The 56,619-nt window shown below is 55.5% G+C and carries 53 protein-coding genes and 1 riboswitch (1 of these 54 only partly in view); of the genes, 21 read left to right on the top strand and 32 right to left on the bottom strand.

Going from position 1 to position 56,619, the window contains the following annotated elements:
• The 6 genes from ACRZ9U_RS10355 to ACRZ9U_RS10380 all read right to left on the bottom strand — a co-directional run.
• A partial coding sequence (locus tag ACRZ9U_RS10355; RefSeq protein ID WP_480901725.1) for a GcvT family protein occupies nt 1-2,338 on the bottom strand: 2,338 nt, incomplete at its 3' end.
• Nucleotides 2,339-2,359: 21 nt separating this feature from the next.
• Nucleotides 2,360-3,610, bottom strand: a complete 1,251-nt coding sequence (locus ACRZ9U_RS10360) for an aminotransferase class V-fold PLP-dependent enzyme (RefSeq protein WP_170407417.1) — start codon at nt 3,608-3,610, stop codon at nt 2,360-2,362.
• A gap of 839 nt (nt 3,611-4,449) precedes the next feature.
• Nucleotides 4,450-5,394: a substrate-binding domain-containing protein gene (locus tag ACRZ9U_RS10365; protein WP_480901728.1), complete on the bottom strand. Its 945-nt coding sequence runs from the start codon at nt 5,392-5,394 to the stop codon at nt 4,450-4,452.
• A 47-nt stretch (nt 5,395-5,441) separates the two neighbouring features.
• The gene (locus ACRZ9U_RS10370) at nt 5,442-6,449 is read right to left on the bottom strand and encodes an ABC transporter permease (RefSeq protein WP_170394139.1); all 1,008 of its coding nucleotides are present in this window, start codon (nt 6,447-6,449) and stop codon (nt 5,442-5,444) included.
• Nucleotides 6,446-7,984: a sugar ABC transporter ATP-binding protein gene (locus ACRZ9U_RS10375; RefSeq protein ID WP_480901731.1), complete on the bottom strand. Its 1,539-nt coding sequence runs from the start codon at nt 7,982-7,984 to the stop codon at nt 6,446-6,448. The genes ACRZ9U_RS10370 and ACRZ9U_RS10375 overlap by 4 nt, the downstream gene beginning before the upstream one ends.
• A 29-nt stretch (nt 7,985-8,013) precedes the next feature.
• Nucleotides 8,014-9,567: an altronate dehydratase family protein gene (locus ACRZ9U_RS10380; RefSeq protein ID WP_170407422.1), complete on the bottom strand. Its 1,554-nt coding sequence runs from the start codon at nt 9,565-9,567 to the stop codon at nt 8,014-8,016.
• Nucleotides 9,568-9,651: 84 nt separating this feature from the next.
• On the opposite strand from ACRZ9U_RS10380, the gene ACRZ9U_RS10385 reads away from it, so the two are divergent.
• From ACRZ9U_RS10385 to ACRZ9U_RS10420, 8 genes are read left to right on the top strand one after another with little or no spacing between them, the layout of a single operon-like run.
• Complete coding sequence (locus ACRZ9U_RS10385; RefSeq protein WP_170407425.1) at nt 9,652-10,389, top strand: GntR family transcriptional regulator; 738 nt, start codon at nt 9,652-9,654, stop codon at nt 10,387-10,389.
• The gene (locus tag ACRZ9U_RS10390; RefSeq protein WP_170407428.1) at nt 10,386-11,438 is read left to right on the top strand and encodes an aldo/keto reductase; all 1,053 of its coding nucleotides are present in this window, start codon (nt 10,386-10,388) and stop codon (nt 11,436-11,438) included. Before ACRZ9U_RS10385 ends, ACRZ9U_RS10390 begins: the two co-directional genes overlap by 4 nt.
• Entirely contained in the window at nt 11,428-11,856 is a 429-nt protein-coding gene (locus tag ACRZ9U_RS10395; protein WP_170407431.1) for an RbsD/FucU domain-containing protein, read from the top strand. The genes ACRZ9U_RS10390 and ACRZ9U_RS10395 overlap by 11 nt, the downstream gene beginning before the upstream one ends.
• Complete coding sequence (locus ACRZ9U_RS10400) at nt 11,853-12,683, top strand: amidohydrolase family protein (RefSeq protein ID WP_170407434.1); 831 nt, start codon at nt 11,853-11,855, stop codon at nt 12,681-12,683. Before ACRZ9U_RS10395 ends, ACRZ9U_RS10400 begins: the two co-directional genes overlap by 4 nt.
• 1 nt (nt 12,684) lies before the next feature.
• A complete protein-coding gene (locus ACRZ9U_RS10405; protein WP_170407437.1) occupies nt 12,685-13,797 on the top strand; it encodes a fumarylacetoacetate hydrolase family protein in 1,113 nt (370 codons plus the stop codon).
• Nucleotides 13,798-13,809: 12 nt separating this feature from the next.
• Nucleotides 13,810-15,312, top strand: coding sequence for an aldehyde dehydrogenase (NADP(+)) (locus ACRZ9U_RS10410; protein ID WP_170407440.1), 1,503 nt, complete (start codon nt 13,810-13,812; stop codon nt 15,310-15,312).
• A gap of 8 nt (nt 15,313-15,320) precedes the next feature.
• Nucleotides 15,321-16,076 (top strand): SDR family oxidoreductase, encoded by a 756-nt coding sequence (locus tag ACRZ9U_RS10415; RefSeq protein ID WP_170407443.1) that lies wholly within the window; start codon nt 15,321-15,323, stop codon nt 16,074-16,076.
• 17 nt (nt 16,077-16,093) lie between these two features.
• On the top strand, nt 16,094-16,936 hold the full coding sequence (locus ACRZ9U_RS10420) for a fumarylacetoacetate hydrolase family protein (protein WP_170407446.1): 843 nt from the start codon (nt 16,094-16,096) through the stop codon (nt 16,934-16,936).
• An 880-nt stretch (nt 16,937-17,816) separates the two neighbouring features.
• Here the strand turns inward: ACRZ9U_RS10420 and ACRZ9U_RS10425 are convergent.
• Complete coding sequence (locus ACRZ9U_RS10425) at nt 17,817-18,923, bottom strand: ParB N-terminal domain-containing protein (RefSeq protein ID WP_170407449.1); 1,107 nt, start codon at nt 18,921-18,923, stop codon at nt 17,817-17,819.
• The gene (locus tag ACRZ9U_RS10430; protein WP_170407451.1) at nt 18,920-20,227 is read right to left on the bottom strand and encodes an AAA family ATPase; all 1,308 of its coding nucleotides are present in this window, start codon (nt 20,225-20,227) and stop codon (nt 18,920-18,922) included. The genes ACRZ9U_RS10425 and ACRZ9U_RS10430 overlap by 4 nt, the downstream gene beginning before the upstream one ends.
• 440 nt (nt 20,228-20,667) lie before the next feature.
• Between ACRZ9U_RS10430 and ACRZ9U_RS10435 the strand changes: the two genes are divergently transcribed.
• The 3 genes from ACRZ9U_RS10435 (at nt 20,668) to ACRZ9U_RS10445 (ending at nt 24,186) form a co-directional block, all read left to right on the top strand.
• Entirely contained in the window at nt 20,668-21,381 is a 714-nt protein-coding gene (locus tag ACRZ9U_RS10435; protein ID WP_480886558.1) for a DnaA N-terminal domain-containing protein, read from the top strand.
• A gap of 137 nt (nt 21,382-21,518) precedes the next feature.
• On the top strand, nt 21,519-23,267 hold the full coding sequence (locus ACRZ9U_RS10440) for an ABC transporter ATP-binding protein (RefSeq protein ID WP_480886556.1): 1,749 nt from the start codon (nt 21,519-21,521) through the stop codon (nt 23,265-23,267).
• The gene (locus tag ACRZ9U_RS10445) at nt 23,230-24,186 is read left to right on the top strand and encodes a glycosyltransferase family 2 protein (RefSeq protein WP_480886554.1); all 957 of its coding nucleotides are present in this window, start codon (nt 23,230-23,232) and stop codon (nt 24,184-24,186) included. Before ACRZ9U_RS10440 ends, ACRZ9U_RS10445 begins: the two co-directional genes overlap by 38 nt.
• Before the next feature lie 258 nt (nt 24,187-24,444).
• Here ACRZ9U_RS10445 and ACRZ9U_RS10450 read toward each other — a convergent pair whose 3' ends face one another.
• From ACRZ9U_RS10450 to ACRZ9U_RS10510, 13 genes are all read right to left on the bottom strand, one after another.
• On the bottom strand, nt 24,445-25,188 hold the full coding sequence (locus ACRZ9U_RS10450) for an ABC transporter permease (protein WP_170407462.1): 744 nt from the start codon (nt 25,186-25,188) through the stop codon (nt 24,445-24,447).
• A complete protein-coding gene (locus tag ACRZ9U_RS10455; protein ID WP_170407465.1) occupies nt 25,185-25,838 on the bottom strand; it encodes a TenA family protein in 654 nt (217 codons plus the stop codon). The genes ACRZ9U_RS10450 and ACRZ9U_RS10455 overlap by 4 nt, the downstream gene beginning before the upstream one ends.
• A complete protein-coding gene (locus tag ACRZ9U_RS10460; protein ID WP_170407469.1) occupies nt 25,835-26,560 on the bottom strand; it encodes an ABC transporter ATP-binding protein in 726 nt (241 codons plus the stop codon). The genes ACRZ9U_RS10455 and ACRZ9U_RS10460 overlap by 4 nt, the downstream gene beginning before the upstream one ends.
• Nucleotides 26,557-27,228, bottom strand: a complete 672-nt coding sequence (gene tenA, locus ACRZ9U_RS10465) for a thiaminase II (RefSeq protein ID WP_170407472.1) — start codon at nt 27,226-27,228, stop codon at nt 26,557-26,559. Before tenA ends, ACRZ9U_RS10460 begins: the two co-directional genes overlap by 4 nt.
• A complete protein-coding gene (locus ACRZ9U_RS10470; protein ID WP_480886679.1) occupies nt 27,225-28,133 on the bottom strand; it encodes an ABC transporter substrate-binding protein in 909 nt (302 codons plus the stop codon). The genes tenA and ACRZ9U_RS10470 overlap by 4 nt, the downstream gene beginning before the upstream one ends.
• A 42-nt stretch (nt 28,134-28,175) precedes the next feature.
• Nucleotides 28,176-29,144, bottom strand: a complete 969-nt coding sequence (locus ACRZ9U_RS10475; protein WP_170407477.1) for a HesA/MoeB/ThiF family protein — start codon at nt 29,142-29,144, stop codon at nt 28,176-28,178.
• A complete protein-coding gene (locus tag ACRZ9U_RS10480) occupies nt 29,141-29,737 on the bottom strand; it encodes a thiamine phosphate synthase (RefSeq protein WP_170407481.1) in 597 nt (198 codons plus the stop codon). Before ACRZ9U_RS10480 ends, ACRZ9U_RS10475 begins: the two co-directional genes overlap by 4 nt.
• Nucleotides 29,734-30,504 (bottom strand): thiazole synthase, encoded by a 771-nt coding sequence (locus ACRZ9U_RS10485; protein ID WP_170407484.1) that lies wholly within the window; start codon nt 30,502-30,504, stop codon nt 29,734-29,736. Before ACRZ9U_RS10485 ends, ACRZ9U_RS10480 begins: the two co-directional genes overlap by 4 nt.
• Before the next feature lies 1 nt (nt 30,505).
• Complete coding sequence (gene thiS, locus ACRZ9U_RS10490; protein WP_170407488.1) at nt 30,506-30,703, bottom strand: sulfur carrier protein ThiS; 198 nt, start codon at nt 30,701-30,703, stop codon at nt 30,506-30,508.
• Nucleotides 30,700-31,728 carry an FAD-dependent oxidoreductase gene (locus tag ACRZ9U_RS10495; protein ID WP_170407491.1) on the bottom strand — a complete coding sequence of 343 codons (1,029 nt, stop codon included), beginning with the start codon at nt 31,726-31,728 and terminating at the stop codon, nt 30,700-30,702. The genes thiS and ACRZ9U_RS10495 overlap by 4 nt, the downstream gene beginning before the upstream one ends.
• Nucleotides 31,725-32,513: a bifunctional hydroxymethylpyrimidine kinase/phosphomethylpyrimidine kinase gene (gene thiD, locus ACRZ9U_RS10500; RefSeq protein WP_170407494.1), complete on the bottom strand. Its 789-nt coding sequence runs from the start codon at nt 32,511-32,513 to the stop codon at nt 31,725-31,727. Before thiD ends, ACRZ9U_RS10495 begins: the two co-directional genes overlap by 4 nt.
• A gap of 79 nt (nt 32,514-32,592) precedes the next feature.
• Nucleotides 32,593-32,693, bottom strand: a riboswitch (TPP riboswitch).
• Between the two features lie 396 nt (nt 32,694-33,089).
• The gene (locus tag ACRZ9U_RS10505; protein WP_170407497.1) at nt 33,090-33,785 is read right to left on the bottom strand and encodes an FkbM family methyltransferase; all 696 of its coding nucleotides are present in this window, start codon (nt 33,783-33,785) and stop codon (nt 33,090-33,092) included.
• A gap of 72 nt (nt 33,786-33,857) precedes the next feature.
• Complete coding sequence (locus tag ACRZ9U_RS10510) at nt 33,858-34,853, bottom strand: glycosyltransferase family 2 protein (protein WP_170407502.1); 996 nt, start codon at nt 34,851-34,853, stop codon at nt 33,858-33,860.
• A gap of 588 nt (nt 34,854-35,441) precedes the next feature.
• Between ACRZ9U_RS10510 and ACRZ9U_RS10515 the strand changes: the two genes are divergently transcribed.
• The 3 genes from ACRZ9U_RS10515 to ACRZ9U_RS10525 all read left to right on the top strand — a co-directional run bounded on the left by ACRZ9U_RS10515 (nt 35,442) and on the right by ACRZ9U_RS10525 (nt 39,463).
• A complete protein-coding gene (locus tag ACRZ9U_RS10515) occupies nt 35,442-36,200 on the top strand; it encodes a glycosyltransferase family 32 protein (RefSeq protein ID WP_480901748.1) in 759 nt (252 codons plus the stop codon).
• 522 nt (nt 36,201-36,722) lie between these two features.
• A complete protein-coding gene (locus ACRZ9U_RS10520) occupies nt 36,723-37,853 on the top strand; it encodes a glycosyltransferase family 61 protein (RefSeq protein ID WP_170407509.1) in 1,131 nt (376 codons plus the stop codon).
• A gap of 221 nt (nt 37,854-38,074) precedes the next feature.
• Complete coding sequence (locus ACRZ9U_RS10525; RefSeq protein WP_480901752.1) at nt 38,075-39,463, top strand: glycosyltransferase family 2 protein; 1,389 nt, start codon at nt 38,075-38,077, stop codon at nt 39,461-39,463.
• A 119-nt stretch (nt 39,464-39,582) separates the two neighbouring features.
• On the opposite strand, the gene ACRZ9U_RS10530 is transcribed toward ACRZ9U_RS10525, so the two are convergent.
• From ACRZ9U_RS10530 to ACRZ9U_RS10545, 4 genes are read right to left on the bottom strand one after another with little or no spacing between them, the layout of a single operon-like run.
• A complete protein-coding gene (locus ACRZ9U_RS10530; RefSeq protein ID WP_480901755.1) occupies nt 39,583-40,365 on the bottom strand; it encodes a dimethylarginine dimethylaminohydrolase family protein in 783 nt (260 codons plus the stop codon).
• A gap of 3 nt (nt 40,366-40,368) precedes the next feature.
• Nucleotides 40,369-41,973: a 5-guanidino-2-oxopentanoate decarboxylase gene (locus tag ACRZ9U_RS10535; RefSeq protein WP_170407517.1), complete on the bottom strand. Its 1,605-nt coding sequence runs from the start codon at nt 41,971-41,973 to the stop codon at nt 40,369-40,371.
• Entirely contained in the window at nt 41,970-43,154 is a 1,185-nt protein-coding gene (locus ACRZ9U_RS10540; RefSeq protein WP_170407519.1) for a pyridoxal phosphate-dependent aminotransferase, read from the bottom strand. The genes ACRZ9U_RS10535 and ACRZ9U_RS10540 overlap by 4 nt, the downstream gene beginning before the upstream one ends.
• The gene (locus ACRZ9U_RS10545; protein ID WP_480886542.1) at nt 43,151-43,807 is read right to left on the bottom strand and encodes a TetR/AcrR family transcriptional regulator; all 657 of its coding nucleotides are present in this window, start codon (nt 43,805-43,807) and stop codon (nt 43,151-43,153) included. Before ACRZ9U_RS10545 ends, ACRZ9U_RS10540 begins: the two co-directional genes overlap by 4 nt.
• A 77-nt stretch (nt 43,808-43,884) precedes the next feature.
• On the opposite strand from ACRZ9U_RS10545, the gene ACRZ9U_RS10550 reads away from it, so the two are divergent.
• The 4 genes from ACRZ9U_RS10550 to ACRZ9U_RS10565 are packed head-to-tail and all read left to right on the top strand — an operon-like array spanning nt 43,885 to nt 47,044.
• On the top strand, nt 43,885-44,682 hold the full coding sequence (locus ACRZ9U_RS10550; RefSeq protein ID WP_170407522.1) for an ATP-binding cassette domain-containing protein: 798 nt from the start codon (nt 43,885-43,887) through the stop codon (nt 44,680-44,682).
• Nucleotides 44,683-44,723: 41 nt separating this feature from the next.
• Nucleotides 44,724-45,488, top strand: a complete 765-nt coding sequence (locus ACRZ9U_RS10555) for a transporter substrate-binding domain-containing protein (RefSeq protein ID WP_480901760.1) — start codon at nt 44,724-44,726, stop codon at nt 45,486-45,488.
• Between the two features lie 9 nt (nt 45,489-45,497).
• On the top strand, nt 45,498-46,250 hold the full coding sequence (locus ACRZ9U_RS10560; RefSeq protein WP_170407525.1) for an ABC transporter permease: 753 nt from the start codon (nt 45,498-45,500) through the stop codon (nt 46,248-46,250).
• Nucleotides 46,247-47,044 (top strand): ABC transporter permease, encoded by a 798-nt coding sequence (locus ACRZ9U_RS10565; protein WP_170407528.1) that lies wholly within the window; start codon nt 46,247-46,249, stop codon nt 47,042-47,044. The genes ACRZ9U_RS10560 and ACRZ9U_RS10565 overlap by 4 nt, the downstream gene beginning before the upstream one ends.
• 182 nt (nt 47,045-47,226) lie before the next feature.
• On the opposite strand, the gene ACRZ9U_RS10570 is transcribed toward ACRZ9U_RS10565, so the two are convergent.
• The 5 genes from ACRZ9U_RS10570 to ACRZ9U_RS10590 form a co-directional block, all read right to left on the bottom strand.
• The gene (locus tag ACRZ9U_RS10570; protein WP_170407530.1) at nt 47,227-48,213 is read right to left on the bottom strand and encodes a zinc-dependent alcohol dehydrogenase family protein; all 987 of its coding nucleotides are present in this window, start codon (nt 48,211-48,213) and stop codon (nt 47,227-47,229) included.
• 82 nt (nt 48,214-48,295) lie between these two features.
• Nucleotides 48,296-49,141, bottom strand: a complete 846-nt coding sequence (locus ACRZ9U_RS10575) for an enoyl-CoA hydratase/isomerase family protein (RefSeq protein WP_170394211.1) — start codon at nt 49,139-49,141, stop codon at nt 48,296-48,298.
• Nucleotides 49,142-49,232: 91 nt separating this feature from the next.
• Nucleotides 49,233-50,021, bottom strand: coding sequence for an SDR family NAD(P)-dependent oxidoreductase (locus tag ACRZ9U_RS10580; RefSeq protein ID WP_170407533.1), 789 nt, complete (start codon nt 50,019-50,021; stop codon nt 49,233-49,235).
• Nucleotides 50,022-50,033: 12 nt separating this feature from the next.
• On the bottom strand, nt 50,034-50,999 hold the full coding sequence (locus ACRZ9U_RS10585; protein ID WP_170407535.1) for a TIGR03571 family LLM class oxidoreductase: 966 nt from the start codon (nt 50,997-50,999) through the stop codon (nt 50,034-50,036).
• Nucleotides 51,000-51,012: 13 nt separating this feature from the next.
• On the bottom strand, nt 51,013-51,789 hold the full coding sequence (locus tag ACRZ9U_RS10590; RefSeq protein WP_170407536.1) for a CmcJ/NvfI family oxidoreductase: 777 nt from the start codon (nt 51,787-51,789) through the stop codon (nt 51,013-51,015).
• Nucleotides 51,790-51,896: 107 nt separating this feature from the next.
• On the opposite strand from ACRZ9U_RS10590, the gene ACRZ9U_RS10595 reads away from it, so the two are divergent.
• On the top strand, nt 51,897-52,808 hold the full coding sequence (locus ACRZ9U_RS10595) for a LysR family transcriptional regulator (protein ID WP_170407539.1): 912 nt from the start codon (nt 51,897-51,899) through the stop codon (nt 52,806-52,808).
• Nucleotides 52,809-53,095: 287 nt separating this feature from the next.
• On the opposite strand, the gene ACRZ9U_RS10600 is transcribed toward ACRZ9U_RS10595, so the two are convergent.
• Nucleotides 53,096-53,980 carry a LysR family transcriptional regulator gene (locus ACRZ9U_RS10600; RefSeq protein WP_170407541.1) on the bottom strand — a complete coding sequence of 295 codons (885 nt, stop codon included), beginning with the start codon at nt 53,978-53,980 and terminating at the stop codon, nt 53,096-53,098.
• A gap of 95 nt (nt 53,981-54,075) precedes the next feature.
• On the opposite strand from ACRZ9U_RS10600, the gene acdA reads away from it, so the two are divergent.
• Together acdA and ACRZ9U_RS10610 are read left to right on the top strand one after the other, a co-directional pair.
• The gene (gene acdA / locus ACRZ9U_RS10605; protein WP_170407544.1) at nt 54,076-55,293 is read left to right on the top strand and encodes a 3-sulfinopropanoyl-CoA desulfinase; all 1,218 of its coding nucleotides are present in this window, start codon (nt 54,076-54,078) and stop codon (nt 55,291-55,293) included.
• Between the two features lie 341 nt (nt 55,294-55,634).
• A complete protein-coding gene (locus ACRZ9U_RS10610) occupies nt 55,635-55,988 on the top strand; it encodes a hypothetical protein (protein WP_170394225.1) in 354 nt (117 codons plus the stop codon).
• Nucleotides 55,989-56,553: 565 nt separating this feature from the next.
• Here ACRZ9U_RS10610 and ACRZ9U_RS10615 read toward each other — a convergent pair.
• Nucleotides 56,554-56,619, bottom strand: partial view of a tetratricopeptide repeat protein gene (locus ACRZ9U_RS10615; RefSeq protein ID WP_480901768.1) — the 3' end only. Its footprint extends 1,632 nt past the window's final position; the window shows 66 of its 1,698 coding nt (coding positions 1,633-1,698); its start codon lies off the right edge, out of view; the stop codon is at nt 56,554-56,556.

Raw genomic sequence — 56,619 nt, forward strand, 5'->3', positions numbered from 1 at the left:
ACACTTCGACCGTATCACCCGGGTGTGCGACCTCAGGGTTTATATAACCAAGCGCTAGCGATTTGCCGTCCGAATAGCCGTATGCACCGGATGTCACGCGGCCAACCGGGGTACCATCCGGGTTAAAAATCGGCTCACCGCCGGTAGCGTCGGCATCCTCGGAGACTTCGACCTCGAAGATTGACAGCACTTCGCGCGCGGCGTTGTCCTTGACCGACAGATACGCATCCTTGTGCAGGAAATCCTTGTCCAGCTTGATCAGGCCCGCCAGCCCGACCTCTTGCGGCCAGTATTCCTGCGAATACTCACGGCCCCATGAGCCATAACCTTTTTCGATCCGCAACGACCCCAGCGCGCGGCCGCCAACGGGGCCGCCATCCAGCAGCTTGGCCGCATCCAGCAGCGCAGCGTAAAGGCGGGTCTGATCTTCTTCGGCGCAGTGCAACTCCCACCCTAGATCGCCGGTAAAGCTGACGCGGATGGCCAGACAGGTGACACCTGCAACCTCAATTGTGGCCGAGCGCATAAAGCGGAACGCCTCGTTCGACAGGTCTGCATTGGTCAGCCGCTGCAGCAGGTCACGCGCTTTCGGACCGGCGACGTTGAACCCGGCTATGCGGTCAGTGGCGACTTCGAAGGTTGTGTGCTTTGGCAGGTCGATCATGTTGAAGAAGCGTTGATGATAGCGCTCGGCCATGCCCGATCCGATCATCATGAATTCGTCATCGGCCACCTTGGTTATGGTGAAATCGCCAGCCACGCCGCCACGGACAGAGATCAGCGGCGTCAGACAAGACCGCCCGATCACGGTCGGTACGCGGTTGGCAACCAAGCGGTCCAGCCAATCTTGCGCGCCGAGTCCTTTGATGATGTAATTCGCAAAATTCGATATGTCGATGACGCCCACATTCTCCCGCAGCATCTGTACCTCACGTCCCACCGGCTCCCACCAGTTCTGGCGTGTGAAGCCGTTGGTTTCCTGTACACCGGGCTGATCGGCGAACCATAGGGGATGCTCCCAGCCACAGTTCAGACCAAAGACACAGCCCATGTCTTTCTGCATTTCATAGGCAGGGCGGACTCGGGCGGGGCGACCAGCACTACGCTCCTCGTTCGGGAAGTGGATGGCAAAACGGTGGGTATACTGGTCCTCGACCCGTGCCTTGGTGAATTTTTTGTCGGCCCAGTCGCCGAAACGGGCCAGATCCCAGGCAAACATGTCGTATTGCGGCTCGCCCTCGATCATCCACTGCGCCGCCAGCAGGCCCAAACCACCCGATTGCGAGAAACCCGGGATCAGTCCGCCGCAGAGGAAATAGTTCTTCAGTTCGGGCACCGGACCCCACAAGGCGCTGGAGTCCGGAGACCAGATCATCGGCCCGTTGATCACCCGTTTGACCCCTGCGGTGGCGGCAACTGGCACACGTTCGGTAGCGCGGATCACGTTTTCCATGATCCGATCCAAATCGTCGGGGAACAGGTCATGGGCAAAGTCCAGCGGCGTACCGTCCTCGGCCCAGAACTTCATGTCCTTCTCATAGGCCCCGATGAGCAATCCGTTGCCTTCCTGACGGAAATAGTACTCGCCATCCCGGTCTGCAATTGACGGAAGGCGACGGCCCAGATTGGCAACTTCTTCGATGGATTCAGTCACGAAATACTGGTGCTCGGTCGGTTGCAACGGCAGAGTCAGCCCCGCCAGCGCCGCAACTTCGCGGCCCCAAAGACCAGCGGCATTCACCACCCATTGCGTGTGAATATCGCCCTTTGCGGTACGCACGATCCAAGACCCGTCGGGTTGCTGATCCGTACCTAGCACCGGACAGAACCGTTCTATGGTTGCTCCCATGGCGCGGGCACCGGCAGCATAGGCGTGGGGCACGCCCGAGGGATCCACATTGCCGCCATCGGGTTCATACATGATGCAGCGGATATCGTCGAACTGCGCCAGCGGGTGCAGTTCCTTGGCCTTCTCGCGACTGACCTCGTGGAAATTCAAACCATAGAATTTAGCCTTGGCTTCCTGCAGGCGCAGCTGATGTTCGCGTTCTTCGGTTTGCGCCAAATAGAGCGAGCCGGGCTGGAACACGCCGCAGCTTTGACCGGTTTCCTGTTCCAGCTCTTTATACAGATTCATCGTATAGTGCTGGATGCGGGTGATATTGTTGTTGTCATGCAGCCCATGAATGTTGGCCGCCGCGTGCCATGTCGAGCCGCTGGTCAGTTCGTCCCGCTCTAGCAGGACCACATCGGTCCAACCCAACTTGGCGAGATGATACAGAATTGAACAGCCGGCTAGGCCGCCGCCGATTACAACCGCTTGCGCATGCGTTTTCATGAGCTTCCCCTCTCAAATGCCTCAGGCGGCGATGGTTTTCATTGCACCCAGAAACTGGGCCACTTCGGCGACGCTGTTGTAGTGGCACATCGAAACACGCACGCAGCTGTCCATGCCAAGCGGTGTGAGGATGTTGCCCGAATAGTGATCGGCCTTGCGCAAATGCGTACGGATGCCTTGTTCGTTCAGTTGCTTGACCACATCGACCGACGGCACGCCCTCGACCTGCAGTGACACCAGTCCCTCGCGTGCTGGGTTATCGACACCGCCCAGAATGGTCACCTTCTCCATCTCGGCCAGCCCGGGCAGGTTGCCGGTTCCGCGGATCATCGCATCAGTCAACGCTTTTTCCTGCTCATGGATCGCCTCTCCGGCAGCGACGAATTTTGCGCGCCGGTCGGTGGCGTCGCTGACCTGTGCGCCCAGCCATTCGAAATAGCTGATTACGTCAGACATTGTAGCGTAAGAGCCGGTATCACGCGTCCCCATTTCCCAATTGTCGGCGGGGCCGTCGATCAAGCTGTTATGTGGCAGCTTGGTCAGCCGGTCAGAAATCCAGGCCACCCCGTAACCATGGCGCGAGAACACCTTGTAAGGCGAGATCACATAGCCATCGACATCATAGGCGGTCAGGTCGATCCGGCCATGCGCGGCGTGCTGGATACCGTCGATTATGATGAAGCAATTGGGCGCAACGGCGCGGATCTCGGCAGCCACAGCCGCTACATCCACGCCCATACCGGTCACCGGCGAGGTGTGCACGATAGTCGCAACCTTTGTGTCCGGCGTTACCTGCGCCGCATAAGCATCTGCGGTGACGGTGCCTGTGGCGTCGTCATGGACCACCAGAACATGATCTTGCCCGGCCACCCCGGCCCAACGCGCGCAAGCGCTTCGGGTCGCGGGATGTTCCAGCGTTGTGCCAAGCACCCGACCGGTGCCTGTGCCCAGACAGGCGTTCATTATCAAACGAAACAGCAGCTCGGTCCCGCTTTCGCCGACAAAGAACTGGCCACCGGGGGCGTTCATGAACACGGCCATATCTTCTTTGGCCTTGTTGATTACCCGCACCAGTTCGTGACTTCCCGGGTTGTCGCGGCCCTGATTGTCAGGGATCGCAGCATAAGCCTGCGAGGTGCCCACAACCGAATTCAGCGTCAGCGCCCCACCCGCGTTTTCAAAGAAAATACGCGGTCCCTGCTGCGGGCAGTGGTCAACCTGCGCAAATCGGGCACGGATTTGTTCAAGCAATTCTGGAGTGATCTTGGTCATCGGGAACCATTCCTGCGAAAATGTCATTCTGGCAAGATATATGCGCCCTTTTGCAAAACTACTCACAAAAAAACTTGGGGCATTGTGGGTGGAAATTGAGACCATCGAGCCAAGAGAACTCAGCCACAAGAACGATATGGTTCGCGAATTTCAATTTCGTCGGCCCGATCACACCCTCACGCATGCCTTCGCTTGGTTGAGAAACCGCTGGTCAGGCCGACGGTTTGTAACCTGAGCGTTGTTCTAGAGACATCGCTTTGCAGGACGGTGTTGAGAGAGTGACGATCCAACCTCATTGGCGCAGCCTGTACCGCCATCACAAACCAGACATCGTAGAAGCGGGCATGCATCCTGCATTCCAGATATTCCCATATCGGCAGGGGTATTTAGATTGATAGCGATTCATGCATTTGTTTACAGCAGTTTGGGATTTCGTCACGCCTTTCAGACCTGACTAATCGCCCTTGTAAGAGATCACGAACTTGCCTTCGACGCGGCGATACCGCGAACCACTCACGCGCTGGTGGCGCATTCGTCGATGGTCAATAGCTTGTAACATATTGGTGTATAGAGCTTGCTGATTGAAAGCTGGAAAGTTAATCGTCTGCAACAGGTTAGCTTATGTCCAGACTTCGAGTATTAAATCAATTTGCCAAAATTTCTGCTAATTAGGCTTAAACCCATCATCGACGCACCAAGGACATACGCAGAGCAGCGACAGACCGGTGTTGCGACCCAAACGCCGTTACCCCGCAAAAACTGACATAATTCACCTGAACGATGAACATTGGTTGTCCGGCCCACCAAAAAGGCAGGCCGAACAGTGTTAATAAGTACTTTTAGTCGTACAGAACGGCCGAGATCTTCGGGTCGTCAATATTCGAGGCATCGTAGTAGTAGAAGCCTGTGTCGATCAGACCTGGAACCTCTTCCCCATTGAGAGCCGCAACCGCTGCTTTCACAGTCTCATAGCCGATGCCCACAGGGTTTTGCGTGATCGCACCCGCCATCAGACCGCTCTTGATTGCGTCTTTCTGGGCCTTGCCACTGTCATAACCGATGATCACCAAACCCTCGGTGCCCAGCTCCTGAACTCCGTTTACAACACCAATAGCTGAGCCTTCGTTGGTGCCAAAGATACCATTTAGATCAGGGTTAGCAGTCAGGATCGCCTTGGTGACTTCGGTCGATTTCAGGTGGTCGCCCTGGCCGTACTGAACCGTAACAACTTCGATATCCGGATACTTCTCAGCCATGCGATTGACGAAACCGTCGCGACGATCAATACCTGTGCGGCTTGTCTGGTCATGGGCGACAACAGCAACCTTCCCCTTGCCCCCGATTTTTTCAGCCATCTTGTCTGCTGCCAACCCTGCTGCCGCCAGGTTGTCCGTTGTCGCAGTTGAAAGCGAAATATCGCTATCAACACCACTGTCGAAGGCGATGATCGGAATGCCCTTTTCGTTGGCCTGTTTCAAAAGCGGGATAGCAGCCTGGCTGTCCAGCGCAGCAAAACCGATTGCCTTTGGATTATTGGCCAGCGCCGCAGCCAGCATGTCAATCTGACGGTCCACCATTGTTTCGTTATCCGGACCTTCGAACGTGATGGTGACATCAAACTCGTCTGCTGCCTGTTCGGCGCCGGACTTCACCGCTTGCCAGAACTGATGTTGGAACCCTTTGGATACCAGTGGAATGTAAATCTCTTCGGCTACCGCCATCGAGGCGGGACCTGCCAGGGTGGCTGCGCTGAGCGCACCCAGAATGAAACGACGTGTTAACATGTTTTCTCCTCCAGTTGGTCGTTTTGGTCTTTGATTTAGTTGCTTGGTCATCCCGATTTCTTGCGCCGCGCCATGTCGGCATAGACGGCCAGAATGATGATCGCGCCGGTGACAACGGTCTGCCATTCCTGCGCGACTGACAGCACGCGCAATCCGTTGGTCAGTACAGCCATGATCAGGGCGCCGATCAACGTGCCCAGGATCGTGCCGCGCCCACCGGACAAAGACGTGCCACCGATCACTACGGCTGCGATCGCCTCCAATTCGTATCCCAAACCCAATGCCGGTTGCGCCGAGTTCAGGCGCGAGGCGATAAGGATACCGGCGATGCCGCAGATCGCTCCGGCCAGCGCATAAATACGCATCTTCCACATGTCGGTGTTCACGCCTGATAGGCGCACCGCTTCCTCGTTAGAGCCAAGCGCAAAGGTGTAACGACCCAGAACTGTGCGCCCCAGAATGTACGAAGCCGCGATGGCAACCAGGAACAGGATCAGCACACCGTTGGGGATGGGCAGTGACGGGAAAACCTCACCGATCAGCGACCCGCGCGAGATCTGGTCAAAGCCCGGCGTGTCATTGAAGTAGATTGGCCGTGTCCCAGAGATCACCAGCGACAGGCCTTTGAGAATCAGCATCATCCCAAGTGTGGCGATGAAGGGCGGGATTTTCATCTTGGCGACGAAAGTACCGGAGCAAAGCCCGCAGAATGCTCCAGCTGCAATGGCTGCGGCCACGCCTAACAGCAACGGCATTCCCAAATATGTCAGCACCACGCCGGCGATCACCGCGCAAAAGGTCATCAGTGTGCCGACAGACAGGTCGATCCCACCGGTGATGATAACCAGTGTCGCGGCGACGGCCAGAACGCCATTGACCGATGTTGCCTGTAGGATGGCAATCATGTTCGACGTCTGCATGAAGTTGGGTGAAGCAATGGAAAAACCGATTAGCAGAACGATCAAACTGGCAAAGGCCAACAGCTTTTGATACGCGCCGCTGTCCGCAAGACCCGAGAGTGGCTTTTTCTTTTCGATGTCGGTTGCTGTGGTCATTGGACTGTCCCTGTTACCTGCATCGCCGCTGCACGTTGCGTGGCCAGATGCATGATGTCTTCCTGAGTGGTGTCTTTTCCGCCGGGCAAAATGCCGGTCAGCCGCCCTTCGCACATCACCGCGATGCGATGGCTGAGGCGCATGATTTCGGGCAGTTCAGACGAGATCACGATGATCGTCTTGCCCTGCCCTGCCAGTTCTTCCAGCAACTTGTAAATCTCGGATTTCGCGCCGACGTCGATACCGCGGGTCGGTTCGTCAAAGATCAGAATATCGCAGTCGCGCAGCAGCCATTTGGCGATGACAACCTTCTGCTGATTGCCGCCTGACAGCAGACGAACCTCCTGCACATCCGATGGTGTTCGAATGCCCAATTGCTGGATGTAGCTTTTGGCGGTGTCGCTGATTTCACCATCGTGCAGAACCCCGCCTGCGCCGGTGAACAGGTCCATCGAGGCAAGCGCGATGTTGTCGCGTACATTCATACCAGTAGCGAGGCCGAAATGCTTTCGGTCCTCGGACAGGTACCCAATCCCCGCTTTGACGGCGTCAGTGGGTGATTTGATCGACACCACCTGACCATGTACCCGGATTTCTCCGCTATCCTTGGGGTCGGCCCCAAATATGGCGCGCGCGACCTCGGTGCGACCTGCGCCCATAAGACCGGCGAAGCCCAGAATTTCACCCTTTTGGACCGAGAAACTGACGTCCTGAATTTCGTTGCTCCGACTCAGCCCGGTGATCTGCAGAGACATCTCCGCATCACCCAGATCGGGCACGTCCAGCGGTTCTTCCTTGACCTCTCGGCCCACCATCATGGCGATGATCTGGCTGATCGGGGTTTCAGCAGCCCCAACTGTTCCGACATATTCCCCATCGCGCATAACCGTCACGCGATCCGAGATCTGCTTCAGCTCGTCCATCTTGTGGCTAATGTAAACGATGCCTACACCTTCAGCCTTGAGGCGGCGGATGATCACGAACAGCTCAGCAATCTCGGCGTCATTCAGAGCCGCTGTTGGCTCGTCCATGATGAGCACCTTGGACCGAAAGGACAGTGCCTTGGCGATCTCGACCATTTGCTGTTTTGCGATGGTCAGGCTGCCAACCAACGCCTTGGGATCAAGGCTGAGGTTCATCGAAGCAAAGATTTCGGCAGTCTGCGCATTCAGCGCCGCCTCGTCCAAACGGCCAAAGCTCTTACGCGGTTCGCGTCCGATAAAAATGTTCTGGGCTACAGTCAGGTCGTTCATCAGGCTCAGTTCCTGATGGATGATCCCAATACCTAGATCCTGCGCCTCGCGCGGGGTTGTCGGACTGACTTCGCGCCCTTCTATCTTCAAGGTCCCACCGTCACGTTGATAAATACCCGACAGGATTTTCATCAACGTACTTTTACCGGCACCGTTCTCGCCCATCAGCGCGTGAACTTCACCCGGTTCAAGATCGAATTGCACGGATTTCAGCGCGTGCACGCCGGGGAAAAACTTATCAATCCCCGTCATTTCGACCAGTCTATTTTTATTGCCTCCCATTTGCCCCTCTCCCCTTGGGCCAACGCGGTTTACATCACCGCACCTATTTGCCAGGGGACGAATTCAACGCCCCCAAATCCAAGTTCCTCGCTTTTGGTTTTCTTGCCTGAGGCGACACGGATCAGTATTTCGAACAGTTCTTCGCCCTTGCTCTCGATGCTGATCCCGTCTGTCACGATGTCACCGCAGTTCAGATCCATATCCTCGGCCATGCGCGCATACATTTCGGAATTTGTGGCCAGCTTGATGCAGGGCGTTGGCTGATATCCAGACACCGAACCGCGCCCGGTGGTAAACACGATCAGGTTCGCACCCGAAGCGACTTGCCCGGTGACCGAACACGGATCAAAACCGGGACTGTCCATGAAGACAAACCCGCTCTTGTCGATCATCTCACCGAATTTGTAGACGTCTCGCAGTGGCGCGGTGCCTCCCTTAGCTACGGCACCAAGCGATTTCTCAAGAATGGTTGTGAGCCCCCCGCGCTTGTTGCCTGGGCTTGGGTTGTTGTCCATCTCACCGCCGTTTCGGGCCGTGTAGTCCTCCCACCAGTGGATGCGTTCGATCAGTTTTTCAGCCACCTCAACAGTCTCGGCCCGCCGGGTCAGCAGGTGTTCGGCACCGTAGATTTCCGAGGTTTCCGACAGGATCGTTGTTCCTCCATGGCGCACAAGTAAATCCGACGCATACCCCAGCGCCGGGTTCGCGGTTATCCCAGAATACCCGTCCGAGCCGCCGCATTGCATACCGACCGTGATGGCACTGATCGGAGCCGGGGCGCGTTCGGCTTGATTGGCCAGATGGGCGATGCCGCGCAACTCCGCCAGCCCCCGTTCGATAGTGCGGCGTGTTCCGCCCTCGTTCTGAATGGTCATGTAACGCAGCGCACCGTCAGCGCGGATTGGTCGACCGCCGACAAGATCTGCCACCTGCATGACTTCGCAGCCCAGACCGATCAGCAGAATACCCCCGAAATTCGGATGCTGTGCATAGCCGGCCAACGTCCGAAACAGGGTAGCATAGCCCTCATCCTTGCTGGACATTCCACATCCGGTCCCGTGCACAATCGGGACCACACCGTCAACATTGGGATAGCTTTCCAACAACCCGGTCTTTTCCGCTGCGTCGGCGATAAAACGCGCTACCGAACCCGAGCAGTTCACGGTGGTTAGAATCCCGATGTAGTTTCGGGTTCCCACTTTACCGTCAGATCGATGGTATCCGTCGAATGTACGCTTTTCAGTCAGAACAGGCAGCGGGGTGTTGGCGCTGGCATGCGCATAATCCTGCTGATGCGCCCCCATGCCAAGGTTGTGCACATGGATATGTTCGCCAGGCGCTATATCGCATTTGGCCTGCCCGATGATCTGACCGTAGCGGACAATATTCTCGCCAGTTTGGATTGATGACACGGCAAGCTTGTGACCGCGGGTAACGGGCGCAGCCAATTGCACGGGAACATGTGCCAGCTGCTCACCAGCTTGCAAGTCACGCAAAGCAATAACGATGTTGTCCTTCGGATTAAGCTTCACGACATCGCGAGTTGCCTCTTCCAAAACGTTTATGCCGCCGTTCGCTCGCATCTCTTCTCCACTTGCTTGGTCAATGTTGCTAAATCCTATATCTCTACTTGTCAACTAACATGTTAGAATGCTAACTTATGCAGTATGAACAAACACCAAGATATTGATGCCGAACTGTTGCCCGAGATCACAACGATCGAAGGACCGCTCGCTCAGCGGGTTCACCACTCATTGAAGCAGGCGATTCTCTCGCTGGATTTCCCACCCGGAGCGAACCTCAGGAAGGCACCTGTGTGTGAGAGATTGGGAGTGTCGCGCGCACCTGTGGCCGATGCGATTGCGCGTTTGGCCTCGGAAGGGCTGGTGGATGTAGTGCCGCAATCAGGCACTCGCGTATCCTACTTTTCGATGGACGAGATCCGCGAAGGCGTATTCCTGCGTGAAGCGCTTGAACTTGCAACTGTCGCCAAAGTCGCGCGCGACATAACCGACGTTCAGCGTAAAAGGTTAAGCCGCAACATGCGTCTGCAGGAACTGTTGATCATGGATGATGATATCCCAGGCTTTTATCAGGCCGATGAAGAGTTCCACAGTCTTCTGATGGAATTTACAGGCTTCCGCCGCCTCGCCGACGTTGCCCAAACCGTTTCCTTACAGGTCAGCCGCGCACGCATGCTATTGCTGCCCACCCCCGGCAGAATTGCCGAGACACTAGAGGAACATAGGGCCATTTTCGAAGCAATCAGTAATCGCGACGAACAGTCCGCGCAGGTCGCTATGCGCGCCCACCTCGGGCAGTTGATGCCGCGCATTGAGCAGTTGGAGCAACTGAAGCCGCATCTGTTCAACCTCACCCCACAGCTGAATAGCGAGGCAGGATGACCGTTTCCCAGACAGAATTACTGAACAACCGAACCACGCGGCCCGTTCCCCTGACCCGCATGGGGTTCGGCGGAGCGCCGTTGGGGAACCTGTACCGCAAAGTCTCGGACGAGGACGCGCAGGCGGCATTGCAGACCGCTTATGACGCAGGCATCCGGTTTTTCGACACAGCGCCGCAATACGGGCTTGGCCGATCAGAGCATCGGTTTGGGCAGGCAATTGGTCGGTTCGGGCGCGAAAACATCCAGCTTTCAACCAAGATCGGTCGCCTGTTACTAGATTGCGAACCGCATGAAGTAACGCCCGAAGCTTTCGTCGATGTACCGCAGAAACGGATCGTATTTGACTATACCTATGACGGCGTCATGCGGTCTTACGAGGCAAGCCGCAACAGGATCGGTGTCGCCAATTCTGACATTCTTCTGGTCCATGATGTCTGTGTCTTCAGCCAGGGCAGCCAAGAGGTTTCGGACGCCAAGGTGCGTGAACTGTTTGATGGCGGAGGCTACAAGGCTTTGACCGAGCTGCGCGATGCGGGTGAAATCGCAGCAATCGGCGCAGGTGTAAACGAATGGCAAGTTTGCGAAAGGCTTCTTGGGCTGGGGGATTTCGACGGGTTCCTGCTGGCCGGACGCTATACGTTGCTGGAGCAGGAAGCACTCGACAGTTTCCTGCCGCTTTGTGAGCAGCGCGATGTCGGGATCATCCTCGGGGGACCGTACAATTCGGGCATCCTCGCCACCGGAGCTGTGCCTGGCGCCAAGTATAACTATGCAGACGCACCCGAAGATATTCTGGACCGGGTCCGCAAGATCGAAGCGGTCTGCGCCGCGCATGATACCCCGCTGATCGCCGCCGCGCTGCAGTTCGTTTTGGGCCACCCCTGCGTCAAAACCGTGATCCCCGGTGCCGTCAACGCGTCCGAAGTACAGTCCAATGTGGCACTGATGGAGCGTGACATTCCCCCCGGCCTGTGGTCGGATCTGCGATCCGAAGGCCTGATCCGACCCGACGCGCCACTGCCAAGCGAGACAGCTGATGCTGCGTAACATCGACCCGATCCTTTCGCCGGAGTTGCTTTTCACCCTCAGGGCCATGGGCCACGGTGATGAGATTGTTATCGCAGATGCAAATTTTCCGGGCGCCAGCATGGGACCAGACTGCATCCGGGCCGATGGGTCTACGGCCAGTGAAATGTTGAAGGCCGTACTTTCTGTGATGCCTTTGGATACGTTCGTTCCTGATCCGGCGTTGACCATGCAGGTTGTTGGCGACCCGGAGGCGGTGCCTGACTCAGTCGCGGACTTTCAGCGCATCATCGACACGTCCGCCGACAACTCTGCCAAGGTGCAGGGCTTGGAACGGTTTGCATTCTACGACCGTGCGGCCAACGCATTTGCCATCATCCAGACAGGTGAACGAAAGCTCTATGGCAACATCATCCTGAAAAAAGGTGTGATCGAATGAGGATCGACGCGCATCAGCATTTCTGGGCTTTGGCGCGGGGCGACTATGGCTGGCTGACGCCCGATCTGAGCGAGATCTACCGGGATTTTGCACCGCACGACCTGATGCCTCTACTCAGCGCCGCCGGGATTGATGGCACGGTCCTTGTGCAGGCAGCACCCACAATGGCCGAGACCGAATACATGCTCGCTCTGGCCGATCAGAATGCGTTTATCAAAGGTGTTGTGGGCTGGGTTGACTTTGAAGCCGCTGATGCACCTGCAAAGATTTCCGCGTTGGCTACCCACAAGGCATTTGTCGGTCTACGTCCGATGATACAGGACATCGCCGACCCGCTTTGGATGCTAGGCGACGCGCTAACGCCCGCTTTCGAGGCAGCTCAACGGCATGGCCTGACATTTGATGCCTTGACCTTGCCTCAACACCTGGGCCCGCTCAGGCAACTTCTTCAGCATCATTCCGATATGAGTGTTGTCATTGACCATGGGTCGAAACCATTGATCAAAGACGCAATCTTGGGTGACTGGTCCGACAACATGACCGCCTTGGCCCGAGATACAAATGCATGGTGCAAGCTTTCAGGCCTTGTGACCGAGGCTGCAGCAGACTGGACGATCGACGATCTGCGCCCGTACGTGGATCACCTGCTGAACACCTTCGGTCCATCGCGTCTGATCTGGGGTAGCGATTGGCCAGTTTGCACCTTGGCCAGTAGCTATGAGCGCTGGTGTGAAACCACCGACATGTTGCTGAAACATCTGAGCAGCGCAGAACGACAGGCAATAATGGGTGGCAACGCCGCCCGCGCCTACAACCTCAGGAATTAAAATGACCATAGGTACATTGGATTCGAACGGGCTGTGGCTCGGCCGTATTGAGCGCGGCGGAATCGGCCCCAGCGTGGTGACCCTGCGCAATGGGCGGATTATCGATATCACGTCAAAAACGGCACCAACTGTCAGGGACATTCTGGAACGCGACGATGAAGCAGATCATGTGCGCAACGCTCAAGGTGAAGATATCGGCCATTTGGACGCCGACCACCAATGGCTGGCCCCGTGTGACCTGCAGGCGGTCAAGGCCTGTGGTGTCACATTTGCCGGGTCCATGGTCGAACGCGTAATCGAGGAACAAGCCGCCGGTGATCCTGCCAAAGCCGACGCGATCCGGGCGCGCATCGGAGACCGGATCGGAGACAGCCTCTCGAACATCGTACCTGGATCGGACGCGGCCGCAGAGGTCAAAGAAGCACTGATCGCTGAAGGCCTCTGGAGCCAGTATCTGGAAGTCGGGATCGGCCCCGATGCCGAGGTGTTCTCCAAAGCACAAGTTTTGTCTTCGGTCGGGTTTGGTTCAGAAATCGGTCTTCACCCGATTTCGACCTGGAACAACCCCGAGCCCGAAGTCGTTCTGGCCGTTACTTCTAAGGGCGAGATTAAGGGCGCTACGCTGGGGAACGACGTCAACCTGCGTGACGTTGAAGGTCGTTCGGCTTTATTGCTGAGCAAAGCAAAGGACAACAATGCCTCTTGCGCGATCGGACCGATGATCCGGTTGTTCGATGATGGGTTCACACTGGACGATGTACGCCAGGCTGAACTTGCGCTGACCGTGACCGGATCGGATGGATTTGTGCTGAACGGAAGCTCATCTATGTCCCAGATCAGTCGCGATCCTGCAGACCTTGTGAAGCAGACTATCGGGCGCCATCACCAATATCCTGATGGGCTGATGCTTTTCCTTGGCACCCTGTTCGCCCCGACCCAAGACCGTGACACACCTGGCGGTGGGTTCACTCACAAAATTGGCGATGTCGTCACTATCTCCAATACGCGCCTTGGAGCGCTGACAAACACCGTGCGCCTGTCGACGGAATGCCCCGAATGGACCTTTGGGGCATCACACCTGATGCGAAACCTCGCCCATCGCGGCCTGCTGTAAGAGAGAACGAATATGTTGACCGGAAAACACCTAATTGCTGGCGAATGGCTCGGCGCAGACACTACTTTTGCGTCGGAACCAGCGCATGGACCAAGCCATGACTTTTCTGTGGGGACAGCGGCGATGATTGATAACGCAGTGGAGGCAGCAGAGTCGGCATTTGCCACTTTCGGGTGGTCCTCTCGTACCGAACGCGCCGCGCTATTGCGCAAGATCGCAGATGAGATTGATGCCCGCGGGGATGCCATCACCGAAATCGGCACTCAGGAAACCGGCTTGCCCGAGGCACGCCTGCAGGGGGAACGTGGCCGTACCGTCGGCCAGCTGCGTCTCTTCGCCGATCAAATTGAAGCGGGCGATTATCTGGACATGCGCCATGACCCGGCCATGCCGGATCGTACACCCCTGCCCCGCCCCGACCTGCGCATGATACAGCGCCCGCTGGGTCCCGTTGCGGTGTTCGGCGCTTCGAACTTCCCATTGGCCTTCTCAGTCGCAGGGGGCGATACAGCGGCGGCACTGGCCGCGGGATGTCCCGTCGTCGTCAAAGGCCATTCGGCCCATCCCGGCACGGGCGAGATCGTGGCGCAGGCCATCGACACCGCCATCAAAGCGACGGGAATTCATCCCGGAGTGTTTTCATTGGTACAGGGTGGCAAACGGGATGTGGGCACGCGATTGGTGCAACATCCCTTGATCCGGGCGGTTGGCTTTACGGGCAGCCTCGGAGGTGGACGGGCGCTGTTCGATTTATGCGCGCAACGCGATGAACCCATTCCGTTTTTTGGCGAACTGGGTTCAGTCAATCCGATGTTCATATTGCCGCAAGCGGCGGCCGCGCGCGGTGCTGAAATCGGCAATGGCTGGGCCGCGTCCCTAACCATGGGCGCTGGACAGTTCTGCACCAATCCCGGTATCGCCGTGATCATCGAAGGTCCGGATGCTGACGCGTTTCAAGTAGCGGCAGAGGCTGGCCTGTCTTCGGTGGCCGAGCAGACAATGCTGACCGATGGAATTGCGGAGGCATACCGAAACGGAGTTTCGCGTGTAGCTGCTGGTACCGGTGTATCGAAGATTATGGGCAAAAGCTGCAAGTCACGCGATGCGGCCCCTTACCTGTTCACTGTTTCTGGTGATGACTGGCTGGCCAATCGGAAGCTGCAAGAAGAGGTTTTCGGCCCATTAGGCATCATCGTGCGTGTGAAAGACCGCGCTCAGATGCAACGGATTGCCCGGACCATCGAAGGGCAACTGACCTGCACACTGCATCTGGACGCAGGTGACAAAGCGGACGCTCAGGCACTGCTACCGCTGCTTGAACGAAAGGCTGGGCGATTGTTGGCCAACAGCTTTCCGACCGGGGTCGAAGTTTGCGACAGCATGGTTCACGGAGGCCCCTACCCCGCCTCAACCAACTTTGGCGCTACATCCGTGGGAACACTGTCGATCCGCCGTTTCCTGCGGCCGGTTTGTTATCAGGACATCCCATCCGAGCTTCTACCCGAGAAATTGTGAGGTTGTTTATGTCGACAATCAACCCATCCAACCGGCTTGCAGATAAGACCGCTCTCATCACAGCAGCTGGCCAAGGCATTGGCCGTGCAACCGCCGAATTGTTCGCTGCCGAAGGCGCACGGGTGATAGCCAGCGACATCAACGATGCTGCGCTTGCCGAATTGGGCGGTATTCCGGGTATCGAACCGCTGCAACTGGACGTAATGGACGATAAGGCCGTTACAGATGCAGCGGTCAATCTGCCGCAACTGGACATTCTGTTTAACTGCGCAGGTTATGTAGCGGGGGGATCAATTCTTGAATGCACTGAAAAGGATTGGGATTTCAGCTTTGACCTCAACGTAAAGGCCATGTTCAGACTGATCCAACTGACTCTACCCGGAATGCTGAAAGCAGGCGGAGGATCAATCATCAATATGTCGTCGGTCGCATCGTCCATGAAAGGCGTGCCCAACCGATTTGCGTATTGCGCGTCAAAAGCAGCGGTGATTGGCCTGACCAAGTCTGTGGCAGTCGATTTTGTGACCCAGGGCATTCGGTGCAACGCGATTTGTCCAGGTACGGTGGACAGCCCCAGCCTGCATGACCGGCTTCGCACCACCGGGGATTATGAGCAGGCAATGACTGATTTCATCGCCCGTCAACCGATGGGCCGTATTGGCACAGCGGAAGAGATCGCTGAACTGGCTCTGTATTTGGCCAGTGATGCCAGCAAATACACTTCGGGCCAGCCCTTTGCCATAGATGGCGGCTGGACGATCTGAGCAGGAAGGACCTGACAATGAAACTACTACGCTATGGCCCGAAGGGCGCTGAGAAACCCGGCATTTTGGCCTCAGACGGCTCGGTTCGCGACCTTTCCGGTGTGGTGGATGATATCTCGGGCGATACTCTTGGCGATGTCGTTCTTGAAAAGCTCCGCGCACTAGATTTGGCCAGCCTGCCATTGGTAGACGGCAACCCGCGCATCGGTCCTTGCGTTGGCAATGTTGGAAAGTTCATATGCATTGGCCTGAATTATGCCGATCACGCAGCAGAAAGCGGCATGGAATTGCCTGCTGAGCCCGTGATCTTCTTCAAAGCCACCTCGGCCATCGCCGGCCCCGACGATACCGTAGAAATCCCGCGCGGATCGGTCAAAACCGATTGGGAAGTTGAGCTGGGCGTCGTTATCGGCAAAGAGGCCAAATATGTCTCTGAGGCGGAAGCCATAGACCACGTCGCCGGCTACTGCGTAGTGAACGATTTGTCAGAACGTGACTTTCAGCTTCATCGCTCTGGCCAATGGGTCAAAGGAAAGTCTGCGGACACGTTCGGCCCAATTGGCCCCTGGCTGGTAACACGAGACGAAGTCCCCGACCCGCAAAACCTTCCGATGTATCTTGAGGTAAACGGGCACCGATATCAGGACGGATCAACCAAAACGATGCATTTTGGCGTAGCGACGGTCATCTCGCATCTGTCGCAATTTATGTCTTTGCAACCCGGTGACGTGATTTCTACAGGCACACCCCCGGGTGTTGGTATGGGACAGAACCCGCAGACCTACTTGAATCCCGGCGACAAAATGGAGCTTGGTATTCAGGGGCTGGGCACGCAACGTCAGAACGTCATCCAGGGATGAGAGCGCGCTGTAGGCGAACACCATATGTAGCCTTGAAGCAACAAAAGTAAGCGAGAAGGTTTTGTTTCAGATAACGCTGCCCGTATACTGATTATCTATCAGGCCAGTAAATAGTCTTATAGGCGCTTCTCGCGCGATTAATCCGGTATTTGTAGTATCGGATCAGGTTACCGAACATCTTCCTAGTTGCTTCGGGCGTTTCAATACTGAGAAGAGTCGTTATTTTTTTGCAAGCTTTGACAAAGCCTGTCCTTAAGTCACGATTCAGCAGGCCCCCAAGCCGGCAAGATGGGTGCCCTTCGCATTAAAGTAGACAGACCGATACAGCTCTTAATAATACTTATTAAAGTATTTTGCACACTACGCCCAAATGACCTTCTACTCGGTCAATCATTCAACCCATCGCCGCCTTTTCTTTGGCAAGCCACAGCACGATCATATCCATCATTGATAGGTGCTCACGGCCAATCCGTTATATGCTCACGCGCCTCGAATATGTTTCGGTACGCTATGTTGGTCTTCCCGATGAAATGTAGTGCCGGGGCGCTCGAAGATAGAAGCGATCGCGTCGTCCCTGCCCTGCCGCGAAAACTGTATATCTGTTCAGCCGCGACTAACTACATAAATTGTAGATTATCTGCCCTAGTTCCATATCAATACGTTAAGAAACCTTCTACTGATGGCCCGAACTTGTATTCGTCAACTCTGCTCGGAACGTACCTGCCCGAACTACAAAACAAGAATTTGAGGCCGGGCGGTAAAAGCTAAGCGTTTAGATGGTCTCCCAAGGTACCGTATTATACGAATGGACTGTTTGTGCAAAAAAACGTCGCTGAGATTAACCAGCGCCGCGCTTCGGATCTATCTCGCTAAGCCCGTCTTACCCGTGGGTAAGATCGTCTTCTTCTCGCAGATCCTCGATCAAAGTGGCCACAGCACGTTCTAATTTCGCCCTATCGACACGGGTAAAATCGAGATCATAGCGAAGTTCGATCCTTCCGCTGGATGCAGAACATTTTGCAATCCCTGCCCTGCCCCTTACCTGAAACGTTGTCTTCGCGCGGCGTGGTTTACCAACGGCTTCAGCCTTTGGCTTGGCGGCGGTCGCATTTTCGATTGTGAGAAAATCGCGAAGAATGGCCACTTCGCGCACGCTGTCGCGATTTGGTTCACTCACCAAAGCCGTACTTACTTGTCGGATCAATCCGGGATCAGAGTCGAGCTTTCGTTTGAGCTCAACACCCACATTCCGTGGAATATCGTTTGGGTGCATAAGAGCCTTTTCCAACATGGCCAGCAAACTCGCAAACGCCCGAATATAGCTGCGCTTGGTATAGCTTGCAGATTTGAACAAGGTTGAAACCGCTTTGTCGACATCCGGACAATCATTGGCGGGGTCTTCCGCATAGGCACGCGCAAGCGCGCCCATTTCCGCAAACGAGATATCCTTTCGGATCAGGTTTTCATCGACCATGCGACGATAGCTATCATCCAGCTCTGCAACGTCAGAAACACCGGCCGGAATCGTCGCAAATCGCGCGTCGCCAGTTTCCTCAAGTAATGCGCGAAATGCCGATAATCTGCGCATTCCTTGAATTAACTCAAAGCGTCCATCGTTGCGACGCTCGACCCGGATCGGGTTCGAAAGACCCACATCCTGAATAGAAGCCTTCAACTCATCCAACTCAGGATCAGGGCCAGGCTTGCGGTCGCGCGTCAGGCGCTCGGTAACAACATCCGCCAATGCGATCTGTTCAGTAACATACCCTTCTGAACGTAGTCGTACAAGCTCGTGCGCTAACCTGTCATTTTCGACTCTGATTGCATCTTCGGTAGTTTGCTGGTCGCGTAGCGCATTAGCGTTCTCGGAGATTGCAGTGGCCATCGGTCCGCGCCTTTTCTCAAGCGCTTTATCCGGAACCTTGCCAACCGGGATTTCTTCCATCGCTGGCATATCGATATCGAACATTCTGCGTTTTCGGCTCATACGTCATCCTCCAGCTTGTCCCAGGCCGATAGCATGACGCCCCGGAATTCATCATAAACATTATCAAATGTCGAACGCGCGCGACGCCAGGTTTCCCTCGTCATCTCACGGTAATCCATCTCATAAACTGAACTCAGGAACCGACCAGATTGCTCGACCGCACGCGTCATCTCGACCGGGTGCTCGGCGAGGTGCTGACCAAAGACTTTGCGGAATGCGTCATACATCGCTGTGTGCAGTGCATTCCCCGGTTCATAGCGTGTAAGCAAAAACCGAATTTCGCAGAATGTCTTGGGTAAACCAATCTTACCCGTGGGTAAGGTCTTGTCGAAACCATAGGCCAGATCTTCGAGGGCCTCGGCCAACTGGCCAATGAATGAGGTGGTTGAATCGTATTCCCAGTATCCAGGCCCCGACGGGATATACAACATGTCTGCGGCGAACACCGCATTCATCGATTGGTATCCTATCGCAGGCGGGCAATCGAACAGGATCAGGTCATAAGCATCATTCGGTACCTGATCCAGATAGCGGGACACAGCTGCGAAAAATGACCACTCAGGATTCAGGTGCCGATATTGTGCTGATGCGAATTCGACGAAAGCAGCGTTGGCGCAAGAAGGGATCGCATCAATCGTTGACCATGAGGTCTGCTTGATAAAATCAGAAATGCGCAGTTCGCCGAGGCCTATATCCGTTATAGAAGGTGGTAATTCTCGGCGGGGCAGGGCGGTTCCTGACTCCGCAGCCGCAGGGCGGTTATTCATGCGCTCGGTTTCACGGATCAGATCCCGCGCCATGATACCCCAGACGGTGAAATCTTCAGCGACATCGGTCAGACCCATCGAATGGCTGAGCGTCGCCTGAGGGTCAAAATCCACCACTAATACTCGGTAGCCGTCCAGAGCAGCGGCATGCGCAAGATGCAACGCCACGGTCGACTTGCCAGCCCCCCCTTTGAAATTGGCAACAGCGGCCCGAACCGCCCGCTTGCCCGCAGGGCGTGGGGGAGTGAGCGCTTTGCGATTAACCTTAAGCCGCCGCCTGAGCTCATTTACCTCTTCCAGACTAAACCAACGCTGCCGCCCATCAGGCTCGACCTCGCCTCCCGGCAATGAAGGATCGGCAGCCAGCTTTCCTCGGAAAGTCGATTGGTTCACCTTAAAGATCAGCTCGGACACCTCCCAGCTTGAGAACCGCCTTAGCGTCTTCTCCATCTCAGGGCTGAAAGTCTGCTGGCGAATCCAGCCCTGCAATTTCAGGGACTGGGTGCGCAATGCATTCAGGTCTTCGTGCGTGTACATGCCTCAGTTCTCATTCTTCTGGACGTTATTTTTCTCTCTTTTGTTATTTACGCCTGATTTGCATATTTGGCAAAAGAAATTATTGTAAGGTTGTGATGTTACCCACGGGTAAGAAAATATGGCCGTATCTAGTGCTGACCGATTCGGGACGCTGCTGCTCTCTGCAATCGTCCTGACTTCGGATATCCTACCGGATTTAGGGGGACACAACTCAAGCAAATACGGTATATAGGGGGACATTATTGCTCCATAAGGGGACACCCAGTGTGTCCCCCATCACCATAGATTCACCTATTTCTTTTATTTTTTGATAGCGAATAGCACCTATCAAATAGCGTGATCTCAACGAACTCTTGACAGAATCGAAGTATTGGACGCTAATCAGTGAACAATCACGAAAAGCGTTGGGAAACGGCGCGATTACGGCGGGATCAACCCGCATGAGGCAAAAAAGAGCGGTGAGGAAACGGATGCAGGTTGCGAAACCGGTCGGGCGAAATGCGCCTGCACTGAAGTACGATATCTTGTCGGCGCTCGCCGTTCACGCCTTATCAGGTGACAAGCATCGTCATCGCAGTGTTCTACGCATCATGACATTAATTACCACGCGCTATAACTGGCGCTCCAATGAACTGTCGATTGGCCGGGAAGAGATCGCTCGGTTGTGGTCCGTGAACGAACGCACGGTTAAACGTGAGATGGCTAAGCTGCGCAGCGCAGGCTGGATTGCGGTCAAACGACCCGCCGCTCGGGGTCGGGTTGCGGTTTATGAACTCGACCTCAAGCAGATCATGCTGGACACAATGGAAGCCTGGCCCGTGATCGGAACGGATTTCCAGGAACGAATGCAGCAGAAGCCAGAGCGCGATACCAATGTTGTACCATTTCAGTCAAAGCCATCGATCCCGCCGCCACAGGGTGAAGACGTTTGGGCACAGGTTCAATCGATCCTACATGAGCGTGACCCAGAACTTTGGTCCAGTTGGTTCAAGCATCTGAACGAAGCCGAAAGGGCAGGGGGCCTGGCGACTCTGATTGCGCCAACGCGTTTTATGGCGGATTACATTGCACAGAAATGGTCGGGCAGGGTTTTGGCCGCTTATTCGCGTGCAGACCCTTCGGTTCGAACAATTCGCATTGAAGCGGCAGAATAGGACGCGGGCTTGCTCAACTGGCAACAGGCGACTATCTAGCGGAAACTGTTTATGAGCGCGTCAGATGTGACATAGCTCGATCCTGATCACAGTGGACATGTGCATTGCAAAAGATCAAATCAAAATTTGCGGCCATATTGAGTGATTCTGTCCTGTGGCGACTGCTCTCCGAGAATATGCGCGAGCAAGTGGTCCCTTATACCATCGCGATCATCGCGATGGTATTTGTTGCGGCAACCACAGCAGGTATCGCCTTTATCATGCGTGATGTGGTGGATTCGCTGTTTGACAGTGAAAACTCAGCTAAGATTTTTGGCGTTTCGATGACCGTGTTCACGATTTTCCTGGTCAAAGGCATTGCAACCTACGTCCAGATTGTGGCCCTTACGCGTGCCGGGAACCGGATTGTCTCGAAACAACAGATCAAGCTTTACGATAAGCTTTTGCGGCAGGGTGTTTCATTCTTCAACCTGACAGAAAGCTCGGATTTGTTGTTGAAGGTGACACAAACGGCCCAGGCAGCGCGCACGGTGATCGAGATAATGGTGACCACGGCAGTTCGCGATATGCTGACCCTGATCGGTCTGCTGGCTGTTATGTTCTATCAGCAACCCATATTATCCCTTTTTACCCTGATCGTCGGCCCGTTGGCGGTTTTAGGGATCAGGTTACTGCTCAGAAAGATTCGCGAGATTGCAGATATGGAACTGCAATCGATGGGCGCGATCATGAAAGTCATTCAGGAAACCTCGTCTGGCATTCGCGTGGTTAAGACTTTCGGGTTGGAAGAGCGCATGGCCAATAAGATGAACTCGGCCGTGAAAAGCGTCGAGAAGCGGCGCAATAAGCTTGCGCGTTTGCAGGCAGCGACAAGCCCGCTGACCGATATTCTGGCCGGGTTTGCAATTGCCTCGGTCATCGGGTTGAGCGCTGGTAAGCTGTTTGGCGCTGCAGCGTCTACTCCGGGTGAACTGATGTCGTTCGTGACCGCTGTGATGATGGCCTATGAGCCCGCGAAGCGTCTGACGAAGGTGCGGGTGAAGATGGAACTGGGTCTGCGCCGGGTGCAGATGTTGTTCAATATGTTGGACGAGCCTGAAACTCTGCCGGAAGAGGCCAATCCCAAAAGCCTGCCTGATGGTCCGCGAGAGGTGGTGTTCGACGCCGTCACTTTCGGCTACCGTCGTCGCGATCCGATCCTGAAAGGGCTTTCGTTGACGTTCGAAGCTGGCAAGACCACCGCTCTGGTTGGTCTGTCCGGCGGCGGCAAGTCGACCATTTTGAATTTGGCCCTGCGCCTTTATGACCCGAGCAGTGGTTCGGTATCGATCGATGGTCAGGATATCAAGTACGCCTCGTTCAAATCACTGCGCCAGAACATGTCGTTCGTCGGGCAAGAGACGTTTCTGTTTTCGGCCTCAATCGCCGACAACATCCGTTTTGGCCGTGAGGGTGCCTCGCAAGACGACGTGATCGAAGCTGCCAAGGCCGCGAATGCCTATGACTTCATCATGTCGCTTGAGAAAGGCTTTGACACTCTGGTTGGTGAAAATGGTGCCTTCCTGTCCGGTGGTCAAAAACAGCGCCTTGCGATTGCGCGCGCGCTTCTGCGCGACAGCCCGATCCTGCTGCTGGACGAACCAACTAGTGCGCTGGACTCGCGGTCGGAACATCTGGTTCAGGAAGCCTTGGGCCGCCTGACCGAAGGGCGTACGACAATCATCGTGGCTCACAGGCTTTCAACCATCATGCATGCGGACAAGATCGTGGTGATTGAGGCTGGTGAAGTTCTTGAGCAGGGCAGCGCCCAACAGTTGCTGAAGAAACCGGGGCCATTCAAAACCCTATATGACCATCAGTACTCGAACGCCGTCAATGCCGAATGATCCCGACGTGATCCAACGGCCTGACATTACACCGGCGCGTTCGTCCCTGAGCGCGTCAGTGATCATCCCGACCTATCAAAGCTGGGACCAATTGCAGCTTTGTCTGGATGGGCTAGCCTCTCAGACACTGAACACAAACCAGTTCGAGATACTTGCAGTCAACAATGACCCGACCGACCCCATGCCCGACGGGTTTCGCCTGCCCGCAAACGCCCGCATTCTAAGTGAGACAAAACCCGGCTCATACGCAGCGCGCAACCGGGGAATCGAAGAAGCCGCCTCGGAGCTGCTGTTTTTCACCGACTCCGATTGTCAGCCTGACCCGCTCTATCTAGAGGCCGGGTTGAAAATAGCCGAAGACCACCCCGAGGTTAATCGCTTTGGCGGCAATGTTGTGCTGATCCCGAACGGGCAGGATTGGAAGACGACCGAACTCTATGATGTTCATTTGGGATTAGAGCAAAAAAAATGGGTGGAACGTGGGCGCGCGGTTACGGCCAATCTGATCGTTCGGCGGGAGCTTATGGATCGCATCGGTCGGTTCAACGACACGGTGTTGTCCGGTGGGGACATGGAATGGAATGATCGTGCACAATCTGCGGGCGAAGCGATTGTGTTTGCCGAAGACGCCATCGTCCGTCACCCGGCGCGCGACAGTCTTGGGGATCACATCACCAAAGCCCGTCGTATTGAGGGGGCTAGGCTGCGCCGCAATGCCAAGCGCGGCATCGTTAATTACATCCCGCCTTTGCAGAAATTGATCCCTTCCTTCAAGACGTTAAAAAATCTCCTGAGGAATCAGGATCTGTCAACCAAACAGGCTTTTGGTGTGTGGGGCGTTCACTATGTGATCCGCGTTGCAAAAATTACGGAAACCATTCGACTTCTCTGGATGCAGAGGCCTGACCAGCGGAAGTAGTGGCCACTGGCAAAAATAAACCACCTTCAGACCATGACGCTACGCGTTCTGGTTCGGCTTAATTCAAGTTGATCCTTACGGTAGGACTCTTGGACAAGTGACTGCGGCACACTCTGCGTTCGCCGCTCGACCAATTAGCTTTGTTTAACATGGCGCTCTGGAAATCAATGTACTCTAGCTTTGAGCTCTTTCATCACAGCTGGTGGCACGATTAAAGTCGATCTCCGCGTTCGTGTATATTGATGTTCAGTACTTTGTTCATATCTGATCACGCTGATCCAGGTACCGATTGCACAGGGCATTGACTGTTGCGTGCAGGATGATGGTAAGTAGCGCCAACACGATTAGCGCGGCGAACATCAGGTCGGTTTTGGCACGGCCATTGGCCAGCAACATCAGATATCCCAGCCCACGCGACGCTCCGACCCATTCACCGATGACGGCACCGATCGGGGCATAGACGGCAGCCAGACGCAGGCCGCTGGCAAATCCGGGCAGAGCAGATGGAATACGGATGTGCCACATTACTCGGGCAGGTGACGCCCCCATGACCCGAGCCAGATCCAGCCAGTCGCGATTACTGCGCATCAGTGCATCAAAGAAAGACGAAGTAACTGGGAAATAAATGATCAGCAGCGCCATGGCGATTTTGGCCTCGAGCCCGAAGCCAAGCCACAGGGTCAGAATCGGTGCGAGGGCAAAGACGGGGATGGTCTGGGAAAACACCAAAATTGGTCGCACCAGCGCGCGTGCTAGCGGTGAGGCGGCAAGGCCGATGGCCGACAGCCCGCCCAGCACTGCGCCAAGGGCCAGCCCGATCAGCACTTCGGTCGCGGTGACCAGTCCATGTTCCAGCAGAAGGTTGCGGCTGTTCCAAATGGTTTCGGAAACCAACGCTGGCGGGGGCAAGATAAAACGCGGCAAGCCGGTGGCCCAGACCACCAGTTGCCAAAGCGACACTGCCACTGCGGCTGCAGCGATTCCTGCAGGCCAACCTGTCATCGGGCAACCGGGAATCCTGCCCATGCGGCATCGAAAAAGGCGCGCTCTAGGGCCACGGCTTTTTCGAAGGTGGCGGCAACCTCGGCCTGCGCCTGGTCCGAAAGGGTCGGCCAGATCGCATCCAATTGCTCACGCAGATAGGCCACCACACTTTCGAACCCGTCGCCGGAGTGCAGGGTGATCCATTCACCCAGCCAGAACGGCAGATTATCGGCGCGGTTTTCGACCGGGCTAGCCCAATCCAGATAGACCCATTCCGCGACGACCAAGACCGCCAGCATCCGCTCATAACGCCCTGATGCACGAGCCTCGTCCATCAGGGCTTGAAACGCCAGTGTTTCGGGTGCGGCTTCGCTTGCCTGCGGCACATCCAGCGCGTTGAATGCACGCAAAAAATAGGTGTTCTCCGGCCCGCAGATCTGACCTAGAAACTGTGCGCCCGGCACAGCATCGGCGAGGTTGGGTGCATGCGCCACTGCTGAGGCCAGCAGCCGCACAAAGCCTTCCACGAAAAGGTAATCCTGCTGTAAATAGCCAGCCATTTTGTCGTGATCGAGCATTCCGGTTGCCAGCGCATTGGTAAAGTCATGTGTCGTGGCCGCTGTCCAGTCGTCCTGGTTCAGCGCCCTGAGAGTTTCGCTTGCGCTCATCTGTTCGTCCTGAGTTGTTGAAGCAGCGCGGCCTGGATGCCCAGCACGCCCGGATCATCAACAGGGCGCGGGATGCTGCCCATTGGAGTTTCGACCGGGTGCAGCCCGTCGCGCGTCATGATCATGATGTTCTGCCCCAGCCGCGCCACTTCGGCCGGGTCATGGGTGATAAGCAGCACCGTACGTCCCTTCAGCAGCTGTGCGGTGAGGTCCTGCATATGCACCCGAGTCAGGGCATCAAGGGCGGAAAAAGGTTCGTCCAGCAGCACAATGGGGCGGTCTTCCATCAGGGTTCGGGCCAAGGCCACGCGCTGTCTCTGCCCACCGGAGAGCTCTCCCGGTTTCTTGTCTAGATGCGCGCCTAGCCCAACTTGCTCCAGCACGTGCTCGGCTCGATCCCGGTCAAGCGTCTCGCCGCGCAATCGTGCCCCTATTGCCACATTGTCGAGCGCTGATAGCCAAGGCAGCAACAAATCACTCTGCGCCATTAGGGCCACCCGCCCGGCCAGCGCGCCACAGTCCGAGGCCCAGATTTCACCGTCCAAAGAAACATGGTCTCCCAGTCCGGCCAGCAGCTTGAGCACTGTAGATTTGCCCACACCACTGGCCCCCAGAAGACAGGTCCAACGCCCTGCATCAAGTCGCAGATCAATGCCGCGCGCGATGGATGTGTCGCCAATCGACAGTGATCCGCGCAGATACAGGGCGGGGGCCGGGCTCATGGCTGCGATGCCATGCCCCAAAAGCCGACCTCAAGCTCGGTCGCCTTGTGGAAGCGGTCGCAAAGATTTGCCCAACGTGGGCAGTTTTGCGGGTCATCCCCGATGCGCCGCGCTACCACGCCATCGATCAGCGCGCCAACATCGCAGCAGACCTGTTGGTAATCTTCCCCGCCATAAGTGTTGATCCAATCGGCATAGGTTTCTGAGGTCTTTGCCACCGAAAGCTCCGCCCCGATCACACCATAGCCCATGACGCAGGGGGCCAGTGTGGCCAGCAGATCAAGCATATCCCCTGAATGCCCGGCATCCAGCACATAGCGTGTATAGGCAAGATTAGCCTGACGCTCTTGCGTTGCAATAAGTTCTTCCTCGGAAATCCCAGCCTTGGCACAGATGCCGATATGCAGGGCAAGCTCGTCATTGATCAGTGCATTCACGGTCCCCGCGGCGAGGCGCATATCCGCGACGGTCTCAGCCTTGGTCACCACCAGCGCCCAAGCGCGGGCGAAATGGATCAGAAAGACATAATCCTGCTTGAGATAGTGCAGAAACGCTGCGCGCGGGAGGGTTCCATCACCCATGCCCCGCACGAATGCGTGGCGGGTATAGGCAGGCCAGGTTTCCCCGGCCGCCGCTCGCCACGCCTCAAATGAGGTACCGTAGTTCATTGTGCCCCCAGATCGACCGCGATTTTCGATACCGGGCGGGTGCCCTCGACCAAGCCGCTTTTGGCCAGAAATTCCTCGAAGCGGATGTAGCGGCCTTCGTCCAGCGCCTCAGGACGCAAGGCAAAGCGGGGTAGGGTGTCGACCCAAGCCTTTGCATTCAGCTCGTCGTCCAGCTCTTCCGCGTAGCTTTTGAAAATCTCCCAGCTTTCATCCGGGTTGTTGACGATGTATTGCGTGGCCAGCTCGGTGGCGCGCAGGAAGCGGCGCACCTTGTCCTTGTCCATCAGCTCGGGGTTGGCGACGTAAATCAACTCGTCATATGTCGGCACGCCTTCTTCTTCGACATAGAAGCATCGGCCTTCGACACCTTCGATTTCCATCTGGTTCAGCTCAAAATTGCGATAGGCACCGATCACCGCGTCGACCTGCCCGGACATGACCGAGGGGCTGAGCGAGAAGTTGACGTTGATCATCTCGATCTCGTCCAGCGCGACCCCATGCTTGCCCAGCATGGCACCCAGCACCGCTTCTTCGACGCCGGCAACCGAGAACCCGATCTTACCACCTTTGAGCTGGCTGATTTCCTGGATTGGGCCGTCCTTCAGCGTCAAAAGGCAGCTGAGAGGTGTCGCCACTAACGTGCCGACGCGCATCAGCGGCAGACCTTCGGCTACCTGGAGGTGCTGGTTTGGTTGATAGCTCACGGCGATGTCACCCTGCCCAGCGGCCACCAGTTTCGGTGGGGCCGAGGGATCAGCAGGCGGCACAATCTCGACCTCAAGATTCTGGTCTGCGAAATAACCTTTTTGCTGCGCTACGATGATCGGACCGTGATCAGGGTTTACGAACCAATCCAGCAGCAGAGTCATCTTGTCTTGTGCCAACGCCGGTGTAGCCATCAGCATCGCCGCTATGGTCAGAAAATGTTTCAATTCGGTTTCCTCGTTTCAGTTGTTGTCACCTAGGGCCAGAAGCTTGATTTCGGGCCCGTTTTTCGTGGAAATCCGCATCGCCGCCTGCCAGGCCCGAAGACCGGAACGGCAGGCAAGGATGAGGCGTCTGTTGTTTTGCAAAAGGGGGTCACGCGGATCGATTTCATCGACACTGAGGCGCTGAGCACCAGCCAGCTCCGGGCCGGGTTCATCTGCAGCGCGCAGGTCGATTACCAGATCGTCGGCCCGAAGCATTTCGCGCGCTATGAAATCCGGCTCAGGTATAGGATCCGGTGCGCCGTCAAAGCGAAAACCGCCAAAGCGCATGCTGGTGGCGTCATAGGTCACCAGACGCCCCATTGGCGTAAGGTCCCCGCTCAGCACCGCAACCGCGATCTGCGCTTGCAGACTACCGATCACACCCACCGTCGGGCCAAGCACGCCATCGGCGTCGCAGGAACCCAGCCTTGCAGGCAGATCCGGGAACAGCGCGCGCAGACCCGGAGCCTTGTGGCAGAAGCCCCCGACATAGCCCTCCGAGCCCACAACGCTGGCGCTGATCAGCGGCAGATCGGCAGCAAGGCAAACATCCGAGGCCACATAGCTGGCGGCAAAACTGTCGGCGCAATCTAGCACCAGATCAACACCCTGACAAAGTTGCGGGGCATTGGCCGGATCAAAGCGGGTTTCGACCGGTTCGATCCGCACCTCATCATTTAGCGCCATCATTTCACGTGCTGCCACCTGCACTTTGGATTGCCCTATGTCGCGTTCACGGAACAGCGTTTGGCGGTGCAGGTTCGACAGGCTGATCATATCATTATCAACCAAACGGATACGTCCCACACCGGCCCCGACCAGATATTGCAGCACTGGTGCGGCAAGCCCTCCTGCGCCAATCACCAGTACATGCCCGGTGCGCAGGTTTTCCTGCCCCGATGCGCCAAAGCCAGGTACAGCAATCTGGCGTGCATAGCGGCTCATGGGCAGATCCTTAGCCACTCGCGTACACGGGCTTCTGGGTCGTCCTTCAAGGTGATGTCGGTCACGGCGGACACGATGTCGGCCCCGGCGGCGAACGCACCCGGCGCGCGCTCGACCGACATGCCACCTATCGCCACAAGCGGAATAGGTCCGATCCGCGCCTTCCAGTCGGTCAGCTTTTCAACACCCTGCTGGTGCCACTTCATCTTCTTGAGGATGGTCGGATACACCGGCCCAAGCGCCACATAGTCAGGCCGCAAAGCCAGCGCACGCTTAAGCTCTGCTTCGTCATGGGTTGAGACGCCAAGTTTCAATCCAGCAGCCTGGATTGCATCAACATCAGCGGTATCCAGATCTTCCTGCCCCAGATGCACCCAGTCGCAGCCAAGCTCAATCGCCAGTTGCCAATAGTCATTGACCACCAACAGCGCGCTGTGGTCGCGGCACAAATCCCGCGCCTCCGCCAACTGCGCGCGCACCGCATCCAGGGGATGTTCCTTGATGCGCAGCTGCACCAACCGCACTCCGAGCGGCAGCATTCGGCGCAGCCATGAGATGTCATCGAATATCGGGTAGAACGACGGCAGCGTCACAGCATGGCCTTTCCGAAAACAGGTGTTGAGGGCGCGGCCATGTCGCGCGGTTCCATAGCATCGGCACCGAAGGCCAAGGCACCGGCTTCAACCGCGCGGGCAAACGCTTGGGCCATCGCCGCCGGATCACCTGCCTTAGCGACCGCCGTGTTCAGCAGCACCGCATCATAGCCGATTTCGATGGCCTGTGCCGCCTGTGATGGCAGGCCCAGCCCTGCATCAACCACAAGAGGCACCTCGGGAAAATGAGCCCGTACCGAGCGAAGGCCGTAAAGGTTGTTCAGCCCCAGTCCGGTGCCGATCGGCGCCCCCCAAGGCATCAACACACGACAGCCAGCCTCGATCAGTTTCTCACACAGCACCAAGTCTTCAGTGCAATAGGGGAAGACGTCGAACCCTTCGTCGGCGAGAATGCGCGCCGCCTCTGCAAGGCCGAACGGGTCGGGTTGCAGCGTGTCGGCATGGCCGATCACTTCAAGCTTGATCCAGTTAGTCTCAAACAGTTCGCGCGCCATCTGCGCCGTGGTGACCGCTTCGCGTACCGAGTGGCACCCGGCGGTATTGGGCAACACCGCGACACCCAAATCACGGATCAGAGACCAGAAATCCTGCCCGGCCCTTTCACCACCCGCCTCGCGACGCAGCGACACCGTGGCAATGCCTGCGCCCGAACGTCGAAACGCATCGGCGAGCACTGCGGGCGACGGATACTGCGCGGTGCCCAACATCAGGCGCGACGCTATTTCCTTGCCGTAGAATTCCGGCATGTCAGCCCCCCTGCCGCGGCGAAACCAGCTCGATCCGGTCCCCATCGGAAAGCACTTGCGCCGCACGTGTTGATGCCGGAACGAACACCTCGTTCACCGCCGTGGCCAGTTTGTCATTGCCTTTGCCTAGTTCGACCAGAAGATCGGCAAGGCTGGGGCCTTTGGCCTCGACGGCCTCACCATTCACCATCAGTTTCATGTGGTTCTCCCCGGTGTTTTGTGTGCGATTTTCGTGTTTTGGCAGTTCTCGTACCAAAGCGCGGGCTGCGTGCCGCAGGTCACCAGATCTGCCACCATCCCTGCCAACGCCGGAGCAAGCAGATAGCCATGGCGGTACAGCCCGTTCACCATGATGCGATCGTCGAAATGGCGGATGCGTGGCTGATTGTCCGCAAAGGCCGGGCGGGCATCGACTCCGATTTCCAGCAGCTCGGCTTCACCAAAGGCTGGATGCAACGCGTAGGCCGCATTCATTAGTTCCATCACGGATCGCAGGCTTGCGCGGCTGCGCTGCCCACTTTCGATCTGGGTTGCGCCCAACATGAATACGCCATCGCCGCGCGGTACGATGTAGAGCGGGAAACGAGGATGCAGCAGCCGCACGGGACGCGATAGCGACACGTCCGGGCAGCGCACGATGAGCATCTCACCCTTTACCCCGCGCAAATCGCTCAGCCGATCCTGCGCGGCGAGACCACGGCAGTCGATGACCTGACCCAGCGTTTCGCCTGCAGTCAGAAACTCAACGCCCGAAGCCACCAGGTGTGCATGCAACCCGGTCAACATCGGGCGGGGATTGAGATGCGCTTCATTCGCGATGAACAACACCTTGCCGAATTGCTCGGCCAGATGCGGCTCGTGGAGCGCGATGCCCTCGCGGTCCAGCCATTCCACGCCTTCGGCGCGCCGTGCAAACGTCGTCAGCTCGCTCTGATCCCGGCCCAGAGCGACAACCAAGGTACCGTTCCGGGTCACATCCAGACCGAACTGCGCCCCCTGCTTTTGCCACCAATCCGCTGCTTTGCGCCCGTGTTCCACAACGGGCTGTTCGGTGACTGCGCCCTCGCATTCCGGTGCCAACATGCCCCCGGCCCACCAGCTGCAGGAATGCGTATTCACGGGACCTGCCGGGTCGATCATCCGTACGGAAACACCGCGTGACACCAGCTCGGCTGCAACGCAAAGCCCGGCAACCCCGGCACCCAGAATGGTGACAGCGCTCATGCCCACATCTCGTGAAAATGATGTACCGGGCCATGGCCTTGTCCAATCTCCAACCCGTCGGCACGTTTTATTGCAGCGTGCAGCCAGCCATGCGCCCGCCGCACCGCAGTCTCAAGATCCATGCCGCGCGCAAGGCAGCCCGCAATTGCTGCGGAATAACTGCAGCCAGTACCATGCGTGTTGCGGGTCGCGATCCGCGGTGCCCCCAGCGTGACAACGAACCCTGACTTTGCCAGCACATCAAGGCAATCAATGCCATCGGCATGGCCGCCCTTGATCAGAACTGCCTTAGGACCTAGCGCCAGCAACGGCGCAACCAGTCCGGCACTGTCGCCCTTATGGGTTTGTCCCAGCAGCTTGTCCGCCTCGGGCAGGTTTGGTGTCAGCAGGTCAGCGCGCGGCAGAAGATACTGCTTCAGCGCGGCAATCGCTTGATCTTCAAGCAGGGCGACCCCGGATTTCGCCACCATGACGGGGTCGAGGACGACAGGTCCGGAAAAACCTTCCAATGCACGGGCCACTGTTTCGACCAATAATGGCGTACCCAGCATTCCGATCTTGATGGCGTCTATGCGGATGTCGTCTAGGACCGCCTTGATCTGAGCCGCGACCACATTGTCGGGTACCGGATGTACTGCGGTCACGTCACAGGTATTCTGCGCGGTTATCGCGGTCACCACGCTGCAACCGAACACGCCCATTGCGCCGAAGGATTTAAGATCTGCCTGAATTCCCGCGCCGCCCCCGCTGTCGGAACCGGCAATCGTCAATGCTGTCGCAACCATGGCACATCCCTCATTGTCATGGTCAGGATGTGCGTGGAAAGACCCGTAGCCTGCGTTGTGACACGAGTTGTGACACGGGGCGCCCGGTATGCCTGTTTCCTCCGCCGGTCCTAACCGGGTCAGGTTCAATGGGTTTGCATGTCTGCATCTCAGCCCCGAGGGGCACCCCAACAGATGGTTACCGATTATTGATGAGATCAGGTCTCGTCAACAGTTTTGTTGCACACCGTATGATGGGTGCGGCTTCGCTTTGAGCTTTGCAGTTAACTCGGGGTGTCGCCGGTGTCGCAAAATGGTGGTGTTTCCAGATGCTATGACCGGAAAACGGCACAATAAGACAGGGACACCCAGCGCCGACATCGTGGTCGTTGACCCAGCCCCGCGATCCGAGATTGAAGGCAGAAACAGTTCTTTGAGGTCCTGTCACAAGTTCCCGTCCGCAGATGCACATAGTTGCAACGAATAAATTGCTATGGGCAAATTCAGGTCACAAGTCGGCTAAACGTTTCATTTCAGGGCGCTCAACTGCCTTGGCCAATTCGCATAGTTCGAAAATGCTCGTCTCAATGACGCGGTTCAGCCAAGATCTCGTGTGCAGGTCCAAACAACCCTCCAGGACAAATCGTCCAGCCGTAGAAAACCCGCGTTCGAAAGAATCCTTTTACAGGCCCGGACACCTTTGTGCCCATAAATGAGGCGATGGAATTCAATAACAATGGCTCGAATGCCCGACAGGTCCGCATTCCTCAAGAAATCCAGTTCCGCCCCCTCAATATCCATCACAAGAACCGTCGGAGCGAACTCTCGTTTCACCGCTTCGAAGTCCGCTTTAGCTACGCGCACTGATGTTGTTGATTCACCTTCATTATCAAAAACTGAAGACCCTAGATATGAAGCGTCAATATGAAACGGAATAGAGTCGGGATCCTTTGGATTGGCGCTTAGTATCGCATTCCGGACTTCGATCCGGTCTGAAAGCCCATTTAGGGCATGTAAACGTCGGATGTGTGGAATTAGATTTGGATTGGCTTCAAAACTGAGAATAGCCTCTGGTTTGTTCTCGAGCGCGACAACACCACTCACGATACCCAGCCCGGCGCCCATTTCCAGAATACGATCCTCAGGTTGAACGACGCTCAAAGCGCCATCCATTTCCCAGCTTTCATAATTGTCCTGCTCGATCAGATTTATAATCGTTTCGTCCAGAAATGGCGATGAAGGTATCTTCAATCCACGGTACTGGATCGCAACATCAGGGTTCGTTTCGGTCATTCTTGCTCCATTCCAAGGATGAGCGGTCGGTAGAGCATGTTTTGCATAAGGTCAGACTATTTGCATCAAACATCATGTCGGTAATCTCGCATAGAGGTCCGACATATTCGTCTTCAGAACATCGTTGAACCACTCAACCGACAAGTCAAACTCGTGGTCAGGATAATAGGAATCCAAACCCCGGAAAGGGCGGACCTGCACATCATCGAGAAGACCATGACCCCTTAGTCTTTCTTCGGTGTCCTTGTCGTATTTTCGGATAATGTCATGAAGCTCTTGAACAGCATTCAAAGAAGATGAATTTTTCAGGAATTGGACTTGTTCATAGCGGAAATCATTGCTGCCCTTAGGTGATTCATATGTTCCCATATCATGATATCTCAGCAATTTGAGCATCCAGTGAATTTCGGTCAGTCCGTCAAAGTGACAAATGACCGATTGCTGAGAAACATGTCGCTTGATGTTGCCTCTCCACCGCTGTGGCGCATGAACACCTAACTTGATGTTCTTCCCCGTTCGGGTGGCGCTTTTTCCGAAACGATGCGCACAAAATCCTCTGTCGCTGTACTTGAGTCTTTCTTCTCCGAATAAGCTTCGGGCGACATAGCCGCGGGTGTGCTTAGGCTTCAGCATAAGACCACCAAAAAGTCCGGGTGTGTTGTTCTCGGTTGAAAACACACGCTCGCCATTAGGAATTGAAATCGTATCAACATCCGAGGGCAGGTCAGCAAGCTCTTGTGCAAAATCATCGGCTTGCAGATACTCATCCGCATCGAGGAAAAGCATCCAATCGACTTTTGCTTCTCGATAGGCTTTTGTCGCTATCAGCCTTTGGCGTCTGAAACTGTTTTCTGGATAAGCACAGTCCCAGTTTCTTCGAAAAAACGTGTCATCCATCACTTCAACGCGACAGTTCGGTATCTGAGCCAGAAGTTGCCGCGCTTTCGGATCATCACCATCCAGAAAGATAAAGATCTCTTGCGCGCCGAGTGACGCATAATAGGAAGCAAATATAGCCACCAGCTCTGGCGGCTCTTTGACCATGGTAACGACACCCCAGGTGGCCATCTTCAAAGGAGTCCCGTGTTTGGGAAGGGCCAAATTCGTTGATCGCACGTCTTTAGAGTCACCGGCTTCCTCTATTGCCCAGTAAGTCTGGATTTGTGGCAACCTTGATCGGTGAATTTTCCGCCTTAAGCAAGAGCATCCTGAGGTCTTATTGGACGATCCGATTTAAGACAGTTTGGGTGATCTTGCGACCTTTGTCGGGGAGGACTGAGAAAATTGGACCAAAGTTGAGGTAACCAAACAATTTCTGCTTATTGCGAGCCCCTAAAGTTTGATCGTTACCGCTCGTTCTTTTTCGCGAAACACAAAGGTGCGAGAATTCTGACTAACGGACCTGCGCTACAGACAGTTCATATTGGACGGTTGGGTCACCATCACAATTGCGGTTGAATCGGGATCATTAAACCAGTGGATCGAATACCGGAGCCATGCTAATGCGGAGCAAGTGAAGAACATAACGGGCATCGATCCAGCATGGATATTTCTCCAGTAATTTCATCGTTTTGGCATGGATCCAGTCTGACTTTTTTCGAGCAACTCTGCCTCAAAAGCTTTGTGGATCACGGCCATAAGGTCAAGTTGTACTCTTTGAAAGAAATCACGAACACACCACCGGGCGTTGAAAATGCGGATGCACGTATTTTCTTGCCTGACCACCTGAAAATATGGCGAAACGAAAAGCGAAACAGCGCTTATGCCCCGTTGTCGGATTTTTTCAGGATCAACATGCTTCGGGAATCCGACGAAATCTGGATGGATTGCGATATGCTGTGTATGCAGCCGATCCCCGACATTCCGTATATTTTCGCAAAAGAGAAACGCTATTTTAACAATGCGGCTCTCCGGCTGCCGCACAGTTCTCCAACATTGCAGGGTATGCATGACTTTATGAACGGGTCTGAGATCGTGATCCCCAATGACTGGCCGTGGAAAAAAAATATTGATGTTTCCATCGGCAAGTCCAATGAAGACGGCTCTTTCTCGGTACCATTGGAAAACCTGTCGCAGCTGCCATTTTATACGTTCGGGCCTCAGGCTATCTCGTATTTTCTGGGCAAAAACGGTGAAGTTAAACACGCCCTGCCACCCGAGTCATTCTATTCCCAAGAACCTACGGCCATGCGCTTGAATTATTTCCGGCCGCGGTTTTCCCGCATATCGCTCGATGAAAACGCGTTGGGGGTTCATCACATTGGCGGCTCAAGCATGCGCAAGAAATACAATATGGATGGTGGGTTTCCTTTGCCGCATCCGAACAGCCAAGTCGCCAAGCTATGCAAGAAACATGACATCGATCCCTCTAAGGCGATGCCACAGGATGTGCTGAAGTCTGTTGACCAAGATTAAAGTGTCCGGGCAAGTCAGAAGCGCCAGTCTGTGTCCAAGTTTCGGACGATCGCAATCAATAACACTAGGTGTCATCTGCAAATACCGTAGTGCCAAGTTGTTTGGCGGACGGTTGCCCAACCGGCCATTGCATTGAGTACAACGGACAATAACTTGGCAATCAAAGTAGTGGCGGTCGCTTCAGGCAAGGATGATAAACTGCGACACTGTCAACATATTCGATTGTCCTTCTGCGGATAGAGCCTTTACTTTTTCTAGCGTAGAAATTTCACTACGATTGCTTGCAGCGATGCAGGTCCGGCCATATTAGGATGCTAAGGAGTATAGGGCCGAATGATAAGAAGCCCGAACGCGGGTCTCGGACTAATCTGGGGCCCAGTTTATCGGATAGTCGAATGTCAAAGACGCTGGTTGCAGATCACAAGGATATTCACCGATCATCTATCCCGGCTTCTAACAGCAGAAGACCGACTAGAAGCATGTCTTTGTCGACCCGGTCGCTCTGACCGGGTGTGAACAAAGATGTCTACGCTTAACGATAATGATCTGAACCAACCTCCTCAGCCTGATCAAGGATGGTCACGCGAACTTGTTGCGCTTGAGCGGGCCATTGTGGTTCCGCCCGCAGTCTCCGATACGGTGCAGGAAGCCGGTGTTCTGACTGAAGACCGGGAATACTGCGCGCATGGGGCGCTTTGGCGGGGAAAGCGTGCCATGACCACCCAGCCGATATCGCCAACAGACCCTTTGCCGCAATTGTCGGGTCGCTGGCTTTATGCCGGGCTGTTATGGGTACACTTTGGTCATTTCCTAGCTGAAAGCACCGCACGTCTTTGGCCGCTGCCGGCAATCGCGAAGGATATTGATGGGGTCCTCTTTACCCCCAAGCGACCCGCCAATGGGGATGAAACACGCCCCATGCAGCATAATTTTTTTAAGCTTCTGGGTATTGATCTTCCAATCAAAGTGGTGACCGAGCCAACTCAGATAGAACATCTGCATGTGCCCGGTCAGGGGTTTGGGCTGGGCCCGATTGTGGCGGGAACGCCTGAATATCGTGCCTTGATCCATCAAAATTTTGGCGCCGACGTTCCCCCTGATGGGCCGGAGCGGCTTTATATCTCGCGCGCAGGTCTTGGAATACGGCGGGGTGGCGTTATCGGAGAAGAGTTTCTCGAAGAGAATTTGCGCCAGAACGGGTACGAGATTTTCTATCCGGAACAACACCCGATGGAAAAGCAGATCGCACGTTACAAAGCCGCCCGTCAGATCGTTGCACTAGACGGGTCGGCACTGCATCTTTTTGCTCTGGTAGGCCGTCCAGATCAGCAGGTTGCAATGATCCCGCGCCGCACTTCTTCGGTGCATCACAATATCTCAGCTCAGCTAGCGGCCTTTTGCGGGCAAGAGCCTTTGGTCGCCAATGCCATTCGCACCGATTGGGTATTGGCATCGCGCGGTCGCCCCAACCGCCATTCACTTGGAGAGCTTGACATGTCCAGATTGCATAAAGTGCTTGCCGATGCAGGATTTGTCTCACCTGATCTGGCCTGGGAAGAAATGTTCTGGCGGCAGCGGCGGCGAACCATCCGAAAACTGGAAAAAGCCCTTGGCGACCAGCTGGTTCCCATCCATCAAGAGCCCGCTGACTAATGCAGCTAATCCTGGATATACGCGACACAGCTCGGGATCAGGCGCGCCAAGCCAATGGGGTTGCGTCTGTTTTGAGTATCGATATTGCGGATTTGCAGCAGCAACTGGTTGCGTTTGCGCAGATTACGCGGCGAAGACGTGCAAAGGCCGAGCCGCCCGAATTTTTGCCCGCACTCGCCAGTGCAATTGCTAATGAGCGACCGCGGTTCATGCTTTTGGCCATGCCAGCGCTATCAGAAAACCTCACCACGGAAGTCTCTGTTGGTCGAGTCCACGAAGTTTTGGGGCAATTGGCGGCCGACATCCTGATTTTGACTGATCTTGATTCAGGATCTGATCGCGCCAGAATTTGGGCCGCACAATTTGGTGCCGATGCGATAGTTAACCGGATTGAATGGCCAGATGATCTGACTGCGCAGCCTCCTGCATTCTCTACCCTGGCCTCCTGTGTAAAAGAAGAATCCACTCCAAAAGAAGTGCTGCCATTTGCCCGTCGCTTCTTGCCGCGCAATGACCTGACAAGTTTTGACGAAAGTCGACCCATGGGTGACACGGTGCCGGTGGACCTCAGGCCGCCAGAGGGTACCAGCGGCACGGTGCTGATCGGTTGCATGAAAAACGAAGGCCCTTTCCTATTGGAATGGATTGCATACCACCAATCGATCGGTGTGCATCACTTTGTTATCTATACCAATGGCTGCGAGGATGGCACGGATCTGATGCTGGATGCGCTGGCCAAAACCGGTCTGGTCACGCATGTCGACAACAACAAATGGAAGGGCAATTCCCCGCAACAGTGGGCTCTGAACCAGTCTGCAAAGCTCAAGGTGGTCAAACGTGCCGATTGGGTTATCCATATTGATGTGGATGAGTTTATCAACATCCGCTTTGGTAACGGGACACTGCCGGAACTTTATAAGCGCCTGCCTGAGGGGGTCAGCAATATTGCAATGACCTGGCGGCAATTTGGGTCGGCCGGGATAAAGACCTACGAGGACAGGCCGGTCCTGGCGCAATTTGACCGATGCGCTGCGTCATATCTGCCCAAACCGCATACCGCTTGGGGCTTCAAGACCGCCACCAGGAATATTCGTGCCTATCGTAAACTAAGCTGTCACCGGCCCAATAAGCTGAAAGAAGCAAAAGCCGGACAGGTGCTATGGGTCAATGGATCGGGTCAGGATATCACGCACAAAGTGGCAAAGAATGGCTGGAGATCCGATATCAAGACCATCGGTTATGAACTGGTCCAGCTAAACCACTACGCACTAAGATCTGCGCAGTCTTTCTTGGTCAAGCGTCAACGCGGACGGGCCCTGCATGTGGATCGCACTGTCGGGCGCAACTACTGGATACGGATGGATTGGAACCAGTATCGGGACGTCACTATCCAACGCAACTTGGCCAGATTGTCAGTGGCGATGGAAGCGTTGATAGCCATTCCCCAGATTGCGCGGCTACACGAAAAAGCTGTTGCCTGGCACCAGGCTAAGATTGAGTTTTTGATGGATGAGCCCGAGTTTCGCGACCTTTATGACGAGATCACCGGCATCGAACTTGAGGATTTGCAACGGATCCGCGCCATCATAGATGCGGATATGCATAGCTGACTTGTCGTGCCGCGATGAACCGATTCTTAGAACGGCCCGGCTGTCGCAGATAGCGTGCGGCTTGATATTCATTCGCCAACTAAAAGACCTCCGATGACCAAAAGTTGGCGAATAACCCTTCAAAGTCTTAGCGAGAGACATGACATGCCGCCATCCAGCTTGGCGCAATCGGTGTTGTCAATTTCTACGATCTCATACCCTTCACGATCCAACATGTCTGCTGTGCGCGAGAAGCCTGCGGCCATCAGCACCAGATTGTTGAAGCGGATCGCGTTGGCAGCAGCTTCTTCCCCATCAGCAACATGAAGCACTCGGTAGCCCTCAAAGCAGCCTGATGCATCAAGTCTTTGAGTTGACAGGATTGTTTCGGCATCCATCAGTGAACAATCTGTCTTGAAGTGCAAAACGCCTTCCGGTGTAAACACTTCGCGCAATTTGTGGCCCCACGCGGAGGTGATTTTAGACAGCTCGGCGACACCTTCAGCGTCAGTGCGGTCTGATCTGCCCACCAAAATTTCGCGACCGGTTACAAGAATATCTCCGCCCTCGATATGGCCGGGGCCGTTGATTTCCAGAACCGTCTCGTAGCAAGCGCGAAGATTTGGCGCCATTTCTGCCCCCTCACCCATCCGCGATGGTGCGCCTGGCCGCATCAGCACAGCGCCTTGCGGCAGGCAAAGGGCCGTATCTTCGACAAACTGTGCGTCGGGGAACGCGTCAAGGGGATCAAGTTCGATCACTTCAGCCCCGGTGCTTTTCAGTGCAGCCACGTAAGCCTTATGTGCCGCCATCATCCCTTCGAAATCGGGGTTTCCAATATCCTTTGCACGCAAACCGCCAGCAATGGTCGCAGCCGGGCGGCGGGTGATGGCGCGGGAGAACTCAAAGGTCGGGTCTGACATGTTTCAATCTTTCTGAGGTTCACATTTCGGAGCGATGACTTCGATCATTGCAGGCCCATCTAAAGCGACAGTTTCGCGCAACGCCTGCGCGACAGCCTGTGGTTCGGCCGGAACCTTGGTGAATGGAATGCCAAAAGACTTGGCTGATGCAGAAAAATTCGGGGGCGAAGGATCACAACCTATGACGGTCACACCCACATCCCGCATCGACGCGGCAATTTCCTGGTATCCATGATTGTTCCAGATCACGAAGGTGACCGGCAGGTTTTCATCTGCTGCGGCCATGATTTCAGGCAATGAAAACTGTGCACCTCCATCGCCGACAATGCAGATCGCCCTTGTAGTCGGATCGGCGATCGACGCGCCGATGGCAGCGGGTATCCCGTAGCCGAGCGCGCCATATCCCGTTGCTGCGTTGAACCAACCTCCGGCCCGGTCGTGGTCGTAGAAAAGATTGCCGGCATAAATTGGTTGGGTTGAGTCTCCGACCATCAATGCATTCGGAACTTCTGAGCGAATGGCATTCAGGATTTCGACCTGATGGCGATAGTCCGGACCAATTTCCTCCCAGGCGGCGCGGCGTGTTTTGCTGGCGCGTTCGGCACCGTCGTCTTGCTTTGCCTCATTGGACAATGCCCCAAACAGCGCCGGTACAACCAAATTAACGTCACCTTGAATGGTTAGCGCTGCCTCATGTCGCGCCAGTTGATGGCTGCAGCGATCCACCCGGATCAGGCCTGACCTTCCTGCTATTTGCTCGGTGGCGTACATGTCATAGTCGGTTGGCCCCAATTCGGTTCCCAAAGCCAGAACGCAATTAGCGCTTTCTATCAGCTCGCGTACTGCTTTGAGGCTCGGGCTGGCAGGAACGGTCAGTGGATGTCCGTGCATCAGGCCCCGTGCGTTGACGGTTTGCACGACGGGGGCATCGAGGGTTTCAGCCAATGTCTGTAAATCGGTTTCCGCTTTTTTCGCGCCACCGCCCGCCAGAATGACAACTCGATTTGCTTGAGCCAGTTGCCTTGCCGCTTGTGAGATTAAATCTGGATTGGCCGGGGGTGCTGGATCGAGCGTCTCGACTGGTGTTTTTTGATATTTTTCTGCTGCTACATCCAACGGGACCTCTATATGCACCGGCCCTGGGCGACCGTTGGTAAGGTCGTGAAAAACACGGTCCAAGACCGGGTCCAGAGCGTTGGAGTCGGGAACTTGTTCTGACACCAACGCAACTGTTCTGGCCAGCCCCAGTTGGTCTGGCAATTCATGCAGATGTCCCAAGCCCTTGCCAAGTGAAGCGGTTTTATTGACACCAGAGACCACCAACATCGGAATTGAATCAGCGCGCGCCTGCGCCATCGGTGTCAAGGTGTTGGTCAATCCGGGGCCGGTGATCACAAAGGTCACACCCGGTTTCCCCGAAACACGCGCGTAGCCATCAGCCATGAAACCAGCACCCTGTTCATGCCTGGGCGTGATATGACGAATGCCCGAAGCCGCAAGACCGCGGTAAAGTTCGACCGTGTGAACGCCCGGAATTCCAAAGACGCAGGTCACATCTCTTTGGCGAAGCTTGGCAACCAAAGCTTCACCGATTGTCATTCCGCTCATGCAACCTCGCGTGATTTGCTGTTGGCGTGATCAATGATGCGAGAAACCGCTGTGGCAAAATCGGCGTCACTAATCGTCAGCGCGACCCGGACCCAGTCTTTCAGGCCGTCGCCAAAGGCGGACCCTGGCATGACAGCCACCCCGGCCTGTAACAGATCCCACGCATAAGCTTCACCATCAAACCCGGTGGCAGAAACGTTGATGAGGGCGAACATTCCCGCCTCTGGGCGATGAACCGTCAGATCCGTTTCTGCTTCAAGACGATCAGCCAGCAGGGTGGCGCGGCCAGAGAAGCGAGCGGCCATGCCGGGGGCAACCTCGGACCCGTCGCGGATTGCCTTTTCGGTCATGTCCGCGATGAAGGGCTGATTGCCAAAGAGCATTGTTTCGGAATACGGCAGCAGCGCTTCACAAAACGCTGCTGGTCCGACACACCAACCGCTACGAAACCCTGGGGCAGCATGTGATTTCGAGATGGATGATACACCTATGACACGATCCGCCAGTTTCGGGTCTGCCAATGGTGAAGCAAATTCGGCCTCGTCAAAGATCAGTTCTTCATAGACCTCGTCCGAGATGATCCATAAATCGTGCGCCATGGCGAGCTGCCCGATTTCGGCAATTTCCGTGGTAGTCAGAATTGCACCTGTCGGGTTGTGTGGCGTTGTCAGAAGAATGGCGCGGCTGCGTGGAGTGATGCGTGCAGCAATATCTTCGGCTTGCATGCGAAACCCGTGCTCTGGCCGAAGCGGCACAGGCACCATATCCGCCCCGGATGCACGCACGACTCCTTCGTATGTCGCGTACATCGGATCACCAACCAAAACTTCGTCTCCGGCCTCTGCAATCCCGGACATCACTGCGAAAAGGGCGGTTTGCGTCCCGGGAAAGCACAAAAAGTTCTCGGGTCCGAAGGGCCGCCCACGAGAGGCTGAATAGCGAGCAGCAAGCGCGTCAAGCAGTCCGGCTTCACCGCGCCCGTTGGAATACCCTGTCCGTTGTGCCCGCAAGGAGGTTACGGTGGCTTCTACCAATGCGGCTGGCACGGGCACATCCGGTTCTCCAATCGTCATTTCGACGATATCCGCTCCGGCTTTGATAAGGTCACGTGCTTTCAGGTGTACACCCCATTTGGCACCACCCAACCCCGCTAAACGCTCAGTCACAGATGTTGTCTTCATGGCTGCTCCGCCTCTTTGTTTAATGGTATCCTCAGGATGGCGCTCACGGAGTCCAAGCCGATCCGCGCCAGTTGCCCTTCGGAAAACGCGTCCGGAAGCGCACCTCCTTCCAGCCAAAGGCCGTCGATTACCGCGTTGCAAGCAATGGCCAGTTGCGTTGCCTCCGTTGCAGCAACTGAACGTCCGGTTTCCAGCAATGCAGCGACGATCAGCTCCTCGAGGTGACCCCGGAAATAGTTATAGGTCTGCTGGTGAATGCGCTGCATTTTTGAATCATGTTGCACCTTGTTCAGAAAGCTGGCCCACAACGCCACAGCGCTTGGATCAACGATTGGTGGTCGCAGCGACGCGTCAACGAAGTTGGTCAACTGAGATACCGCGCTTCCCATTCCTGACGAAGCTGCTGTCTGATCGGTTAGCGTATTCATGTGGTGCTCATACGCCGCTTGAACCAACTCTTCTTTTGAAGAGAAATAATGACGGATCAACCCTTGGGTCACGTTCGCGCGGGCTGCAATCTCACGCACCGTGGCACCGCGGACGCCCATCTCGGCGATCAGGTCCAAAGTCGCCAATATCAGCGCCTCGCGCCGAAACTCAGCAGACTCACGTTTAAATTTGCGGCTGTCGTCCTGCACGTCAGTGTCATCCATGGCATGGAGTTATTATACACTTGCATAATTGCGAGATTCGAGGCTTACTGCAAGCTGAAATCAGAAGATTGTTAGATATGGACACAGCCGAAGCAGCATCACCCACACCCGAAGCCACTGCGTCCATTGAGGCGATAAAGATTGAGGACCTGCACAAATCCTTTGGTGCGCTAGAGGTCCTGAAGGGTGTCTCCCTGACTGCCAACAAGGGGGACGTTGTCGCAATCATCGGGGGGTCAGGCTCGGGCAAATCCACCATGCTGCGCTGTATCAACTTCTTGGAAACGCCGAGCTCGGGAAAAATCACCATAGGCGGTGAATTGGTTGAAATGCACGCCGATGGTAGCCCCGCGAACCGCCGCCAGATCGAGCGTATCCGAACGCGGCTGGCAATGGTTTTTCAGCAGTTCAATCTGTGGACGCATCGCACGCTTCTGGAGAACGTGATCGAAGTGCCGATACATGTCCTTAAGGTGCCAAAGGCAGAGGCTATCTCGCGGGCGCACGACCTGTTGAAAAGGGTAGGGCTTGGTGACAAGGCCGACACCTTTCCGGCCTATCTATCTGGCGGTCAGCAACAGCGCGCCGCCATTGCCCGTGCGCTTGCCGTAGATCCTTCGGTGATGCTTTTCGATGAGCCCACATCGGCGCTGGACCCCGAGTTGGTCGGCGAAGTTTTGAACGTGATCCGTGATCTCGCTGGTGAAGGACGCACCATGCTGCTCGTCACCCATGAAATGAAATTTGCGCGCGAAGTTGCCAGCCACGTTGTCTATCTTTTCGAAGGCCGCATTGAAGAGCAGGGTCCACCTGCCGAGGTCTTCGGTAATCCAAAATCAGAGCGGTTGAGGCAATTCCTCAGCTCGGTCGCCTGATTCAGTCAAAACAAACTAATGAACCAAAAGGGAGTAACAAAATGAACCTTAAGAAACTGCTTGCGTCCGGAGTTGCCGCCGCCATCCTTTCAGTTGGTGTCGCCAGTGCCGAAGAGGTCAAGATCGGTATCGCGGCTGAACCTTATCCACCATTCGCTTCGCTTGACAGCTCAGGCAACTGGGTTGGATGGGAGATCGATGTTATCAATGCTGTCTGTGCCGCTGCCGAACTGGACTGTGTTATAACGCCTGTAGCCTGGGATGGTATCATCCCATCGCTGACCGGGCAGCAAATCGACGCCATCATGGCCTCTATGTCGATCACCGAGGAGCGGCTGAAAACCATTGATTTCAGCGATCCTTACTACAACACACCCGCTGTAATCGTTGCGGACAAATCGATGGATATCGAAGCGACACCAGAGTCGCTGGCGGGTAAAGTTGTCGGCATTCAGGCTTCGACCATCCACCAGTCCTATGCGCAGGAATATTTCAAGGATGCTGAACTGCGGGTTTATCAGACACAGGATGAGGCCAATCAGGACCTGTTCGCAGGCCGTATTGATGCAACTCAAGCAGACAGCATCGCCATGGCAGACTTTGTAAACTCGGATGCGGGCGCTTGCTGTGAAATTAAAGGCGCCGTTGCAGATGATCCCGCTATTCTGGGACGCGGCGTTGGGGCTGGAGTGCGCAAAGGGCAAGATGACCTGCGTGAGGCGCTGAACAAAGGCATCGCCGCAATTCTTGCCGATGGCACGCACGAGAAGATCACATCGAACTATTTCTCGGCCAGCATTTACTAAGCCGCTGCTGTGAACGGACTGTTGGATTCACTTGGATTGGCGCAGAGCGCAGAGCTTTTGTCGCTCTCGCCGCCGGGATGGGGGCCCAATCTGCTGCGCGGATTGTCCCACTCATTGCAGATCGCTTTCGGCGCTTATGCCCTCGGTCTCGTGATCGGATTGTTCGGAGCTTATGGCAAACTCTATGGCGGGAAGGTCACGCGCGATCTTCTCGCCATCTACACGACGGTGATCCGGGCTGTGCCCGAGCTGGTCCTGATCCTGATCCTGTATTACGTGGGATCTGACATCATAAACAAAATCTCCGCCGCAATGGGCGGGGGTCGGGTTGAGGTCAGTGGTGTTGGCGCAGGCATATGGGTGCTGGGTGTGGTCCAGGGCGCTTACGCGACCGAGATTTTGCGCGGCGCTATTCAGGCGGTTCCGCCCGGTCAGATCGAAGCGGCCAAGTCCTACGGTATGCCCGCCTTCATGACCATGCGCCGCGTGACAATCCCGGCCATGATGAGCTTCGCCGTGCCAGGTCTTGCCAACCTGTGGCTGATTGCAACCAAAGATACCGCGTTGCTCGCTGTTGTGGGTTTCAACGAGCTGACACTGGAAACCCGCCAGGCTGCAAGCAGTACACGCGCCTATTTTACTTTCTTTCTGGCAGCGGGATTTCTTTATCTCATGGTAACGCTGTGTTCGGGCGGCATCTTCGCTCGGATTGAGAAATGGGCGCGTCGCGGCCAACCCTCCCTTAAAGGAGGGGGCAGATGATTGATTTCAGATCGTTGATGCAACCACATCGCATTGTGATGATGCTGATATTCGCTGGGATCGTTGTCTGGTGCGCCGTCTCTCTTCAGTGGGACTGGATCCCGAAATATGCGCCGCTCGCCCTTCAGGGCATTTGGACGACAATCTGGCTGTTGGTGGTCACCGTAGTTTTGGGTTTCCTACTCGCCGTTCCTCTTGGATTGGCACAGGCGGTAGGGCCTTGGTATCTTGCCGCCCCGGCCAAGGCATTTTGCACTATCATCCGCGGCACACCGCTGCTGCTGCAACTCTGGTTATTGTATTATGGGCTTGGGTCTTTGTTTCCGCAGTTCCCTTGGATACGCTCTTCCGAGTTGTGGCCCTATTTGCGGCAGGCCTGGCCTTATGCAGTACTGGCGCTGACGTTGTCCTATGCCGGCTACGAAGGAGAGGTGATGCGCGGTGCCTTCAAAGGGGTCGCCAAGGGTCAGCTTGAGGCAGCCAAGGCATTTGGCATGCCACGTTTCACCATGTTTCGCCGTATCTGGTTGCCGCAGGCTATCCGCAACGTCCTGCCGACATTGGGCGGTGAAACCATATTGCAACTCAAAGCAACTCCATTGGTTGCGACGATCACTGTCGTCGACATTTACGCCGTGTCTTCGCGTGTGCGCTCCGACACTTTCATTATTTACGAGCCGCTCATCCTGTTGGCCGTATTCTATATTCTCGTCGCGGGCGTGATCGCATTTGGTTTCCACTGGCTGGAAGTAAAGGTTCTTGGGACTGGAAACCGCAATGGCGGTACCAGTTAGTATCGCCAGCAGCGGAGGGGATCCATGTGCTGCGTCAGCTCCGACCAGTGCTTTGAGTTCATAGCAATCTGAGCTGCAACTTGCATTCAGCTTGGCTGAGTACTGATGGTCGATATCAATATCAGGCCCTACTGGAATGGTGCACAATTATATCTCTGCGCACCAATCCCGGCCGGTTCCGTTCACAGCTCTACAACAACTTTCCCGACCGCCGCTCCGTTTGTCAGGTGCTCATAGGCTGCATCGACATTGGTCCACCCAAACCTCTGTTCGTCAACAATTGGTTTGAGTTGGCCCGCGTCCGCCATTTCCGCCAGAGTTTTCAAGATGTCACCATGGGATTGACGCCCGACATCATGCATCATCGGGATCAGCATGAAGACGACGTGCAGAGACAGACCTTTGAAATGCACAGGTGTCAGATCAATCTCGACCATCGCGACGGTTGAGGCGACTTGGCCATTGAGCTTGGCCGCTTTGAACGAGTTCGTCATGTTAGGCCCAGCCACGCTATCAAACACCACATCGAAGCCCACGCCATCAGTGTGTTCGGCCACGTAGTCCTCGACCTTTTGGGTTGTGAAATCCAACGGGCGCGCACCGAGACCCTCGATCAGGGCTAACTGATCTGCTCCGCGACCTGTTGCCGAAACGGTTGCGCCAAAGTGGCGAGCAACTTGAACGGCAACATGACCAACGCCACCGGCACCGCCTTGAACCAGAACGGTCTGCCCTTCGCCGACACCGGCGCGGGTCAATCCTTCGTAGGCGGTGATGCCTACGAGAGGCAGCGCCGCGGCCTCTCGCATGCTCAGCGTCTTGGGTTTGTGTGCAATCAGGCGGGCATCCGCATTGATGTACTCGGCTAGCGAACCAGGGAGGTCCATCAAACCACCGGCGCAGCCATACACCTCATCGCCTATGGAAAAACCTATAACACCTTCGCCAACGGCTGTGATTGTGCCAGCAAAATCCATGCCAAGGACCGCGGGCAAATTGGGGGACAGAGGTAGATCCGCGCCCATGCTTCGGATCATTGTATCGACGGTATTGACGCTGGCCGCGGCCACTTTGACGACTACATGCCCAGACGTTGCGACCGGGTCAGGCATTTCTACACGCTCGAACGGTGCATCGGGTCCGTAGGCGTTCAGAACCATTGCTTTCATTGGGATATTCCTTTTTTAGCGAAGTGTCAGGCGCGGCTTTGAACAGCGCACGCCTGACGTGATCATTGTGTTGGAGGACGGATCAGTTGATATCCTGAACCTGCATAACCAGATCGCCCCACTTGCGCTGGTTTTCGATGTCGTGTTCCAGACCCTGTTCATCCGCGATGGTGAACCGTTTGACCGCCGGGGTTTTGCTTGTGGCCTGATACAGCCAATAGGCTTCGGCCTTCAGCGCTTCATCAATTGGTTTGTCAATGGATTCATAGACCATCTGCTTGCAGGCATTGATCGACTCTGCCGGGAATTTTGCGATCCGCTCGGCGAGCGCTGTCACATACGGGCCAATCTCATCTGGCTCCAAAGCCTTGTTTATGGTGCCCAGACGTTCTGCATCATCCGCATCGTAGTCTTGTGCGCTCAGGATGATCTCAAGCGCTTTTCCAAGGCCGGTTTGACGTGCCATGCGCGAAGCACCGCCGCCGCAAGGCAGGATGCCCATTCCAACTTCCATCTGCATGAACTTGTACTTACCCCGCGCCGCAAATCGCATGTCGAGCGCCAACGCCAACTCGTGTCCGCCACCACGTGCGAACCCTTCCAGCTTTGCGATGGTGGCTTGTGGCACCTTGCTGATCCGCTCGCAGACCGATTGAAGGTCCAAAAGCTGTGCGTCCTCCCGGGATACGGCCTCAGTCGACATATCCTTGAGCAGCTCGGTATCGTAGTGGCAGACCCAGATTTCCGGGTTGGCGGATTGAAAGATCACGACCTTGGTTTCGCGGTCTCGCTCTAGCCGCATGGCCAGACTGTTGAGGTCGGCCAGCATTTCCTGGCCTTGCACGTTTACGGTGCCAAAGTTGAATGTGACTGTTGCGATGCCGTTTTCAACAGCAACGTCAAAGGTTTGAAAGTTCTCATATTTCATCAGACAGTCCTTTCTTGGGCCTCGACGCGGCACGCGCGAGGGGTAAGGGAGGTTAAAGTTGGAAGCGCGTCTGGCTTTAGCGCAGCGCGGGTCAGTTGGTCTGGTTAATCAAACCTTTGATCGTGTTCATGACGTCGGCGACGTGAGTTTTGTCCAGTGCTGCAGCATGTGGATTCGCGAAGGCACCGCTGTCATTGTCAAAATAGGCACCTGACGCATCAGCGAACCGATCACCCAATGCCGCATCAATCAGGATATCAGCGCCGATGTTCATATCGTTCCCGGCTAGGCCGAATCCTTCTTTCACCATCTTTGAGGCCAACAGCGATCCCGGATTTACCGCGACCATGACGGGTGCATCGGACAGAGATTTGGCCCATTCCCGGGTCCAGATGGTGATCGCCAGCTTGCTTTGCGCATAAGCCTCCATATCAGCCAGCGGGACACTACCCTCCAGTGCATTAATATTCACCGGGGCCTGCGCTGCCGATGACAGGTTCACGACGCGCCCGTCGGCGGGAATGATCGGCATCAGCAATTCTGTGAGCAGATAGGGTGCGAGTGTGTTGACGACAAAGCGGATGTCCTGCCCATTCGCAAGCACGGTTTGCGGAGCTTTCAGCACACCCGCATTGTTGATCAACACGTCCAGTTTGTCATGTTTGGCCTTTACGCTTTCAGCCAGTTCTCGCACTACGGACAGATTGCTCAGATCAGCGGTATAAGTTTCGACATCGCCGCCGACGTCGGTGGCAGCGCTGTCCAATTTGGAGGTACTGCGTCCATGCAGAAGTACTTTGTGTCCATCGGCGGCCAGCTTCTTTGCCGTGAGCAAACCAATGCCGTCGGTTGAACCTGTAATGAGTATAGTCTTGGTCATTGATCTGATCCTTTAGGAAAAGTCGGGCAGTAAGGTATCCGCCAAGTGTTCGAGGGTCGTATCGATGGGCGCTTGATTGAACCGTAGGTTCAGTGCAACGTGATTGACCCCAAGCGTTTCTATTTCACGTAGATAGCTACGCAGGAAATCGGTGCCAGACTGAAACCCAAGATGGATCGGGCGCGGTGGTGCGGCGTGATCGGCAACGACATCGATATACAGGGATTGCATGACAGGCTTGTCTGGCTGGCCCGCTTCCTTCCCGCGCCTCCGATAGTCCGCAATAACCTGCCTTTGGGCAGTCGCATTGCGCGGATAGGTCATCCAACCATCGCCGTTCTGCGCCACCCAATCGGGGGATTGCTGGCTACCACCCGTAATAATCATCGGCAGGCGGGTCCCATGCGGCTTTGGCAGCAGGTCAATCCCGCCAGACAGCGTACCCTGTGCACTTTCACGCTCGGGATAGTCCGATCCAACGGCGCGGATGTAGTCAAAGCTGTCGCGGAAACGTACCCCGCGGTCATCATAGCTCTGCTTCATAGCCGGATACTCCTCAGGCCGGTCCCCGGAGGCTACACCCAAGAGCAACCGTCCGCCCGAGAGCACATCCGCGCTCGCCGCCGCCTTGGCTACATGAGCGGGGTGGCGCAATGGCAGGATCACGCTCGCCGTTCCAAGGGCAATTCGGTCCGTTACCGCAGCAAGCGCACCCAGATAGACAAATGGATCGAATATCTGTCCTGCATCACCAAAGTTTGGAACGTTGAATGGCACGTCGCGCAGCCAAAGTGATACAAACCCGAGGTTCTCCGCTTTCCGAGCCGCTTCCAGATGATCCCGAAGCGTCGGCTCTGCACCGACTGCATATGCTTCGAGTGGCAACACAAGGCCAACGCTCAGCTGTCCCGGTCGAAATACCCGGTTATAGGCCACGTTGATTTGGGCAAAATCAGCAGGCTGCATTTTATCCAACATGTCCGGCTCTCCTTTAATAGCGCACCAAGGTGCGGCTCTCGATGCTTTTGCGAATGGTGTTGATGTTTGAATCTTCGACCATATCAAGCGCACTATGCGCGATCGACGGAGCACCTTGATTGTCATAGATGTTGAAGATCGCGACCTCATCCGGCGTCATCTTCGATTGATAAATCCATTCATGCCTGGGGTTTCCTACCAGCCCCATTATTTGCCCATTGCGGTCGGGATAGATCAGGTCCAGCAAAATCCAATCAGACGGTTCAACTGATGACGGGCGAACAAAGCCCAGGGGTGCTGAGTTGATAGGATGATCCACAGGGCGCCACACATTAACAAAAGCATAGTGACCGCGCGCCCACTCGGCTGCGGCCTCGGCACCCAAAAGATCGACAAGCCGCTGTTCGGCTCCGTCCTTGCTATAGTCACTGTGGACGTTGCGCGCGGGTTTGCGCGTCGCTCCTGGGTCATCTATCCGAACCGTGTGATCAAAAACCACAACCTCGCGCGCACCTAACTTGTTCGAGAGCATTGCCGTTAGTTCCGCATCGTATGTCGGTTTCCAGACCTCGCCGGTAAAATCTTGTACCTGCGTTTCCAGCAGCGCGAACTCAACAGCATCAGACGCAAATGTAACTGTGTTGCTCGTGGTGCGGGCATCTGTCAATGCAACAGCCGTGCTGGCCAGTTCGGGCGAAATCAAATTACCAGCAATCCCGCCTGCATCTAGTTCAAAGGCTTGCCGCCAGGGCTTGTGAACGTGGTAGTTGACTGTGGCTGTCCGCGTCATCTGCGTCTCCTTCCCATGCCGAGTTGCATCCATGAAGGGGATTTAACGCTAATCTATTTGCGTATAAACTGCCCATTCATGGATTGATAATTCGGGTTTGCGATATAATGGGGCTTGATACAGACGCGCTGAGATTGTTTGTAGCGGCGGCAGAAAGGCTGAACATCAGTGCGGCGGGGCGCGCTTTGGGCATGGCTCCAGCTGTCTCGAGCGCAAAGCTTGCCAAGTTGGAGCAAAGCCTGGGTTCCGAACTGTTACATCGCACAACGCGCAAGGTGTCGCTGTCTGTTGAAGGTGCCGATTTCCTGCCCTTCGCCCGAGAGATTATTGCGCAGGAAGAGGCGGCACTTACGGCGTTGGGCAAACAAACAGCGACCATCCGCGGTACATTGCGCTTCGCTGCGCCCAGCACCTTTGCTCAGCTCTACATTGCTCCAATCCTGCCGAAATTTCTTCAACAGCACCCCGATCTGACGCTCGATTTGCGCCTATCGGATATGCAGTTCGATCTTATCGAGGGGAGTTACGATCTTGCACTAAGAAATGCGCCGCTTGTCGACACCAGTCTGAAAGGCCGAAAATTGGCTGATGACCGACGCATACTGTGCGCCGCGCCGCACTATCTTGACACATACGGCACACCCAAAACACCTGCCGATCTGAAAAGCCACCACCTGATCGCTTTCCAAAATCGCCACTTGCGCACGCTAACGGGAAAGGCAGGTGAGAAAGCCGGATTTGACCCAGCGATGGCTAAGGGTCAATTGATCATAGACGACGGCCAAAGCCAGGTCTGCGCCACTCTGGCCGGCGCCGGAATATCCCTGAACGCACTGTGGAGCGTGTATGATCACCTGAAATCGGGCCGGTTGATGCAAATTCTGCCAGATTTTGAGGCTACGGAAGACAATGTACTATGGCTTATCTATCCCAAGTCCAACGTATTATCCCCCAAAGTTCGGGTATTCATGGATTTTCTGATCGCAGAGATTGGCTCAAATCCACCTTGGGAAACATGATCCCAATATTGGTCAAGAGCGCCTTAAGACATCACGGCGCCAGTTTGGAGAAATGCACGAGGCGGACACGCCTTTTGCAATTGCAATAGCCTGATCTGTTCCGCGATTTATGAGTTCCCGTGAACGCGGCCATCGCTCCCGTAGCGAGTGGCTAGTTCGACAGGCTGCATCGCAGCATCTAAACGGTTTATCCAAGGCCGGTTCCGGTCGTTCTTGCGTGAACCCAAAAGAGGGTTTCAAGACCTTAGTCGATCAAGCCGAAGCCGCGAGTGCAGGAAAGGTGTTTCTTATTCGCCCGCAGCGACGGCCTCGCCTGTCGAGAATAGCGCGGCAAGCATCGCCTCACTTCCAGCCAGCGCGCCCTTGCGCACGGTCGCAAGAACAAGTTTCCGAGCCGACGATTGTGGGAGACAAATACTTTTGACGTCGTCAGACCGGTACCGCAAAACATCGGGGACAGGCAGAAGCGTAAATCCCAGGCCTGCCGAAACACATTCCATAATCGCTTCAAGGTTATCAAGGACAATGGTTTCGGAACCCTTCGGTCTTTTGTGCTTAAGCATCTCTCCAGCAATGAGTTTTCCGATCCCGGTGTCGGGCATAAAATGAAAGAAGGGCTGCGCATTCAATAAACCCGCGAGGCCATCTTTCAGCAATTTCTTATGGGCTGCAAAGGCAAAGGGTTCCTCTCGAAGCACCTCTTCCGCAAGCGTGTCAGGAACACCTTCTGCATCTGTAAGAAGGGCGGCATCAAGCTGACCGCTTACAACCTTTTCTTGTAGAACCTTGGACAGGCCGGTTTCGAATGAGAAGGTCGCTTGCGGTGCTTGACGTTTTGCGTTGTTCAGGAAGTTCGGCAGCAAGCGAACGGCAGCAGTTGTGACAAATCCTATTCGGAAATGCCCGACAAGCGTGTCCGTCGGGCGACAGATTTTGAGAAGGCTGTCTTCGTGCTGCAGGAGCGGGATCGATGCCTCGACGACGCTCCGGCCGATTGGCGTAAGTCGCGGTGGTCGTACGGTGCGGTCAAAGAGGTCGACGCCAAGCTCCACCTCAAGCGCCTTCATCTGCATTGAAAGTGCAGACAATGTCATGTTTTGCTGCTCGGCCGCTTTCGCAAAGGAGCCGACATTCGAGACCCGTATGAGGGTTCTGAGAGAACGTGTCTGCATAAGTTAAGGTATATTGGATTAGATATCCATTTTTATTCGATTGTGTTGTATTACTGCAAGCGTATTCTGTTAAGAAACAGAGACGAGGGACACGCATGCCGCATCCGCTTGTGAACGTTGCGAAAGAACTGGCCCCAGAATTTGAGAAACGTGCCGCAGATTGGGACAGATCGCGCAGGTATTGCTGGCAGAATGTTGGCGAATTGGCCGATGCTGGCATCATGGGTATGACCATTGCAAAGAAATATGGTGGGCAGGGCGCGAGTTTTCTGGACGTCACCATGGTGGTCGAAGAGATCGCGAAAGCCTGCACCCTGACCGCCCGCATCGTTGTCGAGGGCAACATGGGCGGCATCAGTGCGGTCATGGGGTACGGCAATGATGAGCAGAAGGCTTTTTGTGCTCAGCATGTTCTGGCAGGAGATAAGCCCGCGATCTGCATAACCGAACCAGACTCGGGAAGTGCCGCGACCGAAATGCAGACTACCGCGCGGAAACAGGGTCGCACATACATCCTCAACGGGTCCAAGCATTGGATCACTGGTGGAGGGGTCTCGAAGCTGTACCTGATCTTTGCCCGCGTGCTCGATGAGGCAGGCGTCGATCAGGGGATTGGCGGTTTCATTCTGTTTGCCGACCCGATGTCAGGAGATACGCCCAAGGGGTTCACCGTGGGGGGTCGCGAATACACGATGGGCCTTTGCGGTATGCCCGAAGCAGAATTGCGGTTCGAAAATGTCGAGATCAACGAGAAATGGCTGGTCAAACCGCCTTCAGGATTGAAGCGTGGCTTTGCCGACCTGATGAACGCTTACAATTCGCAACGCGTCGGTGCGGGAGCAGTTGCTATGGGTGTTGCGGCAGGGGCACTTGAACGTGCAAAACGCTACCTCGTTCAACGTGAACAGTTCGGGCGCCCGCTTGCAGAATTCCAGGGGCTTCAATGGATGCTGGCCGATATGGACACGAAAGTTCATGCAGCCAGGCTGCTGCTCCATGAAGCGGCACGATCGCGTGGCCCAAACGGCAGTCAGTATCCCGATATGACCATGGCCGCCCGCGCCAAGCTTTTTGCGTCCGAGATGGCTATTAAGGTGGTCAGCGATGCGCTGCAGATGTTCGGCGCGCGCGGCTACAGCGATCGTGAACCTCTGGAGCGGATGTATCGCGATGTGCGCATGTTCACTATCGGCGGCGGGACCGCACAGATTCTCCGGACCCAAATCGCCGGAAATATTCTAGGCATTAAAACACCACAGACGCGGGACGGATACACGCGCCTTGCCGACATGGAGCGTTACGCTGCTGAATAGAAGACCCTATGAAAATTGAAAAAGGACTTTCGGGCCGCCGACTTTCTTGTGCCGCAGCCCTACGCGGCTGCGTGCCGTCACGCCGTCGGCATGCTCGGCCGACGGTTTTTTCGCGTTAATCTAGTTGCCTATTTAGCCAACTTAGCTGCGCAAGAAAGGCGCTGCATTCATGCGCCAGAGAAGTTTGCGACCGAGCCAGCGAAACAAATGCAATTTTACGCTGCGTAAAATGGCGGGGCTATTTTTCGACAATCGTAAACTTCCTAAATGAGATTTGCCTAGGCAGGCAAGTTTAGCGTGTACGCCAAGCAATTACTTCGATTCCCGAAAGGAAAGCTGCGATGAAAAAGTTCATTTTTGTTGCTCTCATCAGTCTTACCGCATGCACTCAGTACCCGATGCAGAAGCCACTGATGGTTGACGGAACCAGGAATGCGACCTTCTACACAGATGAGGCTGAATGCCGATTGATGGCCGCGAGTTTCAATCCCGGGCAGCGTAAAATGGATGCTACGTTCGGCGCTATTGATGGCGCGGTCACTGGTTGGGTCGTTGGCGAGAAGGAAGATGTCATCGGGGGTGCGATCGCAGGTGGCATAGTCGGATCTGTGCGCGGCCAGTACAATGACGAAATGGCGCGGCGTCATGTGCTTGTGAACTGCATGCAGGTGCGTGGTCACGGTGTGGTGGGCTAGTAATGGCTGCAGATTACTCAGTGGTTTATCGAAAGGGGCCTTGGCCTTGACTCAAAAAAGGGCCCGAACAGAGTTCGTAATTTGGGGTAAATTCTGACCAGAGAAGGAGTGCTCTGATGCCGAATAAACGTTTCAGTTTTAACAGTTAAAGAAACCTGCCTGATTGGGTGGGTGAACAGTGTCGCGCAGATCTTCCAAAGATGCGTCTCGATTGCCTTGCATGTTGGCGCATCGAATTGACATATCCCACCCAGAAGCGCGCTTCTTTCAGGCTACAGGTGATCAACTTCCGCATGTTGAGCACCGATGAGCAAAGTGTTTTGCAATGCCGAAACTATGTAAAAGGCCGTCCCAAAAAAACGCCAACTCTGACAAACCATCCCAGATATGGACCGGCAGCGACCGTTGGCCCGCTTGCGTGAAAGCTAGAAAATCGAACGACGATCTGATGATATAAAGTCAGCCATCTGACGTGGTTTACTTATTGCTGCGTACAAGGGTGATGCGATTCCAGATAACTGTGAAACCCACCGATGAATAGGTGTGCGGAAACTGGATAAGCCGGTCAAGAATCTGACAAACCAGCCTTCTGGAGGCTGGCCAACAGGTTCTCCTTAAAAGTGGCGTCAAG

It is taken from the genome of Ruegeria sp. D7, from assembly GCF_056534355.1.

Excerpts from the sequence above, each read along its gene's own strand:
- ACRZ9U_RS10390 (WP_170407428.1), top strand. The coding sequence starts at position 10,386 with ATGACCGTTTCCCAGACAGAATTACTGAACAACCGAACCACGCGGCCC.
- ACRZ9U_RS10525 (WP_480901752.1), top strand. The coding sequence starts at position 38,075 with ATGCCAGCGCTATCAGAAAACCTCACCACGGAAGTCTCTGTTGGTCGA.
- acdA (WP_170407544.1), top strand. The coding sequence starts at position 54,076 with ATGCCGCATCCGCTTGTGAACGTTGCGAAAGAACTGGCCCCAGAATTT.
- ACRZ9U_RS10610 (WP_170394225.1), top strand. The coding sequence starts at position 55,635 with ATGAAAAAGTTCATTTTTGTTGCTCTCATCAGTCTTACCGCATGCACT.
- ACRZ9U_RS10575 (WP_170394211.1), bottom strand. The coding sequence starts at position 49,141 with ATGAAATATGAGAACTTTCAAACCTTTGACGTTGCTGTTGAAAACGGC.
- ACRZ9U_RS10555 (WP_480901760.1), top strand. The coding sequence starts at position 44,724 with ATGAACCTTAAGAAACTGCTTGCGTCCGGAGTTGCCGCCGCCATCCTT.
- ACRZ9U_RS10595 (WP_170407539.1), top strand. The coding sequence starts at position 51,897 with ATGGGGCTTGATACAGACGCGCTGAGATTGTTTGTAGCGGCGGCAGAA.
- ACRZ9U_RS10505 (WP_170407497.1), bottom strand. The coding sequence starts at position 33,785 with ATGACCGAAACGAACCCTGATGTTGCGATCCAGTACCGTGGATTGAAG.
- ACRZ9U_RS10375 (WP_480901731.1), bottom strand. The coding sequence starts at position 7,984 with ATGGGAGGCAATAAAAATAGACTGGTCGAAATGACGGGGATTGATAAG.
- ACRZ9U_RS10415 (WP_170407443.1), top strand. The coding sequence starts at position 15,321 with ATGTCGACAATCAACCCATCCAACCGGCTTGCAGATAAGACCGCTCTC.
- ACRZ9U_RS10530 (WP_480901755.1), bottom strand. The coding sequence starts at position 40,365 with ATGTCAGACCCGACCTTTGAGTTCTCCCGCGCCATCACCCGCCGCCCG.
- tenA (WP_170407472.1), bottom strand. The coding sequence starts at position 27,228 with ATGAACTACGGTACCTCATTTGAGGCGTGGCGAGCGGCGGCCGGGGAA.
- ACRZ9U_RS10585 (WP_170407535.1), bottom strand. The coding sequence starts at position 50,999 with ATGTTGGATAAAATGCAGCCTGCTGATTTTGCCCAAATCAACGTGGCC.
- ACRZ9U_RS10400 (WP_170407434.1), top strand. The coding sequence starts at position 11,853 with ATGAGGATCGACGCGCATCAGCATTTCTGGGCTTTGGCGCGGGGCGAC.
- ACRZ9U_RS10435 (WP_480886558.1), top strand. The coding sequence starts at position 20,668 with ATGAGGCAAAAAAGAGCGGTGAGGAAACGGATGCAGGTTGCGAAACCG.
- ACRZ9U_RS10475 (WP_170407477.1), bottom strand. The coding sequence starts at position 29,144 with ATGAGCCGCTATGCACGCCAGATTGCTGTACCTGGCTTTGGCGCATCG.
- ACRZ9U_RS10395 (WP_170407431.1), top strand. The coding sequence starts at position 11,428 with ATGCTGCGTAACATCGACCCGATCCTTTCGCCGGAGTTGCTTTTCACC.
- ACRZ9U_RS10510 (WP_170407502.1), bottom strand. The coding sequence starts at position 34,853 with ATGGCCACCTGGGGTGTCGTTACCATGGTCAAAGAGCCGCCAGAGCTG.
- ACRZ9U_RS10450 (WP_170407462.1), bottom strand. The coding sequence starts at position 25,188 with ATGACAGGTTGGCCTGCAGGAATCGCTGCAGCCGCAGTGGCAGTGTCG.
- ACRZ9U_RS10365 (WP_480901728.1), bottom strand. The coding sequence starts at position 5,394 with ATGTTAACACGTCGTTTCATTCTGGGTGCGCTCAGCGCAGCCACCCTG.
- ACRZ9U_RS10370 (WP_170394139.1), bottom strand. The coding sequence starts at position 6,449 with ATGACCACAGCAACCGACATCGAAAAGAAAAAGCCACTCTCGGGTCTT.
- ACRZ9U_RS10430 (WP_170407451.1), bottom strand. The coding sequence starts at position 20,227 with ATGTACACGCACGAAGACCTGAATGCATTGCGCACCCAGTCCCTGAAA.
- ACRZ9U_RS10580 (WP_170407533.1), bottom strand. The coding sequence starts at position 50,021 with ATGACCAAGACTATACTCATTACAGGTTCAACCGACGGCATTGGTTTG.
- ACRZ9U_RS10380 (WP_170407422.1), bottom strand. The coding sequence starts at position 9,567 with ATGCGAGCGAACGGCGGCATAAACGTTTTGGAAGAGGCAACTCGCGAT.
- ACRZ9U_RS10545 (WP_480886542.1), bottom strand. The coding sequence starts at position 43,807 with ATGGATGACACTGACGTGCAGGACGACAGCCGCAAATTTAAACGTGAG.
- ACRZ9U_RS10565 (WP_170407528.1), top strand. The coding sequence starts at position 46,247 with ATGATTGATTTCAGATCGTTGATGCAACCACATCGCATTGTGATGATG.
- thiD (WP_170407494.1), bottom strand. The coding sequence starts at position 32,513 with ATGGTTGCGACAGCATTGACGATTGCCGGTTCCGACAGCGGGGGCGGC.
- ACRZ9U_RS10405 (WP_170407437.1), top strand. The coding sequence starts at position 12,685 with ATGACCATAGGTACATTGGATTCGAACGGGCTGTGGCTCGGCCGTATT.
- ACRZ9U_RS10570 (WP_170407530.1), bottom strand. The coding sequence starts at position 48,213 with ATGAAAGCAATGGTTCTGAACGCCTACGGACCCGATGCACCGTTCGAG.
- ACRZ9U_RS10550 (WP_170407522.1), top strand. The coding sequence starts at position 43,885 with ATGGACACAGCCGAAGCAGCATCACCCACACCCGAAGCCACTGCGTCC.
- ACRZ9U_RS10460 (WP_170407469.1), bottom strand. The coding sequence starts at position 26,560 with ATGAGCCCGGCCCCCGCCCTGTATCTGCGCGGATCACTGTCGATTGGC.
- ACRZ9U_RS10410 (WP_170407440.1), top strand. The coding sequence starts at position 13,810 with ATGTTGACCGGAAAACACCTAATTGCTGGCGAATGGCTCGGCGCAGAC.
- ACRZ9U_RS10470 (WP_480886679.1), bottom strand. The coding sequence starts at position 28,133 with ATGCTGATGGCTACACCGGCGTTGGCACAAGACAAGATGACTCTGCTG.
- ACRZ9U_RS10495 (WP_170407491.1), bottom strand. The coding sequence starts at position 31,728 with ATGAGCGCTGTCACCATTCTGGGTGCCGGGGTTGCCGGGCTTTGCGTT.
- ACRZ9U_RS10385 (WP_170407425.1), top strand. The coding sequence starts at position 9,652 with ATGAACAAACACCAAGATATTGATGCCGAACTGTTGCCCGAGATCACA.
- ACRZ9U_RS10455 (WP_170407465.1), bottom strand. The coding sequence starts at position 25,838 with ATGAGCGCAAGCGAAACTCTCAGGGCGCTGAACCAGGACGACTGGACA.
- ACRZ9U_RS10600 (WP_170407541.1), bottom strand. The coding sequence starts at position 53,980 with ATGCAGACACGTTCTCTCAGAACCCTCATACGGGTCTCGAATGTCGGC.
- ACRZ9U_RS10590 (WP_170407536.1), bottom strand. The coding sequence starts at position 51,789 with ATGACGCGGACAGCCACAGTCAACTACCACGTTCACAAGCCCTGGCGG.
- ACRZ9U_RS10420 (WP_170407446.1), top strand. The coding sequence starts at position 16,094 with ATGAAACTACTACGCTATGGCCCGAAGGGCGCTGAGAAACCCGGCATT.
- ACRZ9U_RS10540 (WP_170407519.1), bottom strand. The coding sequence starts at position 43,154 with ATGAAGACAACATCTGTGACTGAGCGTTTAGCGGGGTTGGGTGGTGCC.
- ACRZ9U_RS10360 (WP_170407417.1), bottom strand. The coding sequence starts at position 3,610 with ATGACCAAGATCACTCCAGAATTGCTTGAACAAATCCGTGCCCGATTT.
- ACRZ9U_RS10520 (WP_170407509.1), top strand. The coding sequence starts at position 36,723 with ATGTCTACGCTTAACGATAATGATCTGAACCAACCTCCTCAGCCTGAT.
- ACRZ9U_RS10425 (WP_170407449.1), bottom strand. The coding sequence starts at position 18,923 with ATGAGCCGAAAACGCAGAATGTTCGATATCGATATGCCAGCGATGGAA.
- ACRZ9U_RS10445 (WP_480886554.1), top strand. The coding sequence starts at position 23,230 with ATGACCATCAGTACTCGAACGCCGTCAATGCCGAATGATCCCGACGTG.
- thiS (WP_170407488.1), bottom strand. The coding sequence starts at position 30,703 with ATGAAACTGATGGTGAATGGTGAGGCCGTCGAGGCCAAAGGCCCCAGC.
- ACRZ9U_RS10485 (WP_170407484.1), bottom strand. The coding sequence starts at position 30,504 with ATGCCGGAATTCTACGGCAAGGAAATAGCGTCGCGCCTGATGTTGGGC.
- ACRZ9U_RS10535 (WP_170407517.1), bottom strand. The coding sequence starts at position 41,973 with ATGAGCGGAATGACAATCGGTGAAGCTTTGGTTGCCAAGCTTCGCCAA.